This window comes from Arcicella aurantiaca, assembly GCF_003148625.1.
Taxonomy (GTDB): Bacteria; Bacteroidota; Bacteroidia; order Cytophagales; family Spirosomataceae; genus Arcicella; species Arcicella aurantiaca.
Genome location: NZ_QGGO01000018.1, coordinates 57,672 through 104,746 on the forward strand (window position 1 = coordinate 57,672; position 47,075 = coordinate 104,746).

General features: G+C 36.1%; 45 protein-coding genes and 1 tRNA gene (1 of these 46 only partly in view). 18 read left to right on the plus strand and 28 right to left on the minus strand.

All coding sequences use genetic code 11. The features are described from left to right. Window positions 1-1,875 carry the end of an AAA domain-containing protein gene (locus tag LV89_RS16200; RefSeq protein WP_109743962.1) on the plus strand. 2,175 nt of this gene lie to the left of the window's left edge, so the window shows 1,875 of its 4,050 coding nt (coding positions 2,176-4,050); the start codon falls outside the window, past its left edge; its stop codon occupies window positions 1,873-1,875. Between the two features lie 177 nt (window positions 1,876-2,052). Continuing rightward, a complete protein-coding gene (locus LV89_RS16205) occupies window positions 2,053-2,916 on the plus strand; it encodes a UbiA family prenyltransferase (RefSeq protein ID WP_109743963.1) in 864 nt (287 codons plus the stop codon). Between the two features lie 28 nt (window positions 2,917-2,944). Here LV89_RS16205 and LV89_RS16210 read toward each other — a convergent pair whose 3' ends face one another. The 3 genes from LV89_RS16210 to LV89_RS16220 all read right to left on the minus strand — a co-directional run bounded on the left by LV89_RS16210 (window position 2,945) and on the right by LV89_RS16220 (window position 4,871). After that, window positions 2,945-3,529, minus strand: coding sequence for a methyltransferase domain-containing protein (locus LV89_RS16210; RefSeq protein WP_109743964.1), 585 nt, complete (start codon window positions 3,527-3,529; stop codon window positions 2,945-2,947). A gap of 112 nt (window positions 3,530-3,641) precedes the next feature. After that, complete coding sequence (locus tag LV89_RS16215; protein ID WP_109743965.1) at window positions 3,642-3,950, minus strand: ArsR/SmtB family transcription factor; 309 nt, start codon at window positions 3,948-3,950, stop codon at window positions 3,642-3,644. 57 nt (window positions 3,951-4,007) lie between these two features. After that, window positions 4,008-4,871 (minus strand): hydroxymethylglutaryl-CoA lyase, encoded by an 864-nt coding sequence (locus tag LV89_RS16220; RefSeq protein WP_229201537.1) that lies wholly within the window; start codon window positions 4,869-4,871, stop codon window positions 4,008-4,010. 415 nt (window positions 4,872-5,286) lie between these two features. Here LV89_RS16220 and LV89_RS16225 point away from each other — a divergent pair, with 415 nt between their 5' ends. Continuing rightward, a complete protein-coding gene (locus LV89_RS16225; RefSeq protein ID WP_109743966.1) occupies window positions 5,287-5,889 on the plus strand; it encodes an RNA polymerase sigma factor in 603 nt (200 codons plus the stop codon). Next, entirely contained in the window at window positions 5,864-6,109 is a 246-nt protein-coding gene (locus LV89_RS16230; protein WP_109743967.1) for a hypothetical protein, read from the plus strand. Before LV89_RS16225 ends, LV89_RS16230 begins: the two co-directional genes overlap by 26 nt. Window positions 6,110-6,202: 93 nt before the next feature. On the opposite strand, the gene fcl is transcribed toward LV89_RS16230, so the two are convergent. Further along, window positions 6,203-7,144: a GDP-L-fucose synthase gene (gene fcl / locus LV89_RS16235; RefSeq protein ID WP_109743968.1), complete on the minus strand. Its 942-nt coding sequence runs from the start codon at window positions 7,142-7,144 to the stop codon at window positions 6,203-6,205. A 14-nt stretch (window positions 7,145-7,158) separates the two neighbouring features. Between fcl and LV89_RS16240 the strand changes: the two genes are divergently transcribed. After that, complete coding sequence (locus tag LV89_RS16240) at window positions 7,159-8,274, plus strand: toxin-antitoxin system YwqK family antitoxin (RefSeq protein WP_109743969.1); 1,116 nt, start codon at window positions 7,159-7,161, stop codon at window positions 8,272-8,274. A 227-nt stretch (window positions 8,275-8,501) separates the two neighbouring features. Here the strand turns inward: LV89_RS16240 and LV89_RS16245 are convergent, their stop codons facing one another. The 3 genes from LV89_RS16245 to LV89_RS16255 all read right to left on the minus strand — a co-directional run bounded on the left by LV89_RS16245 (window position 8,502) and on the right by LV89_RS16255 (window position 11,254). After that, entirely contained in the window at window positions 8,502-9,842 is a 1,341-nt protein-coding gene (locus tag LV89_RS16245) for a hypothetical protein (RefSeq protein ID WP_109743970.1), read from the minus strand. A 98-nt stretch (window positions 9,843-9,940) separates the two neighbouring features. Continuing rightward, window positions 9,941-10,546, minus strand: a complete 606-nt coding sequence (locus LV89_RS16250) for a hypothetical protein (protein ID WP_109743971.1) — start codon at window positions 10,544-10,546, stop codon at window positions 9,941-9,943. Between the two features lie 156 nt (window positions 10,547-10,702). After that, entirely contained in the window at window positions 10,703-11,254 is a 552-nt protein-coding gene (locus LV89_RS16255; protein WP_109743972.1) for an RNA polymerase sigma factor, read from the minus strand. A gap of 238 nt (window positions 11,255-11,492) precedes the next feature. Between LV89_RS16255 and LV89_RS16260 the strand changes: the two genes are divergently transcribed. From LV89_RS16260 to LV89_RS16270, 3 genes are read left to right on the plus strand one after another with little or no spacing between them, the layout of a single operon-like run. Next, the gene (locus tag LV89_RS16260; RefSeq protein WP_109743973.1) at window positions 11,493-11,915 is read left to right on the plus strand and encodes an Xre family toxin-antitoxin system antitoxin; all 423 of its coding nucleotides are present in this window, start codon (window positions 11,493-11,495) and stop codon (window positions 11,913-11,915) included. A 21-nt stretch (window positions 11,916-11,936) separates the two neighbouring features. Further along, window positions 11,937-12,392 carry an RES family NAD+ phosphorylase gene (locus tag LV89_RS16265; protein WP_109743974.1) on the plus strand — a complete coding sequence of 152 codons (456 nt, stop codon included), beginning with the start codon at window positions 11,937-11,939 and terminating at the stop codon, window positions 12,390-12,392. After that, entirely contained in the window at window positions 12,389-12,892 is a 504-nt protein-coding gene (locus LV89_RS16270; protein ID WP_109743975.1) for a cupin domain-containing protein, read from the plus strand. Before LV89_RS16265 ends, LV89_RS16270 begins: the two co-directional genes overlap by 4 nt. A gap of 221 nt (window positions 12,893-13,113) precedes the next feature. Here the strand turns inward: LV89_RS16270 and LV89_RS16275 are convergent, their stop codons facing one another. Beyond that, window positions 13,114-13,704 carry a DUF4136 domain-containing protein gene (locus LV89_RS16275; RefSeq protein WP_109743976.1) on the minus strand — a complete coding sequence of 197 codons (591 nt, stop codon included), beginning with the start codon at window positions 13,702-13,704 and terminating at the stop codon, window positions 13,114-13,116. Between the two features lie 207 nt (window positions 13,705-13,911). Here LV89_RS16275 and LV89_RS16280 point away from each other — a divergent pair, with 207 nt between their 5' ends. Then, window positions 13,912-14,652 carry a DsbA family oxidoreductase gene (locus LV89_RS16280; protein WP_109743977.1) on the plus strand — a complete coding sequence of 247 codons (741 nt, stop codon included), beginning with the start codon at window positions 13,912-13,914 and terminating at the stop codon, window positions 14,650-14,652. Between the two features lie 100 nt (window positions 14,653-14,752). On the opposite strand, the gene LV89_RS16285 is transcribed toward LV89_RS16280, so the two are convergent. The 6 genes from LV89_RS16285 to LV89_RS16310 all read right to left on the minus strand — a co-directional run bounded on the left by LV89_RS16285 (window position 14,753) and on the right by LV89_RS16310 (window position 26,508). Next, window positions 14,753-15,457, minus strand: coding sequence for a 2-phosphosulfolactate phosphatase (locus LV89_RS16285; protein WP_109743978.1), 705 nt, complete (start codon window positions 15,455-15,457; stop codon window positions 14,753-14,755). A gap of 62 nt (window positions 15,458-15,519) precedes the next feature. Further along, entirely contained in the window at window positions 15,520-16,620 is a 1,101-nt protein-coding gene (gene gcvT, locus LV89_RS16290) for a glycine cleavage system aminomethyltransferase GcvT (protein ID WP_109743979.1), read from the minus strand. 103 nt (window positions 16,621-16,723) lie between these two features. Continuing rightward, complete coding sequence (locus LV89_RS16295) at window positions 16,724-17,740, minus strand: M28 family peptidase (protein ID WP_109743980.1); 1,017 nt, start codon at window positions 17,738-17,740, stop codon at window positions 16,724-16,726. Between the two features lie 118 nt (window positions 17,741-17,858). Beyond that, on the minus strand, window positions 17,859-20,882 hold the full coding sequence (locus tag LV89_RS16300) for a serine hydrolase domain-containing protein (RefSeq protein WP_109743981.1): 3,024 nt from the start codon (window positions 20,880-20,882) through the stop codon (window positions 17,859-17,861). Between the two features lie 165 nt (window positions 20,883-21,047). Continuing rightward, a protein-coding gene (gene prfB, locus LV89_RS16305) for a peptide chain release factor 2 (protein ID WP_109743982.1) occupies window positions 21,048-22,122 on the minus strand; the annotation gives its coding sequence in 2 pieces (ribosomal slippage) (window positions 21,048-22,061 and window positions 22,063-22,122; 1,074 coding nt in all). 261 nt (window positions 22,123-22,383) lie between these two features. Continuing rightward, window positions 22,384-26,508, minus strand: coding sequence for a LamG domain-containing protein (locus LV89_RS16310; RefSeq protein ID WP_109743983.1), 4,125 nt, complete (start codon window positions 26,506-26,508; stop codon window positions 22,384-22,386). Window positions 26,509-26,834: 326 nt separating this feature from the next. Here LV89_RS16310 and lpdA point away from each other — a divergent pair, with 326 nt between their 5' ends. Then, window positions 26,835-28,229, plus strand: coding sequence for a dihydrolipoyl dehydrogenase (gene lpdA / locus LV89_RS16315; protein ID WP_109743984.1), 1,395 nt, complete (start codon window positions 26,835-26,837; stop codon window positions 28,227-28,229). 106 nt (window positions 28,230-28,335) lie between these two features. Here the strand turns inward: lpdA and LV89_RS16320 are convergent, their stop codons facing one another. Continuing rightward, complete coding sequence (locus LV89_RS16320) at window positions 28,336-28,968, minus strand: septal ring lytic transglycosylase RlpA family protein (RefSeq protein ID WP_109743985.1); 633 nt, start codon at window positions 28,966-28,968, stop codon at window positions 28,336-28,338. A 168-nt stretch (window positions 28,969-29,136) separates the two neighbouring features. Beyond that, window positions 29,137-29,601, minus strand: a complete 465-nt coding sequence (locus LV89_RS16325) for a septal ring lytic transglycosylase RlpA family protein (RefSeq protein WP_109743986.1) — start codon at window positions 29,599-29,601, stop codon at window positions 29,137-29,139. A gap of 447 nt (window positions 29,602-30,048) precedes the next feature. Here LV89_RS16325 and lipB point away from each other — a divergent pair, with 447 nt between their 5' ends. The 3 genes from lipB to LV89_RS16340 all read left to right on the plus strand — a co-directional run bounded on the left by lipB (window position 30,049) and on the right by LV89_RS16340 (window position 32,082). Next, window positions 30,049-30,750: a lipoyl(octanoyl) transferase LipB gene (lipB, locus tag LV89_RS16330; RefSeq protein WP_229201538.1), complete on the plus strand. Its 702-nt coding sequence runs from the start codon at window positions 30,049-30,051 to the stop codon at window positions 30,748-30,750. Window positions 30,751-30,857: 107 nt separating this feature from the next. Next, window positions 30,858-31,265 (plus strand): hypothetical protein, encoded by a 408-nt coding sequence (locus LV89_RS16335; RefSeq protein WP_109743988.1) that lies wholly within the window; start codon window positions 30,858-30,860, stop codon window positions 31,263-31,265. Window positions 31,266-31,356: 91 nt separating this feature from the next. Continuing rightward, window positions 31,357-32,082, plus strand: a complete 726-nt coding sequence (locus LV89_RS16340) for a 3'-5' exonuclease (RefSeq protein WP_109743989.1) — start codon at window positions 31,357-31,359, stop codon at window positions 32,080-32,082. 85 nt (window positions 32,083-32,167) lie between these two features. Here the strand turns inward: LV89_RS16340 and LV89_RS16345 are convergent, their stop codons facing one another. Further along, complete coding sequence (locus LV89_RS16345; RefSeq protein ID WP_109743990.1) at window positions 32,168-32,605, minus strand: sterol desaturase family protein; 438 nt, start codon at window positions 32,603-32,605, stop codon at window positions 32,168-32,170. 210 nt (window positions 32,606-32,815) lie between these two features. Between LV89_RS16345 and LV89_RS16350 the strand changes: the two genes are divergently transcribed. Both LV89_RS16350 and LV89_RS16355 read left to right on the plus strand, forming a co-directional pair. After that, on the plus strand, window positions 32,816-34,093 hold the full coding sequence (locus LV89_RS16350; RefSeq protein ID WP_109743991.1) for a M14 family zinc carboxypeptidase: 1,278 nt from the start codon (window positions 32,816-32,818) through the stop codon (window positions 34,091-34,093). Window positions 34,094-34,214: 121 nt separating this feature from the next. After that, window positions 34,215-34,847, plus strand: a complete 633-nt coding sequence (locus LV89_RS16355) for an acetyltransferase (protein WP_109743992.1) — start codon at window positions 34,215-34,217, stop codon at window positions 34,845-34,847. 227 nt (window positions 34,848-35,074) lie between these two features. Here LV89_RS16355 and recF read toward each other — a convergent pair whose 3' ends face one another. Continuing rightward, complete coding sequence (gene recF / locus LV89_RS16360; protein ID WP_109743993.1) at window positions 35,075-36,190, minus strand: DNA replication/repair protein RecF; 1,116 nt, start codon at window positions 36,188-36,190, stop codon at window positions 35,075-35,077. A gap of 247 nt (window positions 36,191-36,437) precedes the next feature. On the opposite strand from recF, the gene LV89_RS16365 reads away from it, so the two are divergent. Then, window positions 36,438-36,671, plus strand: coding sequence for a GlsB/YeaQ/YmgE family stress response membrane protein (locus tag LV89_RS16365; RefSeq protein WP_211321220.1), 234 nt, complete (start codon window positions 36,438-36,440; stop codon window positions 36,669-36,671). A 345-nt stretch (window positions 36,672-37,016) separates the two neighbouring features. After that, on the plus strand, window positions 37,017-38,024 hold the full coding sequence (pdhA, locus tag LV89_RS16370) for a pyruvate dehydrogenase (acetyl-transferring) E1 component subunit alpha (protein ID WP_109743995.1): 1,008 nt from the start codon (window positions 37,017-37,019) through the stop codon (window positions 38,022-38,024). A 151-nt stretch (window positions 38,025-38,175) separates the two neighbouring features. Here pdhA and rplL read toward each other — a convergent pair whose 3' ends face one another. The 4 genes from rplL to rplK form a co-directional block, all read right to left on the minus strand. Beyond that, on the minus strand, window positions 38,176-38,562 hold the full coding sequence (rplL, locus tag LV89_RS16375) for a 50S ribosomal protein L7/L12 (protein WP_109743996.1): 387 nt from the start codon (window positions 38,560-38,562) through the stop codon (window positions 38,176-38,178). 101 nt (window positions 38,563-38,663) lie between these two features. Beyond that, complete coding sequence (gene rplJ, locus LV89_RS16380; RefSeq protein ID WP_109743997.1) at window positions 38,664-39,197, minus strand: 50S ribosomal protein L10; 534 nt, start codon at window positions 39,195-39,197, stop codon at window positions 38,664-38,666. A gap of 2 nt (window positions 39,198-39,199) precedes the next feature. Further along, a complete protein-coding gene (rplA, locus tag LV89_RS16385) occupies window positions 39,200-39,898 on the minus strand; it encodes a 50S ribosomal protein L1 (protein ID WP_109743998.1) in 699 nt (232 codons plus the stop codon). 117 nt (window positions 39,899-40,015) lie between these two features. Further along, complete coding sequence (rplK, locus tag LV89_RS16390; protein WP_109743999.1) at window positions 40,016-40,453, minus strand: 50S ribosomal protein L11; 438 nt, start codon at window positions 40,451-40,453, stop codon at window positions 40,016-40,018. A 577-nt stretch (window positions 40,454-41,030) separates the two neighbouring features. Here rplK and LV89_RS16395 point away from each other — a divergent pair. Further along, on the plus strand, window positions 41,031-42,938 hold the full coding sequence (locus LV89_RS16395; RefSeq protein ID WP_109744000.1) for an SPFH domain-containing protein: 1,908 nt from the start codon (window positions 41,031-41,033) through the stop codon (window positions 42,936-42,938). A 316-nt stretch (window positions 42,939-43,254) separates the two neighbouring features. On the opposite strand, the gene hemB is transcribed toward LV89_RS16395, so the two are convergent. The 6 genes from hemB to LV89_RS25255 all read right to left on the minus strand — a co-directional run. Continuing rightward, window positions 43,255-44,223 carry a porphobilinogen synthase gene (hemB, locus tag LV89_RS16405; protein WP_109744002.1) on the minus strand — a complete coding sequence of 323 codons (969 nt, stop codon included), beginning with the start codon at window positions 44,221-44,223 and terminating at the stop codon, window positions 43,255-43,257. A gap of 113 nt (window positions 44,224-44,336) precedes the next feature. Beyond that, a complete protein-coding gene (gene nusG / locus LV89_RS16410; RefSeq protein ID WP_109744003.1) occupies window positions 44,337-44,888 on the minus strand; it encodes a transcription termination/antitermination protein NusG in 552 nt (183 codons plus the stop codon). A gap of 84 nt (window positions 44,889-44,972) precedes the next feature. Then, window positions 44,973-45,164, minus strand: coding sequence for a preprotein translocase subunit SecE (gene secE, locus LV89_RS16415; protein WP_109744004.1), 192 nt, complete (start codon window positions 45,162-45,164; stop codon window positions 44,973-44,975). A 163-nt stretch (window positions 45,165-45,327) separates the two neighbouring features. After that, window positions 45,328-45,401: transfer RNA gene (locus LV89_RS16420), tRNA-Trp, on the minus strand. Window positions 45,402-45,427: 26 nt separating this feature from the next. Then, complete coding sequence (locus tag LV89_RS25250) at window positions 45,428-46,510, minus strand: hypothetical protein (RefSeq protein ID WP_158279610.1); 1,083 nt, start codon at window positions 46,508-46,510, stop codon at window positions 45,428-45,430. 12 nt (window positions 46,511-46,522) lie between these two features. After that, the coding region (locus LV89_RS25255; RefSeq protein ID WP_158279611.1) for a hypothetical protein at window positions 46,523-47,075 on the minus strand (553 nt) is incomplete at its 5' end.

The window sequence follows — 47,075 nt, forward strand, 5'->3', positions numbered from 1 at the left end:
TGGTTTGAGCGTAATTTTCAGCAATTATATCAAGTTGTTGATGCAATTAAGCATTGGAAATCAGCAATAAAAAAGGTGAAAAACAACCATGAATTATCGGTTCAAGTTCTGACAAATTCTCTTGATTTATCATTTTCTGATTTTCAAAAACGGCTTAATTGTTTTATTCAAAAATCGAATCAATTGTCTGAAAATCAGATTGTTTGGAAGCAAAACTTATCGTCAAAACAAATAGATTTATTGGCAAATTCTACCAATATAGAGCGTATTAAAACGTACCTGAAAGAGAATTTTGAATTACTCCAAGAATCCGATGAATTGAAAGCGTCGTTTAGTCGTAGCGAATGGAAAATTGTGGAGAAATTTTTACCAGAAAACGAGCCTGTTGATACATTTTTGAACAGTTTAAAATTAGCTTGGATTGAACACATTGAAGGAAAATATCCAATTCTTCGGAGTGTCAGTTCTTTGAAAATCAGTCAATTGGAAAGTGATTTGCAAACATCTGTTCAGAAAAAACAAGCTTTTAGTCAAGAGATTTTATTGTTGAAATTACGGGAAGAAACATACCGAAATTTAGAAAAAAATCGACTTCAAAATGTGGTAACTTACCGAGATTTAAAGCACCAAGTTTCTAAAAAACGCAAACTTTGGTCGGTCAGAAAATTGATTTCTGAATATTCCGAAGAAGTTTTTAAACTTGTTCCGTGTTGGTTGGCTTCTCCCGAAACTGTCTCCGCAATTTTTCCTTTGCAGACGAACGACAATCAACCTTTTTTTGATTTAATAATCTTCGATGAAGCCTCACAATGCTTTGCCGAACAAGGTATTCCTGCTTTGTTTAGAGGAAAGCAAATTGTCATTGCGGGCGACTCTAAACAATTGCAACCGAATGATTTATACCGAGTTCGCTTTGAAAATGAAACCGACGATTTACCCGAATTAGAAATTGATTCGCTCTTGGATTTGGCTTGCCAATACCTTCCACAAACGCAATTGAAAGGGCATTATCGTAGTCGTTCTTTAGATTTAATTGATTTTTCTAACCGATATTTTTACAAAAATACTTTGTCGCTATTGCCTGATTTTGAGGATATTAATCTTCAAAAGCCTGCAATTCAGTATCTTAAAGTTGATGGCGTTTGGGAAAATAATACAAACCCAATAGAGGCAGAATCCGTGATTAGTTTAGTTGAAAAATTGTCTAAAGAATCACCCGAAAAGTCAATTGGAATTGTTACCTTCAATGCCAAGCAACAAAGTTTGATTCAAGATTTAATAGAAGCAAAAACTCGAATTTTCAAGCATCCGCTTTTTATCAAAAATATTGAAAATGTACAGGGCGATGAGCGAGATTTCATTATTTTTTCGGTAGGTTACGCACCCGATTCGAAGGGAAAAATGAGTATGCAATTTGGCTCTTTAAACGCACAAGGAGGCGAAAATCGGCTAAATGTTGCCGTAACCAGAGCCAAAGAAAAAGTATTTGTGGTGAGTAGTATTTTGCCAAATCAATTACGAGTTGAAGATGCACAAAATGAAGGTCCGAAACTGTTGAAAAGCTATTTAGAATATGCACTTATGGTTTCGGAAGGAAAGTATGAATCCAAACCTTTTCGTTCTGAAAAATATCAGACAAATTGGTTGTTGAAAGAGCAATTATTATGTACAAATGATTTATATTTCAAAGAATTGCCATTCGCAGATTTAACGGTAAAAAACGCTCAACGATACGAATCTTTAGTGCTTACCGACGATGATTTATATTACGAAAGTCTATCGCCAAAAGAAACTTTTGCGTACATTCCTGCGGGTTTAAGAGCCAAAGGTTGGGCTTTTGAAAGGATTTTTAGCCGACAATTTTGGAAGAAGTAAATTTTTGGCACGCAGATGACACAGATACTACGTAACGCAGATTTTCACAGATTTCAAAAAGAAATGATTGTTTATTGGATATAATTTTAAATGAATATTTTTACAGCAGTTATAAAAATCTGTATAAATCTGCGTTGCGAAGCATCTGCGTTATCTGCGTGCCATACTTACAATAAAATGAAAAACATCGTCCTCCATCTCCGTATTCCATTTTCCTTCTTTTTAATGCCCGTATTTTGGTTTGCGTTGAGCCAAAGTCAACATCCTTCGTGGAGTGTTGCGGTTGGTGTTTTTATCTTGTTGCATTTGTTTATTTATCCCGCTTCAAACGCTTACAATAGTTATTACGACAAAGATGAAGGGGCAATTGGCGGTTTAGAAAATCCCCCACCTGTGAGTCGTGAGTTGTATTATGTGGCTTGGGTTTTAGATATTTTGGCAATAGTGATAGCTTATTTTTTGAGTGGTTGGGTTTTGAGTGTTGCTTTATTTGTGTACAGTAGCATTTCCAAAGCGTATTCAAATGATAAAATTAGGCTTAAAAAATATCCCATTTTAAGCTGGCTGACCGTTGGGGTTTTTCAAGGAGCATTTACCTATTTAACCGTAATTCAAGCGGTTGAAAATATTGATTTGTTGGATTTATGGCAAGAAAAGTACCTTTTTCCTTCGGCGTTGAGTAGCTTAAATCTTTTAGGTTTTTATCCGATGACGCAAATTTATCAGCATGAAGAAGATGCCAAAAGAGGTGATTTGACCATGAGTAGATTATTGGGAATCAAGGGAACATTTCTTTTTACGGCGAGTATATTTTTGTTGGTTACAATTGGCTTTTTTATTTATTTCCAAAATGTACAAATCTTCAATATTCAAGCCTTTTTTGTCTATTTAGCAGTAATGTCTCCTGTTTTGATATATTTTAATTTATGGTTTTTGAAGGTGTTAAAAAACGAAAACCAAGCCGATTTTCACCACACAATGCGGTTAAATATGCTTGGTTCTGTTTGTTTAAATCTGTTTTTTATGCTTTTGTTGGTGTAATGTCTGTTCTTTTAAACTAACCCCTATATCACTTCTTCTGAAACTTAAAAAACAACTCATTTCCAGCTCGTTTGCTGATAGAATTATAGCAAGTTTCTAAAATTTTAATATCGAATTTCTCAGAAAATAATCCTTCGTATTCTGTTTTACTTCCTCCAAATGGTGGATTTTCTGGAAATTGCACATTGAAAAGTAATCCTGCCAAAATTCCCGAAGGGTTTAATAATTCATACATTTTTTCAACATATCGTGGTCTTAACGAAGGGGCGATGGCACAAAAAAAGGTTTGTTCCAAAATCAAATCATATTTGCCTTCGTGTTTAAAGAAATCATCACAAACGATTTGAACACTTTGTAAATGTTTCATTTTTTCCTTCATATTTTCCACTACCGAAGGAGCAAAATCCACAACGGTAATATTCGAAAAGCCTTCTTGAGCTAAATATTCCGCTTCGTAACCACTTCCACAACCAGGAATCAAAATGCGGATGTCTTTATTGGTCAGTTGGTCAACGTAGGCTTTTAAAGGCGGAGAAACCATGCGTAAATCCCAGCCTGTTTGCTCTGTTTCGTAGCGGTTGTTCCAATAATCTTTGGTCAAAAAATCACTCATGTTTTTTAATAGACTTTCTGCGAAAGTGTTTTATGGTTGAAAAATGATATATTTTCTCTATTTGTAGCCGAAAAGATGTTGTTTTACGACTTAAAACATTTTCGCAGGAAGTCTAATAATTACAGTCACAATGTTCGATACATTCAATCAATTTAATGACTTCACGTTCTTTCAACGAATAAAACACGTTTAAGCCGTCTTTTTCAGAACGCAAAATTCCCTTCAATTTCATGTTGATTAAATGATGTGAAAGAAGTGATTGCTCACAATTCAAAACCTCACAAATTTCATTGACAGACAGTTTTTCATTTTGCGAAAGTAAATCTACAATCGCCAAACGAGTAGGGTGTGCCACCGTTTTCAAAATGAAAGCTGCTTTTTCGAGTTTATCTTTGTTAATTTGGTAGGCTACCGTTGCCATAGTTCTAAAATTTATTTTCAATACAAAGATAGCGAGAAGGTTTCACGCATCAATTTTTTAAATAAAAACCTCTCGGCTAAATGCTACCGACTGATTAAATGCAGGTTTATCTAATTGTAAATCAATTGGTTCATTTTCAAAGAATTGGATTAAATCCTGTGTGTTGATATTACCAACTAATTCGTCTTCTGCCATCGGACAACCGCCAAAACCGCCAATCGCACCATCAAAACGAGTACAATTTGCTTCAAAAGCGGCTTTAATTTTACTTTTCCAATTATCTGTTCGTGCGTGAAAATGTCCTCCAAATTCAATTGCTGGATAAGCAGGAATCAAATTCTTGAAAAGGGAAGAAATGATTTCGGGTTCAGCTACGCCAACCGTATCAGAAAGAGCAATGATTTTTATGCCCAAATGATTCATTTTCTCTGCCCAATTTGCCACAATTTCTACATTGTAAGGGTCGCCGTAAGGATTCCCAAATCCCATTGAAAAATAGACAGCCAACGTTTTATGATGTTTTAAACAAAGATTTTGGATAGCTTCTACCGTTTTGAAAGCGTCCGCTACTGAACTATTGGTATTTCTTTGTTGAAAAGTCTCTGAAATAGAAAATGGAAATCCTAAATAAGTTATTTTTTCAAAACTCACCGCCGTTTCTGCTCCTCGAAGATTGGCAATAATTGCCAAAAGCTTTGTTGGGGTGTTTTCTAAATCCAGAGCATCATAAACTTGGGCGGTATCTGCCATTTGTGGAATGGCTTTGGGAGAAACAAAACTGCCAAAGTCAAGCGTATCGAATCCGACTTTTAATAATTGATTTAAGTATGAGATTTTTTTATCCGTCGGAATCCAGTTTTCCCAACCCTGCATGGCATCTCGTGGACATTCGACTAATTTTATTTTCGTTTGATGAAGCATAAATAAATGTATTAAGTTTGTTGAGTTGATAATTCGCTCAATTTATTGATTGTCAATAAACTATACAATCAAATCTTGCGTAAATACCATAAATAATCTAAAAAAAACTTACAATCGGCATAATTATTGGTTGTTGATAACCAAATAATATTTTGTGAAATAAGTATTTGCAAATGATAATTCTGAATAGTAGGTAAAAACCCCTATTCTAAGATGCCCAAACGAATAATGTATTGTTAATATTTGTTAATGGTATTATTTTTTTTATCATTTTGTTGGGAAATATTATAACAACCACTATCTTTGAAATAACCTTTCAGAATTACTTCAAAAAAGAACAGGAAAAGTCATTAAAAAAATATAAACAGATACAATTTGAGGAGAAGCTTTACGTTAACTAAATAGATTTATCAGAATGGAAAAAGTCCATGTTAACGACAGTGAACTTGTATCACGTTATATCAAAAATAGTGACGAACACGCATTTGAAACTCTTGTTCGCCGTTACAAATCCAAAGTTTATACCACGATTTATTTGATTGTCAAGGATACTTTCGTAGCCGAAGATTTAATGCAAGATACTTTTATCAAAGCAGTAGATGTTCTTCGGTCTGGCAAGTACAACGATGAAGGTAAATTTTTGCCGTGGGTGCTTAGAATCGCACATAACATGGCAATTGATTATTTTCGTCGTGATAAACGCTATCCAAATGTTGTATTTGAGGATGGAAGTAGTGTATTCAACACATTAGATTTTGCAGAAGACTCGTATGAGGATATTCAAATTCGTGAAGAATCACACGCCCATCTAAGAAGCCTGATTAAAATGCTTCCCGACACGCAGAGAGAGGTTTTAGTGATGCGTCATTACGAAGACATGAGTTTTCAGGAAATTGCTGATGCTACTGGAGTTAGCATCAACACAGCACTTGGTAGAATGCGTTATGCGTTGATAAATCTACGCAAAATGATGAGCAAACATTCTCCAAGCTATGATACAAACCTTTACGCAGCATGACGTTATCCGTTACGTCTATCAAGAAACAACGGAAGAAGAAAACCTTTTGATTCAGGACGGATTAGTCCATGATGCCGAAATGTTAGAATTTTATTTAGATATGCTTGATGTACAAGCAGGTCTGGATAGAAGTTATCGCCAACCTTCCGAAAGAAGCATAGACAAAGTGCTTGCGTATTCGAGAAATTCACAAAAAAGCCATCAACCTATTGCTGTTTAGCATAGGTTGATGGCTTTTTTAATGATGAGTTATAAATTATGAATTTGTCAACTCAAGAATTTCAATTTATAACTCATCATTTATAATTTGTCATTACAATCTTAGTGTATCGTGATGCTCCAAGAAATCTTGGTAAGCTAATGCTATGCCTTGTTCTAAGTCAATTGTGTGTTTCCAACCTTGTGCATGGAGACGTGATACATCCATGAGTTTACGTGGCGTTCCGTCTGGCTTAGTGGTATCCCAAATCAAATCTCCTTCAAAGCCTACCGTTTTCTTAACAGTTTCCGCCAATTCTTTAATGGTAACGTCAGTTCCTGTTCCGATATTGATAAAATCAGCTTCGCTATAATTATCCATCAAATACACACAAGCTTCCGCAAGGTCGTCGGCGTGTAAAAACTCACGCATGGGCGAGCCAGTTCCCCAAAGTGTTACAGCTTTGCTTCCCGAAACTTTTGCTTCATGGAATTTACGAATCATAGCAGGCAAAACGTGTGATTTCTGGAGGTCATAATTATCATTTGGTCCATACAAGTTGGTTGGCATTACCGAAATGAAATCACATCCGTATTGGCTTCTGTACGCCTCGCACATTTTTATCCCTGCAATTTTAGCAATGGCATAAGGTTCGTTGGTTTCTTCTAAAAAACCACTTAGTAAATAATCTTCTTTGAGAGGTTGAGGTGCTAATTTTGGATAAATGCAAGACGAACCCAAAAACATTAACTTCTTCACACCATTTTCATAAGAGCTATGAATAATGTTGTTTTGAATGGCTAAATTTTCGTAAAGAAAGTCCGCACGATAAGTATTATTGGCAATAATTCCTCCCACTTTGGCGGCTGCCAAGAAAACATAGTCTGGTTTTTCAGTTTTGAAAAAATCAGAAACCGCTTGTTGATTTCGTAAATCGAGTTCTTTTGAGGTTTTTAGAACAAAATTGGTAAATCCTTTTTCTTGTAGTTTTCTATGAATTGCCGAGCCAACCATACCTCTATGACCTGCAATGTATATTTTTGAATCTTTTTCCACGGATAATTGAAAATTTGGACGATTTAGCGAAATGGAATGAATATTGTTATCTTTACCATAAGAATAAAAATAGTAATATTTCGTTTTACAAAGGTAATACTTTCGCTTTAATCATTCCTGTAATGAAAACTTTTTCGCTTTTATTTTCCATATTTCTACTTTCTTTGACACTGACTTCGTTGGCTCAGTCTGATGAGTTTAAAACCACTGCTAAACCGCAAACGGATACTTCTGCCAAGAAAAAAGCAGGACTTTTAGGCGGTTTGATTCAAACAGATATTTTGGATAATATCAAGAATGCCAAAAAGACAATAAAAGACGTAAAAGAAGATATTAAGAATAATAAAGACGAGTTTAAAAGACTGAAAGGAGAAGCTGGCGACCTTTCTGCTGATTTGGGCTTGAAAATTGGGAAGTCGAAAAAAAAGACAAAAATCAAGAAAAAACCAAAAGACGAATATGAAGATATTAAGTTTGAGCTTCGCATCGGTGAGTATGGCTCAGGAACAAGATTGACCGTTGAAGAAATTAATGTTTTGCGTAATCCAGATGAAGCTGAACCAAGTATTTATGCCAAAGAAATTTGGTGGTATGACCCCAAATTAAGACGTGTAACCAATGTTCCGAGAAAAGATAAAGATTACGGAGAAGTTTGTCATGGCCCGTACAAGAAATATGTAAATGATGAATTGGTTGAAGAAGGGTACTTTTATGTAGGCGTGAAAGATGGACGTTGGGAGACATATTCACAAGATTATATTTTGCTAACAAAAGAAAAATATAAAGATGGCTTTTTAGCAGATTCAAAATTCTCTTATTTTGATAAAGAACAGACTAAAATTAAGGAAGTTATTCCTGTGAAATTCAATAAAGTAACAGGGGAATATCGTTCTTTTTATGATGGTGGACAGCTAAAAGAAGAAGGGAAATTTGATGATAGTGTAAAAGTGGGACGTTGGAGAGAATATCATCAATTTGGCTCGCAGGGACGTTTGAAGAAAGAAACGATGTTTGCCAAAGATAAATTTGATAAGTCTGAACCAGAGATTTTAGTGGAAAGAGATAACAAAGGAAAAATCATCTACGAAGCTCCGAAAAAAGTGAAGAAGAAAGATGATGAGGAAAATTGATGCAGTTATCAGTGAACAGTTATCAGTAAACAGTAATCAGTTAATCTGTGGGTGAAAATTAAAGTAATATATTGGAACTTTAATTTCAATGTTGCACTGTTTTAACTGATAACTGATAACTGATAACTGATAACTGATAACTGATAACTGATAACTGATAACTGATAACTGATAACTGATAACTGATAACTGATAACTGATAACTGATAACTGATAACTGATAACTGCTATTTTTCCATAAACTTCACGCCTGCATAATTAGTTTTAATCGTGATTTTAGTGGTTGAGCCTTTGCCAATTTTACCTTTATAAGTTTTGGTTGGTTGCATTCCCATTTTGCGGTCGTCATCATTATTTTCATCTGGATTAACAGTAAAACTTACTTTTCTTGACGGATAACGGAAATTGGCATAAGTCGTAGTTACTTCAAAATCTGCGTTACAATCTCCTGTTACGGGTAATTTCACAGCGGTATAATTTGAGCGAATATCCAACGTTTTTAGCGTTTTAGATAATTCCGAAAGCTGTACTCCATCTGAATAACTAATCGCTAATTTTCCTGTCTCATTAATTTTACCAATTTTCCCGCTTGAATATTGAAAAGTACCGTCAAGATTATTAATATTATCTAAGGTAACAGAGCCGTAATTATTTCTAAGAAACAAATTGTCAGCCTTGTCAACATTCAGTTTAGAATAAGAAATTTGAAGGTTTCCATCGTCCATTTGCTTAATATCTCCCGAACCGTATTGAACAAAAATATCTTTGTCTGTTCCTTTTAGGCGGTCGCAAGAAAAACTACCGTAATTAGATGATACCCTTAGTGGAGCATCAAATTGAGGAATAATGGTTTTCCCGTATTTATTTGACACCGTAAGAGCATTGGTACGAGGCATGTAAATCATATAGTTTATTTCGACTCCTTTTTTGCCATTCGGACAATTACAATCTTCCGTTTTTTTCTTACTTCCCATCCAATTCCAAGCATTTCCCCAATTACCGTTATCGTCAGAACTTATATTGGTTTGAAAAGAAATATTTTCCCCATTGCCTTTGTTTACGCTCGCTGAATAAATAGACACATTGTCAATCAATGCTTGGGCTTTCTCTTCTGACGTTCCGTAGCCGATAATCGTAATATCAACTTTAATTTCGTTTTTATTCCAAAGTTCAACTTTTACATCGCCGTGTTGATTGCTGATGGTCAGGCGGTCTTTGGCATCAACTGTAAAGGATTTTGAAATTACTTTTTTCTTCTCAATGGGATTATCTTGTGCATTTTCCTGTGTCTCGTCAAGGCTAAAAGAAAAGTTTGTTGGAGGTGTTGGTGGTATCGGTGGCGTTGGGATTTCAACCGTCCAATTTTCTTTATTGCGAGATGTTTTATTTCTAAAAGTAATTACACGAGTTTCAACTTGTTTTAATTCCTGAGTTAACTTTTCTAATTCGTGCTTTCCATTGATGATAATTATATCTTCTTCGGAGATTCTGTTTTTCAAACTGTCTTGTCCGAATGTATGGAACAAGATTAAGCCGTTGAAAATTATGATGCTATATATCGTTTTCATGATTTTGCTTTGTTATACCCAACCCTAATTAAGTGGTTATTGGTAACGGGTCGATTAGTCAAGTGTTTATGTTACCTTACAATCTTCCTGAGTGACTTTTAAATACTTTTCATTGGGTTTTGTTTGTACTCTTTTACTTTCTCAATAATGGTTAATTGGCGGTTTAAAATATCCACTTGAACTTGTAAATTTTGAATCATAGCTTTTACTAAGTCTTCCTGATTGGGCGTTGCAGAAAGTTCTGTTTGAAGGTTGTGATAATCTTTATTTAACTTTTCAATTTCCGTTTCAAACTCATTATACAAAACTGGGTCGTGTTCTTCAATCTGTTTTATTTCTTCTCTTTTCGACTCAATTAAACTGGCATATTGCACCATCTGATTGCCGTATTGTGGAGCAATATTAGCGACAATTTGCTCGGTAGAGTTCGTTTTTGATTGAAATAAAAACACGGCAAAACAGCCAATTAGTAAAATTAAGCTGGCAGCCATTGCCCAAAACTTCATTTTAGAAATAGACGATTTCTTGAATTTGATAATAATTTCGTCAGATTCTTCACTTGGGGCAATTGTTTTTTTGTCGTTTTCACTGAGGGATTTATCAAGTTTATCCCAAAGTCCAGCAGGAACTTCGTGCATATCAAACTCTGCACGATTTTCTCGGATGAATTGTTCTAATCCTTGTTTATTTTCTTGATTTTTCATTTTATATATGATAATTAGCACGCAGATGCCTACTTAGGCAACGCAGATTTTCACAGATTTTTAATCTTATCTAAGCTTTATTAATGCTTTCTATGATAAAATTTATGATTATTGTGTAAAATCTTCGTAAATCAGCGTTACGCAGTATCTGCGTCATCAGCGTGCCATCGTACCTAATATTTCTAATAATCGTTTTTTCGCACGAATGTATTGCGTGCGAGATGTTGATTCGGCAATACCCAAAACCTCAGCGATTTCTTCATGGTCATAACCTTCCAATAAATACAAACAAATAACCGTTCTGAAACCATCGGGGAGTTGCTGAATGGCGTGTTGTACTCGTTGAATGTCATAATTGAGACTTTCTTCGTCGTAAGATTCTTCATCACAAATATCAATACTTTCATCAATATCAACCAATTGTACTTTTCGGTTTCGTAACTGATTCAAGGCTCGATTAATCACAATTTGTTTTAACCACGCTCCAAAGGTACTTGTTTGTCTAAAATCATGAATTTTCTGAAAAGCGTCTAAAAAAGCGTCCTGCAAAACGTCTTCTGCTTCTCCGTTATGATTCACAATTCTGACCGCAACGTTATACATAGACTTTGCATAAAGCCGATAAATCTCATACTGAGCCTTGCGTTCGCCCCGACGGCAAGCCTCTACGAGTGGGAGATGTTTGTCTATGTAAAGCGTTTGTTCCAGAGGTAATTAATTGTGATTTGTGAATGATTGTTTGAACTTGGATTTTTAAGATTGGAGGATTTCAAGATAAATTACGTACATCATTTTAGTAAAATCCTAAAATTTTTAAATCCTAAAAATCCAAGTTCAAACAAATGACACAGAATGTTTTTAGAATGTTGCAAATGTGGAAGAAAACTTGAGATAATTTTGAAGATGCGACATTTGTCGTTATATTTATGACATAAATACAAGAAAAATGATAAAGGCAAATACTAAACAAGAAGATATTTTTTTAATGCTTGGTCAAGGGCATGATTGGCAAGTGATTCAATTATCTCGTGAAGGAATTTCTAAAAGTATTTTATTTCAATTGGCAAGCCGTATCAACTTTACAGAAAAGGAGTTAGCCAATGTTTTAGACCTTTCAGAGAGAACACTTCAGCGTTATTCTGATGAAACAAAGTTAAGTAAAGTTGCTTCTGAAAAAACGATAGAATTGGCAGGGCTTTATCAATACGGAGAGGAAGTTTTTGGAACGATTGATAGATTTAACGGCTGGATGAAGTCTCCTCATGCTTTATTCCAAAAACAACGTCCAATTGATATTTTGGATACTCATCGAGGATTTCAGATGGTACATGATGAACTTGGTAGAATTGAACATGGCGTTTATATTTAGCATGAAACTTAAATTTATTCAATGAAAATACACAGAATTACGCCTCAAAAATATGCCTTAGATTTATCAGGAACTGGAGCAAAATTATACGGTGGACGTTGGAATAGAGTGGGAGTACCGTTACTATATACCAGTGAAAATCTGTCCCTTGTGGTTTTAGAAAATATAGTTCACATTCAGAATCCTGCATTTTTACCAATCTATCAAGCTATAACGATACAAATACCAGATTCTATCCAAGAATATTTTATCGACGATTTTCCCGCAAATTGGCTTACACAAGATGGATTTGAAGGATTAAGAAAAATAACTGACGACTTTGTTAAAACACAAGATTTTTTGGCGATGAAAGTTCCGTCTGCCATTATTCAAGATGAACATAATGTTTTAATCAATCCCTTGCATCCATTATTTAAGGAGATTGAAATTGTTAAAAAGCAAAATTTTTCCTTTGACCAAAGATTATTTACCCGATGACTAAACCCGCTCAATTTTACATCAACGCCTATAATATGCAAGCTCATCCAGAAGGTGGATATTTTGCAGAAACCTATCGTTCGACGGAAAATATTCCTCAAAATGCCCTTCCAAGCCGTTTTAAAGGCGACCGTAGTTTTTCTACGGGAATTTATTTCTTGTTGGAAAGTCACCATATTTCAGCCCTTCATCGGATAGAATCAGACGAAATGTGGCATTTTTATGCAGGTTGTCCGTTGAATGTTTATGTAATTGATAATCAGGGAGAGTTGACAATTATTCGCTTAGGTAATAATCCTGAGAATGGCGAAGTTTTTCAAGCGGTCGTTCCCGCAGGATGTTGGTTTGGCTCAAAACCTGCTGAATCTGATAGTTATTCTTTAGTGGGTTGTACCGTTGCCCCAGGCTTTGATTTTGAAGATTTTGAAATGAAAAACAGAACTGAGTTATTAACAATGTTTCCACAACATAAAGAAGTTGTGGATATGCTTACTTATTAATTGGTTATTGGTTATTGGTAGATTGGTTACTGGTAGATTGGTTACTGGTAGATTGGTTACTGGTTGATTGGTTATTGGTTGATTGGTTATTGGTTGATTGGTTATTGGTTGATTGGTTATTGGTTGATTGGTTATTGGTTGATTGGTTATAAGAATGCCACATCTGTCGATAACTAATTGACCAATAACCAGTAACCAATAACCAATCCCCAATAACAACTCTACTTGCTCGCTAAAACTTGCGATGTTACTATTGTTTTACCAGCAATATAGTCCTTTGCGAATATTTTATAATTATCAAAAATCTGTCTTGTAGCTACTCTAAGGGCTTTTGCATCAATTTTACTTGTTTCTGGTTGAGCAATTCCTGCTGCATATCCCATCCAAATTGGTCTATTTGAATCATTTTCTACAAATTGAAGTAAAAGTGTTCCTTTTCTAAGTCTAATTCTACGAAGTTCTTCATTCATATTTTCCTTTCCCAAACCTCTAAACGAACGTTGAAGAACCGATAAATTAACATCATTTGGAAAAAGTGCATAAAAAACAATCAGATTTGGACGTTCTCGTGAGTCCTGATAACCCCGAAGTTTCATCTGGTTGCCAATTTCATCAATAACGGCTTGAAATTGATAAGTTGTATCAATAACATTAAACTGTTTTTCAACGGTTGTAAATGACTGATAATTAGGTTTAAAAACTTCATCTTCAATTTCTCTATGACAAGCAGTGCCTATCTGGAAACCATTTCTATTGCAAGATGTTATTAAAGCAATGGATGCTACAAAAAATAATAAATAGATTTTTTTCATAATAGAGCTGATTTTAATGAACGAATGATTTAATCATCTGATTTTTACATTATCCTGATAAATGATGGAATTTAAGTAGCTTGTTGTTTGTATTCGTAAAATAGTAGTTCGCTTTGGTGAACTATGTTGATAAATTTAAACTATTAAATTGTGGCTTGTCCGTTAAAGATTTTCAGAATTGCCTTCAGCTTATGAAATGACTAAATAATGGATAAATTAGAATTAATGAATTTTAAGATGAACAAAAAAATAAAAATTCGTGTAGATGTGGTTTCGGACATTGTTTGTCCTTGGTGTTATATTGGTAAGCGTAGGTTAGAAAATGCTATTAAATATACACAAACTTCTGATAATGTGCAAGTTGAAGACATAGAAATTGTCTATCATCCTTTTCAACTTGACCCTTCTGTCCCAATTGAAGGAACAGATTTTCAGCTTTATATGGAAAACCGTTTTGGAGGAAATATTCTTGATAAATTTCATCAAGTAGAACAAGCTGCCGAAACAGAAGGCTTGTCGTTTGATTTTGCTAATTTACCCAAAGCTATCAATACTTTTACACTTCACAGAATACTTACGTTGGCAGAACAAGAAGGGATTCAGGCAGATGTTAAAGAGGCTTTTATGAAAGCGTATTTTGTGGATAAAATTGATTTGACAGTAGATGAAAATCTCGTGTCAATCATGGCAAATTATGGTTGGGACGGAGCAAAAACCAAAGGAATTATTTATTCAGATATTGCTTCTGACGAAGTAAAAGAAGAAATGAATTATTATCGTCAATTAGGAATTTCTGGCGTTCCTTTCTTTATTTTTAATCAGAAATATGCCGTTTCTGGAGCTCAACCGTCAGATGTATTTACGGAAGTTATCGAGAAAGTTGCTCAAGAATTGGAAATAGCCAATGTGGAGGGTGAAGTCTGTGATATTGACGGCGAAAATTGTTGAAATTAATAGCCCACAGATAATACGGATGATACAGATTTTCACAGATTTTTTATTTATCATGTGAAAATCGGTTAAATCCGTATCATCTGTGGGCTAAAATTCACATATTTACCAACGAATTACCTCTTAAAACGGGTAAAACATCGTATAAATCATGCTGTAAACAATACGCTATATCTTTTTGAATTCCAAGACGTTGTAATCTTTTCACGTGTGAAGATGAAGCTACGCAAGCCAACAAATCGTCTTTGCCTAAATTATAAAGACGTTGAGCCATCAATGCAGCGTCTTCTTCAATCATAAATTCGTCTTGTAAACGCTCTACCAAAGCACCTGCAAAAAGCGTATCCTCTAAATTGGGTTTGCCTTTCCAACCTGCACAAAGTACCAAAACATCATATTGTTGGTCTTTTAAGTAAGTGGTTAAAGCTCCTAAATTCAAGAAAGAACCCACCATTACTTTTACCGCATTTTTCGATTTTGTAATTGCCAAAGTACCGTTGGTTGTGGTTACACAAATAGTTGAACCTTGTACTTTTTCAGCCATGTAGCTAAATGGCGAATTGTCAAAATCAAAACCGTCTGGTGTTTTTCCATCACGTTCAGCGGCAGCTAAATATCCTTTTTGCTGATAAGCTACGCATTCATCAACGGTGGCAACGGGAATAATGGCTTCTACGCCATTGGCAAAAGCCGTTGTCATACAAGAAGTAGCTCTAAAAATATCAACTACAACAACAATTGAATTTTCAATATCGTGAAGATGTAATAATTCTGGGGTTAAGCAAACGTCAATTTTTTTCATTTTGTAATCCGATGCCTCTGCATCGGGGGATAATTGTTCTTATCCGATGCGGAAGCATCGAGTTACACTTTCAAAAACGGCATTTTAGTTACAACTGCCTTTAAATATTTATTACGGATATTGATATAGATTTCAGAGCCATTTTTGCTGAATTCTGTGGCAACATATCCCATTCCGATTCCTTTACTCATTGATGGCGACTGCGTTCCAGAAGTAACTTCACCGATGATATTTCCTGCGGCATCCATGATTTCGTAATGTTGTCTTGGAATACCTCTGTCAATCATTTCAAAGCCTACCAATTTCTTAGTTACGCCATTTTCTTTGATTTTTTTATGGAAATCAGCATTAATAAATTCTTTGTTGAATTTGGTAATCCAACCTAAACCTGCTTCAATTGGAGACGTTGTATCATCAATATCATGTCCGTATAAACAATAACCCATTTCGGTACGCAAAGTGTCTCTTGCTCCTAAACCAACAGGGACGATATTGAATTCTGCACCTGCTTCAAAAATAGCTTTCCACATTGCTTCAGCGTGTTCGTTTGGTACATAAACTTCCATTCCTCCTGCACCTGTATAACCAGTTGTTGCAATTAATACATCACTAATTCCTGCTACTGTTCCTTCTTTGAAAGTATAATATTCCATCGAGCCTAAATCTAAATCAGTAAGTTTTTGCATCGTTGCTACGCCTTTTGGACCTTGAACTGCAAAAAGACTCATGCCTTCGCTAATGTCCTGCATTTCTACACCAAATGAATTATGCGATTGCATCCAAGCCCAATCTTTCTCAATATTTGAGGCATTTACGACCAAAAAGTATTCATTGTCGTTACGTTTATAAACCAAAAGGTCATCAACGATACCACCTTTATCATTTGGCAAACATGAATATTGAACTTTGCCCTCTACCAAAGCAGAAACATCATTGGAAGTAACATACTGTAAAAACTCAGTTGCACGCTCGCCTTTTACCACGAACTCGCCCATGTGTGAGACATCAAAAACGCCCACTGAATTACGTACTGCTAAATGCTCTTGAATCAGATTTGTATATAAAACAGGCATTGAATAGCCTGCAAAAGGTACCATTTTCGCTCCGAGAGAAACGTGAAGGTCGTTGAGGTGTACAAATTTTAGTTGTTCAGTTTGTTCCATTGAATGATTTGTTCGGTTTTAATGCTACAAAAATACAATAAAAAAACCTGATAGTCAGCAGAAAATGGCTATCAGGTTTTCTTCTAAGAAGTTATATTCAAATTTATTCTTGATAAAGTGTACTCAGAACCGTTTGTCCAACCGCTTTGAGCGTGTTTTTATCAATATTACTCAAATTATCTCCGTGTGTGTGGTGGTATTTCCAGAAGGTTTCTGGAGAATTTGGATGAAGCTCAACAATATCAATCATTTGGATTTTTCCAACGTCATTTACTGCTGTATGGTCGTCGGTTAATCCTCCACCATCAGCATCAATAAAAGTTGTTGAATACCCCAAGCGACTGGCAATATCCCAAATATTTCTAACAATCATTGGAGCGTATTGCATAGAAGTGCCTTCATGCGGGAAAACTGCCCCTTTTCCGCCTACCATATCCAATAAAATTCCGTAGTAAGCCGTATAATTTTCTTTGTGTTTATGTGCTGCCCAATATTGCGAACCTAATCCCCAAGACTCAGGTTTGTGTTCGCCTTTGTAATCTTCTGGTTCTCCGTGGTCTTCTACGTCAAAGAAAATAATATCAACGCCAACGTTTGGTTTTTGTGTTGCTTGTTGAATAGTACGAGCCAATTCTAACAAAACACCAACGCCACTACCACCGTCGTTTGCTCCGTCGATTGGAGAGTTTTTGTCTTTGGTATCTTTATCGGCCACCGAACGAGAATCCCAGTGAGCCGTTAATAAAATGCGTTTTGGAGCAGATGGATTGATACTTCCAATGATATTTCGAGCATTCATTTTTGTGCCATCGTATTTTGTGGCTACAAAGTCTTGTGAAATTACTTCACAACCAAATTGCTTCAATTTTGCCACTAAGTAATCGCCACAAGCTTTATGTGCTTTTGTATTGGGAACTCTTGGACCAAAATCCACTTGTGCTTTTACGTAAGCGAAAGCAGAATCAGCCTTAAAATCTGGAGCAGGATTTAGCGTAATGGCAACGTCTTCAACGGGAGCAGATTCTGTCGAAGCAGGTTTTTGACAAGATTTAAAATAAACCGCCACACCCGAAAATACGAAAATGGCTAAGAAAATAAGAGAAATGCGTTGTGTTTTCATTTTGTTTAGTAGGACAGGTTCCTAAGCTGTCGGTCGTCTTTATGTTTTAGACAGGTTGGAAACCTGTGTTACTTGTCAGTTGTCTTTATTTTTTGACAGGTTGGAAACCTGTGTTACATTATTCCATCGACTTATAAACGATGTCCATTACTTTTCGTCTAATTTTCAGCGTGTTAATTTTATTGTTGCCTGCCGATGGATTTACTCGGTTTGACAAAAATACGAAAACTAATTCTTTTTCGGGGTCAATCCATACGAGTGTGCCTGTATAACCTGAGTGTCCGTAAGAACTTGATGAAACTTTGGCGGATACAAAGTTGCTGTCGCCGTCGGATGGAAGTTTATCCCAACCCAAAACTCGGTAACTTCTGGTTGCTTTGCTATTGGTAAAAAGATTGATTGTTTGCTCACTGATGAATTGTTTATTACCAAATGAGCCTTTGTTGAGATTCATTTGTAGTAATTTTGCCAAGTCGGAAGCATTGCTGAATAATCCTGCATGACCCGAAACTCCGCCTAACATCGCTGCGGTTTGGTCTTGAACTGTTCCTTGTAAAAGCCTTCCTCTAAACAAATTGTCGTTTTCAGTCGGAGCAATTTGCTTTTTACTAATTTTTTTCAAAGGATTGAATCCCGTTGTATTCATTGATAAAGGCTCGTAAAAGTTTTTTGAAGTAAAAACGTCCAAAGATTGATTGGTCAGTTTTTCTACGAGATGATGCAAAATGATTAATCCCAAATCGCTATAAACGAAAGGATACGAACCGTCTTTTTCCCTTTTGTTAATAAGTGGAGATTTGATAACCCATTTCCAGACCGAATCACGAATGGAAGCCTTCGCAAACATTCCTTCGGCAACTTCTAATGGATATTCAGCAGACTGTTTTGTGTTGTAATATTCGGTTTTCCAACCCAGTGGAATACGTGTTTTTTCCCAAAAAGGAATATAAGCCACCAAGCCCGCTTGATGCCAAAGAATGTCTTTGATGGTGAGATTTTCTTTATTTGTTCCTTTCAATTCTGGAAGATAATGAGAGGCTTTTTCGTCTAAACTAAATTTCTTTTGGTCGTAAAGAAGCATCAATGATTGAAGCGTTGCAGAAACCTTTGTAACAGATGCTAAATCGTAAACCGTATTTGATGTAACAGGTTCGCTATTAGCTTCATAACTCATTTTCCCGTAATTTTTTTCGTAAATAATTTTACCCTTACGAGCCACTAAAACTTGACAACCTGGGAAAACTCTTTGTGCAATGGAAGACTGAACAATTGGGTCAATATCGGCTAATTCAACGCTTTTCATGCCTACACTTTCGGGAGATGCTTTGCCGAATTGTCCGACACCAGAAATATTAATTCCATCGCCCGCTTTGAAAAGGTTTTCTACTGAAACAGGTAATTTTCCAGTGGCAGGAATTTCTCCCAAAATGACTCTTGCCATTGCCGAATAAGCCGTTACATCGTCTTCATAACCACAAATAAGGGACGATGATTCTGGAAAATATTTCAAACTATAAGGACTTCCAAAAACACAAACGACTACTTTTTGTGCTTTTTGTTCGAGACGTTTGATAAAACCTTGAACGTTGTAATTAATCTCAAATTTATTGGCAGTCTTTTTATTGATGTTATGAACACTCAAAACAACCGTTGAAGTTGAGTCAATATTTTGAAGAACATTATTGAAAAATCCTTCGTCCGTTTTGGAAGCACTGGCAAAATGTTGGAAAGAAGTAATACGGCTCAACTCTTGTTGAAAACGATTCCCAAGCGAAACATCTAAACCAATAGAGATAAATTTACCTTCGGTTGGATTAATCGGCAGAACATTCTTGGCATCTTTCACAACCGTAATCGCATTATCAAAAAGCTCTTGTTTGATTTTGTTAGCTTCGTTTGTGTTAAGGTCTTGGTATAAATTATTGCTGTCGATATACTTAAATTGATTTAGCCCGACCCAGTATTTTGCGTGTAGAATTTTTCTAACCCGATTGTCAATATCATTTTGCTGAATAAGTCCTGCGGTAATCGCTTCTTTGATTTTACGGATACCTTCTGGGATATTTTCAGAGTAAAGTAAAATGTCATTTCCTGCGATAAATGCCTGTAAGTCAACTTCTCCAGACGTAATTCCTTGTCCATGACGCACGCCTTTCATATTCAAAGCGTCAGTAATGACCAAGCCTTTAAAACCCATTTCGGTTTTCAATAAATTTGTAATGATACTTTGAGAAAGCGTAGCAGGTCGCCAATCGTAAAAAGGAACTTGCAAATGCCCAACGATAACGCTTTTGATAGAATCGTTAATTAATTGCTGAAAAGGGTATAATTCAACACTTTTTAAACGTTCAGCATTGAATGATAATTGAGGTAATGTAAAATGTGAATCTCCTTGTGTATCGCCATGCCCTGGAAAGTGTTTTGCACAGGCTAAAAGCTGATTATTTTGCATTCCTTTCATGTAGGCACTGCTTTTGAGAGCCACATTTTCACGTAATTCTCCGAAGGAACGATAACCAATAACAGGATTGTTTGGATTAGAATTTATGTCAACAACAGGAGCAAAATTTAGGTGAATTCCTAAGCGTTTGCATTGGCGGGCAATTTCACCACCCATCTTATAAATCAATGAGTTATCTTGAATTGCACCCAAAGTAATCTGTTTTGGAAATGCCATTGTTGAATTGACACGCATTGCCAAACCCCATTCGCCATCAATACCAATCAACAAAGGAATTCTTGTCCCCGACTGAAAACGATTATTAAGACTGGCATAAGAAAATGGGTCGCCTTGAAAAAAGATAAGTCCACCGATATAATTTGTTTGAATTAACGTTTCGATACGTTTGAAATGAGCTTCGCCATGAGTGGGGTTGATGGCAACCATGAAAAATTGACCAATTTTTTGGTCTTCATCCATTGACGTAAAAACACTATCAACCCATTGGTCTTCTGCCAATAAACTATTAGTCGTAAATACGGGAGGAGGCATTAAGACCAGATGATTTGTCTTTTTTGTATCAGAAACAGAAGGCTTAAACCAATGTAAAAGCGTATTGTTAAACTCACCTATTACAGGCGTTCGGAACGCTACCCAAAGGAGAATAAGTGTTAGAAAAAACAATGAAAAACGCTTGACCATTTAATAAATTTTGGATTAGTATGCTAACGAAAAAGGTTACAAATTTAGTACAAAAGCCTTGCCAATGAAAGAATTTTAAAATAGATGTTTACTCTCTATATTTAAAATACAAAAGCTGTAAAGAACAATCTTTACAGCTTTTGTATTTTAACATCCCTGTATTATCTACGCCTCCATCAAATAAGCCTTGATAAACTCATTAATGTCGCCATTGAGAACGGCATCAGTATTGGAGGTTTGGTAATTAGTTCGGTGGTCTTTTACTCGTCTGTCATCCAATACATAACTTCTGATTTGTGAACCCCACTCAATTTTCTTTTTACCTGCTTCAACCTCTGCTCTTGCGGCATTACGCTTGTCAATTTCTATTTGATAAAGTTTTGACTTTAAGAGTCTTATCGCAACTTCTTTGTTCATTAATTGCGAACGTTCTTGTTGGCAAGCAATGATAATTCCAGAAGGTTTATGGTGTAAACGAACAGCCGTTTCTACTTTGTTTACATTTTGCCCTCCTGCACCGCCTGAGCGGAAAGTATCCCATTCTATGTCGGCTGGGTTTACATCGATTTCGATAGTGTCATCAACCAAAGGAGATACAAACACTGATGCAAAAGAAGTATGACGACGAGCGTTTGAGTCAAAAGGAGAAATTCTTACTAAACGGTGAACGCCGTTTTCAGACTTTAAATTACCGTAAGCATATTCACCTTCAACTTCCATCGTAACAGACTTAATACCTGCTACATCACCGTCATTGTGGTCTGCCTCTTTAATTTTGAACCCATTTTTTTCAGCCCACATAATGTACATACGCATGAGCATACTTGCCCAGTCTTGCGACTCTGTACCACCCGCACCTGCATTGATTTCGATTACTGCCGACATATTATCACCTTCCTCAGACATCATTTTTCTGAATTCTAATTCGGCTAATTTGTCTTCCAATTTCGCTCCCTCTGCATCTACTTCCTCTTCTGTTGCTTCGCTCATTTCATAAAACTCCCAAATCGTCTCAAGGTCGCCCATGAGTTGATTTAATTGGTCGAAGCCAACCGTCCAGAACTTTAATTCACGGATTTGTCGCATTGTTGACTCTGCCTTTTTTGAGTTTCCCCAAAACTCAGGGTCAAGCGTTACAACTTCTAATTCTTCAATTTGAAATTTCTTGTTATCGTAGTCAAAGATACCTCCTCAAAGCCTCTACTTTGGCTTTCAGGTCATTGAACCTGTCTTTTGTCATGCGTGAAAATTAGTCGAGAGCCGTAAGTTATAAAGTCGTAAATATATTTAAGTTATGTTCACTTACGACTTGTGACCTTATAAATACGACTTTTGGAGTGCAAAGATAAGTATAAAAACAAAGCCCTCCGAATGTTTAATTTCAGAGGACTTTGCTAATCTATTGGAAGAATTACGATTTAAAATACAATCTTAAATCAAGTCAATCGTAAATAATCTTTGAATATAATTTTGCTAACACCTAAAAACTAAATGCTAACCACTAATTAAATGACAATTTCGCTGTTGAATTAGAGAATGAAATTTGTCCGTTATTTAGTAGCTTTTTAGCTTTAGCATTATTAGCAGAAACCGTGACGTTATGTCCTGCTTTGATTAAAACTTTATCTGTTACATCAGGAATTCTTCCACAAGACCACGTTGTAGGGCTATTCCAATCTCCTGAATTAATAGAATAAATCATTCCTGTACATGGAGCAGAGCATTCACCTTGTTCTTCATTGTAGAGCAAGAACACTTCTTCATCGGTTAAAGCACCATTATAAATTTTAACGTCGTCTATTTTACCTTTAAATGGTTGAATTCCTTTATAACGAGCTCCAATAGCACCTAATATAGGACTGCTATAATAAACAGGTGTGGCAGAATTACTTGCAATTAGCTGTCCATTAAGGTACATTTTTCTACTTGTAGTTGTTCTTGCCACTGTAAAATGTACCCAAGTGTTTGCGGCAACTAAAGAATATGAGAACATTGGTGGTAAAACAGCTACTGTATAGCCTGTATAAGAACCATAATTCCAAGCAGGACCAGTGGTGTAGTTGTTGTAAAATAGCATAATAAATTGGTCTCCACCGTCATTTCCAATAGATAATATCGTTCTAATGTCATTAAAAGCAGGTAATTCACTGGCATTTACCCATGCACTATAAGTATATTCACTTGGGGCTAAATTAGCACCTGGAATAGAAATATAGTTGCTTATGCCGTCAAAACTATAAGCACGATTAGGGTTTCCGAAGCGGTCTGTTGTTAACGTTGCTCCATTAACAGTACCATGATTTGTACCCTTTGAATCTTGAGCATTGCCATTAAATGGATAACAAGCTAATAGTTGGGGGAGTGTGCTAATTGAAACAACAGCACTGCCCGAAGTTGTACCAACGCCACAAGTATTTCTAACTGATGTGATTGTGTATGTTGTTTGTGTTGTGGGTGATACGCTAACAGTTATTGGAGATGTTGAAGCTGTTACGTCAGTTGATGTTCCTGACAAACGATATGTCCATGGGCTTGCTCCTGTAAAATTAATTGTTAATGTTGCGGAGCTACCACTAACAATGGTTGTTGTTCCAGAAATATTAGCAGTTACGGCAGGATTAATCGTGATGGATAAGGTGTTAACACTAATTACTTGACCTTCATAAGTAACTCTAATTTTATAATTACCAGCAGTTATATTAGCAGGAATTGAACACGTGATAGAGTTTGTTGTTCCTGAACCAATTTGAACAGGACTGGTAAAACTTCCCGATGAATTTGATAATTCTACTACTAAAGGAGTACTTACACTTGCCGTGATGTTGTTCGTAATCACATTTACGTTTACGCTTCCATTTGGACAAGATGTTGTATTTGATAAACTCGTAAGTGCAATTAGTCCACCCGTTTCAACAGTTGGGCATTGTTGCTCTGCCAAATAAATCCCTTGAACTTGAGTATCATTTAATGCTCCATTATAAATTTTAACGTCGTCTATTTTACCTTTAAATGGTTGAATTCCTTTATAACGAGCTCCGATAGCTCCTAATGGAGGTGTGCTATAATAAACTGGTGTTGCTGTATTACTTGCTACTAACTGTCCATTAATGTACATTTTTCTATTAGTTGTCGTTCTAACTACGGCAAAATGTATCCAACTATTGGCAACTACTGATGTGTATGAAAACATTGGAGGTAAAACAGCCGTTGCATAACTTGTATAAGAACCATAATTCCAAGCGGGTCCTATTGTAGAAGAGTTGTTAAATAACATAATAAACTGGTCTCCACCATCATTCCCAACTGATAATATTGTTCTAATTTCATCAAAAGCAGGTAATTCGCTTGCATTTACCCATGCAGAGTATGTAAATTGACTTGGTGCAAGAGATGCTCCGGGAATAGATATGTAGTTACTTATTCCATCAAAATTATAAGCACTATTAGCATTACCAAAACGGTCGGTTGTTAAGGTTGCTCCATTAACAGTACCATGATTTACACCTTTTGAATCTTGAGCATTTCCATTAAATGGGTAACAAGCTAATAACTGTAATCCTGAATTTACTGTAATAATTGCACTTCCATTGGTTGTTCCTGTTCCGCAGACATTGTCTTTCACACTTGCAAGTGTATATGTCGTTGTTACAAGAGGTGAAACCGTTTGTGAGACAGATGCAGTTGTGGAGCTAAACGTTGTTGTGTTTGTTCCATCTGAAATACTATAAATCCAAGGGGAAGAACCTGTTAGATTAACTGATAAATTTGCTGTTTGTCCCTGTGTAATAGTGGTTGTTCCACTAATCGTTCCCGTTGCAGTGGGAAGAATAGTAATTGGTAAAGTATTAAAACTGATGGTAGAGCCATTAACAATCCGAACCCGATAACCTGTTCCTGAAGTCGTTACTGTTGTTGGAATTGAAATCTGAATAGGGGCAAGTGTTCCTGTTCCAATAATAGTTGGGTTGCTAAATCCTCCATTACCATCAGATAATTGAACAGTATAAGTTGACCCCGCTGTTACGCTACTTTGTTGAAATGAGATTTCTTCTAATTGATTTCTACAAAGCGAACTATTTGTCAAGCTTGTTAAGGAAATAAGTGGGGCATCAACAATGGTTGGGCAATTTAATGTAGCGTTATATAAAGACGAAATCTCCAAACCATTTAAGCCTCCTTTGAATAAACGCACATCATCTATTTTGCCGTTAAAGAAATTTACTAATCCCGAACTTTGAGACCCAAGTCGCCCAACAGATGGCGAAGCATACGTCGAGCTAAGCCCCGAGGCAGAAGAACTTTGGACTAAAACACCATTAATATACATTTGGAGAGCATTGGCTGTTCTAACAATGGCTACATGATACCATTGCCCGACCGAAATTGTTCCTGCATATTTCACGTCAACATTGCCAATGGTAGTTGATGACCGAAAAACCCATCTCAATATACCATTATCGTTTTCAATGTAGAGTTCTTGTGATAAACCGATACCCCCAATGGATAAAATATACTGATAATTTCCCGAAGTTGGCAAACTTGAAGGCGAAACCCAAAGAGAATGGGTAAAGTTATTATTCAATAAATTTGTTGTCGGAAATTCTACATACGCTCCATTACTTATCGATAATGCCGACGACGAAGTTCCATTTCTGTTAGAAACATACGATGAACTTCCTCCATTATTAAAAACAGAACCGCTATTACTTCCAATTTGGTCGCTTGAGTTGCCATCAAGCGGGAAACACGTAATAAGTCCTGCTGTTCTTGAAACCGAAACAGTCGCACTGCCACTCGCAGTTCCTGCACCACAACCATTACTTACAGACGTAACAGTATAAGTTGTTGAGCTTAGTGGAGATACAGAAAGAGTAAGAGGATTGGTACTCGTTGTTCCTGTTTGTCCATTAGAAAGGGTATAATTATAAGGAGCCGCACCAGTAAAATTGAGTGTGATATTCGCTGAATCTCCTTGATTGATAGTCGAATTTCCACTTATCGCAACAGTTGGTGCTACACAAGTATTGGCATTCAGTTTACAGTATGAAACAGTTCCGCCCGATGGTTGAGGAATAGATATATCTGTTGAGGCATTCGAAAAATTGGTAACTAAAAGTACATATTTTTGACCAGCTATCGCATTACTTATATTTAAACTGGCAGTACTGCTTGCTGAGTAATCGCATGAGACAGGATAGCTACTCGTCGTAGAACATGTATTATTCAAATCTCCGCCAGATATTGGTCCCCAAATAGCAGCATCAATATCTCTGGAATTCGAATTATTGAAACTAAAGAATAAATTTCCTCCTGTTTGAACAGTAATCACAAACCACATCTGATTAGGCGTTGAATACAAGCATCCATAGGTTGTCGTTGACGAACCAATAAAGCAATTATTATTATTGGTTGGAGCCGCATACGTAAAAGAAGATGCACAAGTATAATTTTGAGAATTGCTAAATAAATTACAAGCAATAATATCATTGGCACATCCCGATATTGTGTTGGTAATAAATGGATTTACAGGACGTTTTGTCTGAGCGTTTGTAAAGAAAATTGAAAAACAAGATAAAAAGAACGAAAGAGTGATTACTCTTTGTTTCCAAGAGGAAAAATGTAGCATAATCAAGTGAATTATGTAGGAGTGAATGAAAAAATATCCCAAAAATAAGCCACGAACTTAGGGTAGTATCCGTCGGTGTATTTACGTATGTGCTTAATTTTCACAAAGATATTGAATTTTAATAGCTTACTATTGAGGTTTGCCAAATTTATAATTGATATGATAAAAATATCAGTTAATAATTCTGATATTAGTCAGAAACAATACTTAAAAGCCGTAATATTTCCCCCTTCTCAAAAATATCTCTTCCTTAATCTCTATTCTCTAACCTGTCTAATTACTATCTTTGTAAAAAAATTGTATTTATTCCCTTAAAATAAAACTAAATGGCACAAGTTTATGATTTAATCGTGATTGGCTCAGGTCCTGGTGGATATGTGGCGGCAATCCGTGCTTCACAATTGGGGTTGAAATGTGCGGTCGTAGAGCGTGAATCGCTGGGTGGTATTTGCCTTAACTGGGGCTGTATTCCTACAAAAGCATTGTTGAAATCTGCTCAGGTTTTTGAATACATCAAACACGCTGCCGATTATGGAATTACTGTTTCTGAGTCTCATGCTGACTTTGGAGCTGTTATTAAGCGTTCTCGTGGTGTTGCCGATTCTATGTCAAAAGGTGTTCAATTCTTAATGAAAAAGAACAAAATTGACGTAATTATGGGTAATGGTAAGGCTTTGAAAAATAAAAAAGTAGAAGTAACTGCTGCCGATGGAAAAGTAACTGTTTATGATGCAAAAAACATCATGATTGCAACAGGTGCAAGAGCAAGAGCTTTACCAAATATTCCGATTGATGGCGTAAAAGTTATTGATTACCGTAAAGCAATGTCTTTAGAAACGCAACCAAAATCAATGGTTGTAATTGGTTCTGGTGCAATTGGTGTTGAATTTGCATACGTATATGCGGCTATGGGAACGAAAGTAACCATCGTTGAATTTATGCCAAATATTGTACCAGTTGAAGATGAAGACGTTTCAAAAGAATTAGCCAAACAATACAAAAAATTAGGTGTTGACGTTCACACAAATTCATCGGTAGAATCTGTTGATACGAAAGGTGAAGGCTGTAAAGTTGCCGTAAAAACTCCAAACGGAAATATTACGATTGATTGCGACATCGTTCTTTCGGCAGCAGGTGTTATTTCAAACCTTGAAAATGTTGGTTTAGAAGATGTTGGTATCATCACTGATAAAGGTAAAATTATCGTTGACAAATGGTATCAGACTAATATTCCTAATTATTTCGCTATCGGTGATGTTACTCCAGGGCCTGCATTGGCTCACGTAGCTTCTGCGGAAGGAATCATTTGTGTTGAGAAAATTGCAGGACATCATGTGGAACCTTTAGACTACTCAAATATCCCAGGTTGTACCTATTGTACGCCAGAAATTGCTTCAGTTGGTTTGACTGAAAAGAAAGCAAAAGAAGCAGGATACGAGATTAAAGTAGGTAAATTCCCATTTGTAGCATCTGGAAAAGCAACTGCTGCAGGAGCGAGAGATGGTTTCGTGAAAGTAATTTTTGATGCTAAATATGGTGAATTCTTAGGAGCTCACATGATTGGCTATAACGTTACTGAAATGATTGCGGAGGTTGTTGTGGCTCGTCGTTTAGAAACAACTGCTCACGAAATCATGACGGCAATTCACCCACACCCAACTATTTCAGAAGCTATCAAAGGAGCAACTGAAGCAGCTTACGGTTGTGCTGTTGATTTGTAAGAAGAAATTCAGAGATAAATAAAAACCCCTTCAAATTCAATTTGAAGGGGTTTTTTATAGGCTGGGAATCTCTGAATCCTAAATCCCAACCACTAAATCCTAAAACCTAATTCATAATAATCTTCTCCTTATAAACAGGTCTTTCTTTTTCTGGAACAATTGGTTTTCCGTTCATTAAAACCTTTTTTGTAGCCGTATCAAACTTCATGGGTTCGTGTTGTGGAAATTCCTTTGGAAACTCATACGTTTTCTTCTTTTCTACTGCTGGCTCTGGATTAGTAAAAACGGGCATTGTTGAATACGACGTTTGGCTACCATAAGTCATATTGTGACTTTTACTTTTAGGTTGTTCTGCCACAGGCATCGGATTAGCGTTTGCATCTGCTTTTTTCATAACAAAAACTTTTACCGTTGCTTTATGTACACCTGTTAAACCCAAGTCGTGAGCTACACTGTGCGTTAATTCAAGAGAAGTGGATTGACTTTTTCCGTTAACTTCTACGACTTCACTACGGTTATTGGCAAGATTGGTAATCTGAATTAACGAACCCGCAGGCAAAAAATCATGAGAACAAGTACGATGACGACTGCTTAAATACTCTCCATTGGTCATTTTTTTACCGTATCTTCCAATTGAATATACACTTGCTTCTTGCGTATATTCCTCTTGTGCTAATACTACATTGGAACTGATAATTGAAAATAAGGCAAGGGCTGTAAATGTTTTTAAAAACTTCATAATATTATGTCTATTTAGTGAATATGCAAGCAATAACCAAAGGTAATATATAACCTATGAAAAAAACTTTATTACAAACGTTCAATGGACTGATTTGGTATATTTTTTTAAGGGTAAATTAATGGTTTTGTTATGCAATTGGTTGTTTGTCAGTTGTTTAGCCGTTTACTAATTCTTCTTTGAATCAGTAGGTTTAACGTAGTCGTACTTTCTAAAATCTAATTTAAAATCTGATTCTCTTTTGGCATTAATAGCAATATTTCCAGCGGTTTTGCCCCAACTAATAACCAAAATTCTAACATCAATAATATCGTGCTTTTTCATTTCTAAAGCATGTCCAACTGCCTCTGTAAATTCAAGTGTTAGTTCTTCGTCAGAAACTTCATTGTCGTTAATAATCACCTGAACTATCTTTTTATTCTTTAGGTTTAAAACCTCTATCAAAGACCCAATCGGGAAATATTCATGCGATGCCGTTAATATCTTGGCATTTAAAATTTCTCCTGAACTTGTGGTATCTCCATAAGCTTCTGTGGGATAAGTGGTTGCTTTACCTTTAAAATCTTGTGCGGAAATTTTAATAACAAATAGTAAATTAGCGATTAAAGTAAGGATTAAACGGTATTTTAACATAATCTAAATAAATTGAGGGAATGTTAATGTAATATAGAGTTTTTGAAATTCAATCTCAAATGGAGGACAGAAGGCGGGAAATTGTAATGTCCAGTTTCTACAAATTTGAAAAAAAATGCTGAAATACGTTAATCAAGCAACAATTTTTGTGCCATGAAAATGAATTTAGGCTTATTTTTTCTGATTTTATCGTTAGACTTCCTGCGAAAGTGTTTTACGACTTAAAACACTTTCGCAGGAAGTCTATTAAAAAAAGCTATTCTGACAAAAGCAGGTTTGCCATCCAAACCGATTTGAATGAGCGAAATGCGGAATTCCTCAAAATACAATCAATCCCCAATCCTTGATAAAGTATCTTTCTCAATGTTATTGAATCTCAAATTAAAGTTTTTTGTTTGTATGTAGGATACCTCCTAATTTTACTTCCAAATGAGCGTATCGAAACACATGAATAAATCAATCATATTTCAAAATTTAGGATTAATTGACTATCAAATAGCATGGGATTATCAAGAAAAACTCCACGCTGAAATCGTAGCCATTAAACTTGAAAATAGAAATTTATCGCCCGAAAATCAGAAAAATACTCCCAATTATCTCCTTTTTTGTGAACATCCCAACGTTTATACATTGGGCAAAAGTGGAAAACCTGACCACCTTTTATTAGATGATGAAGGGTTGGAAAAACACGATGCCAAATATTATAAAATCAATCGTGGAGGAGATATAACTTATCACGGAAAAGGGCAATTGGTCGGCTATCCAATTCTGGATTTAGAAAATTTCTTTACCGATATTCATAAATATATGCGTTTTCTGGAAGAAGCCGTCATCAAAACTTGTGCTGATTTTGGTATTGAAGCAGGTAGAATTCAAGGACTTACAGGCGTTTGGGTGGATTACGTAGAACAGAAAAGTCCCAGAAAAATATGTGCTATGGGCGTAAAAGCCAGTCGCTGGGTAACCATGCACGGTTTTGCCTTGAATGTTAATACCGATTTGAGTTATTTCAAACATATTGTTCCCTGCGGAATAGACGACAAAGCCGTAACTTCAATGGAATTGGAATTAGGGAAAAAACTTGATTTTCAAGAAGTGTCGGATAGAATGTTAAAAAATTTAGAAGATATTTTTGAAATGAAAAGTTAGGTCGTAAGTACAAAGTATAAAGTACGAAGTCGTAAGTATTTTCTTAATACCTTATACTTACGACTTAATACTTTGTACTTAATTCCCAATACTCAACAAAATTAAAAATGAAAAAAGACATAGAATTTCGTCCCGTCGAAGGCGTAAAAATAACCATTGCCAGAAGTTTTAATGAAGTCAATGAACCAGAATGGGACGTTTATTTAATTAATCGTTTGAAAACCCCAATTAATACCGTTTTTATAACCTCTCGTGGTTATGGGATTGATAAAGACGGAAATCAAGTAAAAACATCACAATTGAGGCATTTTCATAAAGATATTGCTGCCGAAGAAATCATTAAAATTGAAATGATTTCGCCAGATGTATTTCATTTGAATAATGAATATTGGGTTAGTTATTTTGTTGATAGTCAGGTATTTGATAAAAAATTTATATTTGTGCCAGAGTCAATCACAGAAGAAAATCTTATTCATATAGAACAACTAAATTTGCAAGGAGTTTTACACGAATAAGATTTAGGTATGAGGTATAAGTTATGAGGTTAAACTTAAATCTTGAATCACAGTTTTACTACCTCATCATTCATAACTTATACCTAAAAACATGGATTTTCAGAAAGTAGCCAAAAATTTATTATTCATTGATATTGAAACGGTATCGGCTGAGCCAGAATTAAATCGCTTATCTGACCGAATGAAGGCTCTATGGCTTCATAAAGCCAGTTATTTGACTAATCCGAATAATTTGAATGTTGAAGAATTCTATTTTGACCGTTCTGGAATTTATGCGGAATTCGGGAAAATCGTAGCCATTGGCGTAGGTTTTTTTCATTGGAATGATGAACAAGAAATTTGTCTGAAAGTAAAATCTATTAGTAGCGATAACGAAGCCGAGGTTTTAAAAGAATTTAAAGCCCTTATCGAAAAGAAATATAAACCAACTGCTCTTGCCTTGTGTGCCCACAACGGCAAAGAGTTTGACTATCCGTATCTCTGCCGAAGAATGCTCGTAAACGGCATTGAAATTCCCAAAGCATTACAAATTTCTGGACGAAAACCTTGGGAAATTCCGCATTATGATACTTTAGATATGTGGAAGTTTGGGGATAAAAAACACTATACTTCTTTAGAGTTATTAGCTGCCATTTTCAATATTTCAAGCAGTAAAACCGAACTCAGTGGCGACCAAGTGAATCATGCTTATCACATTGAGAATGATTTACCTAAAATTGCTCGTTATTGTCGGGAAGATATTATCGTTTTAGCTCAATTATTCTTGAAATACCACAATATGGAAACCGTGAAAGATGATAATGTGGAGAGGATTTAACGGTTTTATTCGTCCATCTAACGCAGACAGGGTTCAAACCCTGTCTGCGTTGAAATTGTAGATAATTCTGTTTCTTAATCAAATATTACTCATATTTCTTCGGAGCGTACAAAAAACCAAAAGCCTCAGCACCTTCACGAGTGTGCACTTTATGATGAACATAATGAGCCTTCATAATGCGTTTCATGTACGGATGTTTGGCAATAAATTTTATCTTAATTCTGCGGTGAACAATTACATCGTGGAAGATAAAATAGAAAATTCCGTAGCATAATACACCCAAACCTACCCAAAATAAAAACCACAAAGAAGGAATATAAGTCCCCAAAGCAAAAGTAGAGATAGAAACCAACGCAAAAACTACGGCAAAAAGGTCATTTTTCTCCAAAGGCTCGTTATGATGCACATGATGCGAGCGATGCCAACGCCACATAAAACCGTGCATGATGTATTTATGCGTAAACCATGCAACTCCTTCCATCAATAAAAACGTACCAACAACTAATAAGAATTTCAAAAGCATGACTGAATATGTTAGATTATGTTTGTCAAAATGTCAACTGTTTACCCTTTTAACCAAACGAATTTAGTTTTGTTTGAGAATCGTTAAGCAAAAATAGGTATTTGCGTACCTTTGTGCCATTAATAGACAATTGCCAACTAAAAACTCAAATTTACGTTATAAATGTAAATACTCATTGGGTAAATTTAGAGATTAATAAATTGGCAGAATATGAAAAAAATCATTTTAATACTGTTTTTAATAATGGATTTACCTTCACGAACTTATACCCAAAATCTCGGACATAAACTTCACGATGCTCACCCCAATTTTATCGAAAAAACCATTATGAAACGTCGTTTTGGCTATAAAATTTTAGTAGATAAAATCGACTCATTGAAGCAAAATAAGTTGTTTGAAGTATCTGTTGCCACAAAATCTACCGAAGGACGAGATATTTATTTGATAAAATGCGGAACAGGAATAACCAAAGTGCTTTTATGGTCGCAAATGCACGGCGACGAAGCAACGGCAACTATGGCAATGGTTGATATTTTTAATTTTTTGGAGAATAAAACCAATAATCCTAAGCAAAAAACGGATGCTGAATTAGAAAATCTCAGAACAGAATTGCTCAAAAAATGCACTTTTTATTTCGTTCCAATGTTAAATCCTGACGGGGCGGAGGCTTGGACACGTTACACGGCTTTAGGAATTGACATGAATCGTGATGCTTTGGCTCTGCAAACACCCGAAGGACGTTTATTAAAGCAGTTGGTATTTGACCTAAAACCAGATTTTGGCTTTAATTTACACGATAAACACCGTAGGTATTCGGTTGGGCATTCTGGAAATTTGGCGACTATGTCGTTTTTAGCAACCGCTTACAACGAAGCCGAAGACATCAATCCAACTCGAAAACGTGCCATTCAAGTAATTGTGGGTATGAATCAGGCGGTACAAGAATTTATTCCGAATTGCGTAGGACGTTGGACTTCAGAATTTGAACCCCGTGCCTTTGGCGATAATATTCAAAAATGGGGAACGACGTTAATTTTGATAGAATCGGGTGGTTACAAAAACGACCCCGAGAAACAATATATTCGTAAACTTAATTTTGTATCGATTTTAACAGGTTTACAATCAATTGCTTCTGAAAATTATAAGAAACAAGACACAAAAGAATACGATAAATTAGCGGTAAATAGCAAAGCAATTTTTGATTTAATAATCAGAAATGCAACCATTAAAAAAGGCGAAACAATCTTCAAAGCTGACTTGGCGATTAACCGAACTGAACGCCCCGTAAAAGGAAAAGACTATTTCACGACAACGTCTGAAATTGAGGAAATTGGCGATATGTCCGTTTTTTTCGGAACTGACGAAATAGATGCCACAGGTTTGGAAGTAGTTTCAGAAAAAGAAATTGGTTTAGATTCAAAAGCCGATTTTCAATTAGTAAAAGATGGGAAGGTCGTTTATAGTGTTAAAAATGGCGTAATTCAATAGATAGAACACGGATTTAACGGATTAGACACGGATATATTTCTTAAAAACTAATCTGTGTCTAATTCGTTAAATCCGTGTTCTATTTTTAATAGTAGAAATAACTAAATCACTCAATGCAAATATGCAAAATCCAGTAATTATTTTTGGTGCAAATGGCTTGGGAGCTGTTGCTCTTGATATTTTTAAAAGAAATAACGTAGTTGTTTACGCTTTTTTAGACGATAATAAAGAACTGCACAATACCGAAATCGATGATATTGCGATTTTGGGAAGCACCGACGACGAAGGTTTTACCAAGTTAATCGGGAAAAAATGCGATGCTTTTGTGGCAATTGATGAGCCAAAAGTGCGTAAAAGTATCGTTGAAATGATTAATGAAGTACGTAAAGTTCAAGTGGTAAATGCTGTTCATGACCAAGCAACTATTGCTTCAACAGCCGAAATTGGACACGGAAATTTAATTGCAGCAGGAGCAATCGTAAACGCCAGAGCAAAAGTTGGCAATCATAATATTTTACACAGTAAAGTTTTGGTAGATTACGATGCAGAAATTGGCGATTACGTACAAATTGGAGCAGGAAGTACCATTGGAGCAGGTGTGTCAATTGAAGACAACGTTTTTATCGGAACAGGCGTAACCATTGTCGGTGGAATAAAAATTGGTAAAGGAGCAAGAATTGGAGCAGGTTCAGTAGTTATTGAAGCCGTAAAAGCAAGAGAAACGGTATTCGGAAATCCTGCTAAGAAGGTGTAACGTATCACAGGAATTCTTTCTGTGATAAAGCGTTTGTTATAAGATAAATAGACCACAGATAGCACAGATTTAACAGATTAACACTGATAAAATCAAGAAAATAATCTGTGTAAATCAGTAGAATCTGTTAAATCTGTGGTCTTAAACTGGTTCAAGCGTCCTCGCTTGAGCCTTTACTTTTTAATCTCAAAATACCCAAACTGGTTCAAGCGTCCTCGCTTGAACCTTTATTTCACAATCTCAAAATACTTCACCTCAACGCCAAGATTATCAAGCAGTTGGCGTGTCCGTTCGGGGCGAGCGTCCGTAATAAAAACCTGAGAAAATGTTCCATCGACCATCATCGTAATGAGTTGTTGAATTCGACGGTCGTCTAATTTATCAAAAATGTCATCCAACAAAAGAATAGGAGGGAAGCCTTTTTGCTGAGAAAGCATTTCAAATTGAGCTAATTTCAACGCAATCACAAATGATTTTTGCTGACCTTGTGAGCCAAATTTACGGAGCGTAAAACCATTAATCTCAAAGGCAAAATCATCTTTATGAATACCCATTGTGGTACGTTGAGCAGCTAAATCTCGTGGACGATTCTTCCTAAAAATTTGCGTAAAATTCTCCGCTCCCACTTCCGACTCATAAATCATTTCCACTTCTTCTCGTGCATCCGAAAGCGTAGCGTAATGCTTTTTGAAAAGAGGCAAGAACTGCGTCACAAACTGTTCACGAGCTTGATGTATTTTTACAGCTACTTCTACCAAAGGGTCAGAATAAATATCAAGCAAGAGGTCGTCCACATAATTTCTTTCTGAAAACTGCTTTAAAAGCGAATTTCGTTGTAGTAGAAGTCGGTTGTATTGAAGGAGATTTTCTAAGTATTCCGAGTCTAACTGAGCCATTACACCATCAAAAAATTTCCGTCTTTCTTCGCTCCCGTCTCGAATCACATCCGTGTCATTTGGTGACAACATTACTACGGGAAACTTCCCAATATGTTCAGAAATACGCTCATAAGCTTTTTTGTCACGTAAAACAGCCTTCTTTTGCCCACGCTGTATTGATATGGTGATTAGTGATTGGTTATTAGTAATTGGTGTTATATTCTCTCCTGATTCCCCAATCTCAAAACTTCCTTCAATCATCATATACTCAGCTTCATGATTTATAGACAAAGCATCTTGATTCGAGATAGAACTTTTTGTCAATGCCAAAAAATAAATAGCATCTAATAAATTAGTTTTACCAATCCCATTTTCGCCCACTACACAATTTACCCTTTCCGAAAACACATAAGATTCGTATTCATAACTTTTAAAATTGGCTAAGCTTATTTTTTGTAAATACATTAACTCGGATTTGATTATTTTCTGAACAAATACAAAGTTCTTAATTCTTGAAGGTTCAAACACATTTTAGTAGCAAAATTTGTATATTATTTTCTATCTAATTCAATGAAACGTTACACAACGTCGCAGTTTATGCTTTATCATTTGTGAATAAAAAATAAAATTTCTGTAAAAAGTTATATGATTTATAGGAAAAGAAATATGAATTTATACATTTGTTTATTATTTAACCCAAAATTGTTTTACTATGATAATGAGCTTAATTATTGGAGGTATAGCTGGCTGGTTAGCTGGACTAATCATGAAAGGTGATGGTTACGGAATCATCATTGATATTATCTTGGGAATTGTAGGAGGTTGGTTAGGAGGCTGGCTCTTTGGTATTCTTAACTTACATTTTGGAGGAACGTTTGGTGCATTATTCACATCCGTGGTTGGTGCAACAATCTTAATTGCAATAATACGAGCCATCAAGAAATAGAGATTTTAGATTAAATTATTGTTTGGGTTAAAGAGAATTTGTCTAAATTCCTTTAGCCCATTTTTTTTATAAATGAATTTATGAGGAGAAATGGGAATGAATTATACTTTTAATGCTAAAGTCTCTGATAATTATCAGGAAGAATAATTAGTATTTCTCATAATCAATACTTAATCGCTCAAAACGTTTTGTCCATTCTTGGTTTTGTCGTAATTTCGTACTGCAAATTGACGATAAATAATTAAGAATTTAAAAACGTAAGTTTGTATTCAGTAGATAAGTAAGAATGATGAGTTCTCATAGTATTCACTCATTCACTCATTCACTCACTCACAACTGTAAAAAATGGCAAAGAAAGCTGAAAACAAAGTAAAATACTCGAAAGAAACCTATATGTACTGGTACGAGTCAATGGCTCTTCAACGTAAGTTTGAGGAACGTGCTGGTCAATTGTACGGACAACAAAAGATTAAAGGCTTTTGCCACTTGTATATCGGGCAGGAAGCTTGTTCATCTGGAGCAAAATCTGCTTTAAAAGACGGTGATAAATACATTACTGCTTACCGTGACCACGGTATTCCATTAGCTTTAGGTTCAGACCCTAATACTATTATGGCTGAATTGTATGGAAAAGCAACTGGTATCTCAAAAGGAAAAGGTGGTTCAATGCACATTTTTGATAAATCAGTTGGGTTTGTGGGTGGACATGGTATCGTTGGAGCTCAAATTCCATTAGGTGCTGGTTTAGCGTTTGCTGAAAAATATAACAAAACAGGTAATTTAGCTATTTGTTATTTCGGAGATGGTGCAGTTCGTCAGGGTGCTTTACACGAAGCTTTTAACATGGCTATGACGTGGAAATTACCAGCAATTTTCGTAGTAGAAAACAACGGTTACGCAATGGGTACATCAGTAGCTCGTACTTCAAACGTAACAGATTTATATACTATCGGTGAGGCTTATGATATGCCATCAGAATCAGTTGATGCAATGTCAGTTGAAGCTGTTCACGAAGCTGTTTCTCGTGCGGCTGACCGTGCAAGAGCAGGAGAAGGCCCAACTTTCTTAGAATTCAAAACGTATCGTTATAGAGGTCACTCAATGTCTGACCCTCAGAAATACCGTACCAAAGAAGAAGTTGAAGCTTACAAAATGCGTGACCCAATTGAGCAAGTTAAGAAAGCTATTTTGGATAATGGAATGGCAACAGAAGAAGATTTAGCAGCAATTGATGCACAAATTAAAGTAACAGTTGAAGCGTCAGTTAAATTTGCAGAAGAATCTCCTTGGCCAGACCCAGCAGAAATCTATACAGATGTTTATGTAGATGAATATACATTCCCTGTGGAATAATCATAGATAGATAAATTGATGAAAAAGCCTTCTTAAACGAATTTAAGAAGGCTTTTTTGTGAATAACACTATGCAGAATTTTGCAATCATCATCAAAACAAAAGAGCCACAACTTTCGTCGTGGCTCTTTTTTATGAAGAGAATTCGTTAATTACTTAACTTCAACTACTGCACCAGCTTCTTCTAAAGATTTTTTCAATCCTTCAGCTTCGTCTTTAGATACACCTTCTTTAACAGCTTTAGGAGCTCCGTCAACTAAATCTTTAGCTTCTTTCAAGCCAAGACCAGTTAAGTCTTTCACCAATTTAACTACTGCTAATTTAGAAGCACCAGCTTCTTTCAAGATTACATCGAATGAAGTTTGTTCTGCAGGAGCTTCAGCAGCATCACCAGCACCAGCACCACCACCAGCTACCATTACAGCAGCAGCAGCAGCAGGCTCAATACCATACTCATCTTTCAAAATTGCTGCTAACTCATTTACTTCTTTAACTGTTAAATTTACTAATTGTTCAGCGAATGCTTTTAAATCTGCCATTGTATTAAGATTTTATTGTTTTACGATTTTGATTAATTAATTTTAATTTTAAACAATTTAAAGTAAACGATTAAATTATTCACTATCAATTGTTAATTGTATTATCCTTCTCTCTCTGAAAGAGTTTTCAAGATACCTGACAATTTCTGTCCACTGCTTTGAAGAGCAGAAACAACGTTTTTCGCAGGTGATTGTAATAATCCAATGATTTCTCCAATCATTTCTTGTTTCGACTTAACGTTTTCAAGAGCTGCTAATTGGTCTTCACCGATGAATAAACCTCCTTCGATAGAAGCACCTTTGAATGTAATTTTAGTTTTTCCAGCTTCTTTCTTGAAATCTTTGATAAGTTTCGCAGGAGTTTTAGGGTTTTCTGGTGAGAAAATAATCCCTGATAATCCTTTGAATACTGTATCGTTGAAAGAAGAGTAATCAACTCCTGTAGTTTCCAATGCTTTTGCAATAAGCGTGTTTTTAACAACACGGTATTCAAAACCTCTTTGGAAGCACATTCTTCTGAATGCGTTAACTTCTGCAACTGTTAATCCTCCTGTATCAGTGATGTAGAAGTATGGAGTAGCAGCGAACTTTTCGCTCAACTCTTGGATGATAGCACCTTTTTCTTCTCTTGTCATGATTACAATCCTTTAACTGTTGCTTGGTCAATTTTAACACCTGGAGACATTGTAGAAGACAAGTTTACTGACTTCACATAAGTTCCTTTGGCTGATGATGGCTTCAATTTCAACAATGTGTTGATTAATTCCTGTGCATTTTCAGCGATTTTCTCAGGAGTAAATGAAACCTTACCGATTGAAGTGTGGATAATACCAGTTTTGTCAACTTTGAAGTCGATTTTACCAGCTTTCACTTCAGTAACAGCTTGTCCAACGTTCAATGTTACCGTTCCCGATTTAGGGTTTGGCATCAATCCACGTGGTCCTAAAACACGACCTAAACGGCCAAGTTTCGCCATTACAGTTGGCATTGTGATAATTACGTCAATATCCGTCCAACCTTTTTCGATTTGTTGGATATAGTCGTCCAAACCAACGTGGTCTGCACCTGCCGCTTTTGCTTCCTCAACTTTATCAGGAGTACAAAGTACAAGAACTCGTACATCTTTTCCTGTTCCATGAGGCAAAGCAACTACGCCACGAACCATTTGGTCGGCTTTACGAGGGTCAACCCCCAAACGAACGTCGATATCTACTGAAGAATCGAATTTCGTATATGAAATCTCTTTCAAAATCTCAGCAGCTTGCGTAAGTGAATACGCTTGCGTAGCATCATATTTTGATTGAGCTTCTTTTTGCTTTTTTGTTAACTTAGCCATTTTTTTAATTTCGTTATTGGTTATTAGTAATTCGTTAATTAGTTACTTGTAAAAATTTAGAAGATAAACTACATTTTCAAACTTTTAACTCATAACTTTTAACTCATAACTCATAACTCAAAAAGGTTTTTCTCCTGTTACGTTCAAGCCCATTGAGCGAGCTGTTCCTGCTACCATGCTCATTGCTGATTCGATAGTAAAGCAGTTTAAATCAGGCATTTTAGTTTCTGCAATTGTACGAACTTGATCCCAAGTTACAGAACCAACTTTTTTCAAGTTTGGTTGAGCAGAACCTAATTTAACTTTCGCTGCTTCCAATAATAAGATTGGTGCAGGAGGAGTTTTTACTACGAAATCAAAAGATTTGTCTTTGTAGTAAGTAATCAAAACTGGAAGGATAACACCAGGTTTATCTTGAGTTCTTGCATTGAATTGCTTACAGAACTCCATGATATTCAAACCTTTTGAACCTAACGCCGGACCAATTGGAGGCGAAGGGTTAGCGGCACCACCTTTGCATTGCAACTTAACGTAGCCTGCTATTTCTTTTGCCATTACGGTAAATGTTTAAAATCTTGAATTATTTTGAAATTTCTCTGCCAATAAGGGTGGAAGCTTCCTTATCTGAGATTTTTCGGTAGTAACATGGTGTGATTGTTCTGTAACGAAACAATCTGATTCACAGGCTTTTGATAGTTTTAACACTTATTCCAAGAACCTGCTCCACGAAACGGACTGCAAAATTACGGCTTTGTTCTTAATTTACAAAGAGTTACAGTAGTTTTTTTAGAAAAAGAGAAAAGAATACAAAATAATTGCTCATCTATTTCTCCTGAAAAATTAATATATACCCAATCAATTAAGGTTTGCGAAAGAGAAGTGATGTAAGTTCTCCTTTTAAATTAATTTAATCGTTCGCTTTTTTGTAAATCGTTTTTCGCACAGTATTTCAATCTTTCATTTGTTTTGCTAACTTTTTCTCTTTGTTAATAATATTGATAAGTGTTCTTCAAAATGGAATACAAGGCGAAAAATCCATTTAAGCCAAACTAAAACCATTCTTCACATTTTGGAATAAGTTTGTCCAAATCCCTCAATCTTTATCGCATTAATCAACCAAAACAATAAAACAATGACACTTTCTATTACCACCATCATCAGTATTGCAGTTCCTATTCTATGTTTGATTTTCTACAAGTTTTTATTCCGACTGTTGGGTATCATTATTGTTCCCGAAGACAGAATCGGATTGGTTACGAAAAAGTTTGTTCTCTTTGGAGATAAAAAGTCGCTTCCCGAAGGACGAATCATTGCTACTGAGGGAGAAGCAGGTTTTCAAGCTAAACCTTTAGCTCCCGGTATTTATTTCTGGTATTGGATTTGGCAGTATGACATTACGTTGCAACCACTCACAATTATTCCAACAGGTAAAATTGGTTTAGTGCTTGCCAAAGACGGTCAAGAATTGCAGACGGGTTACATTTTAGGTCGTAAAGTTGAGTGCGATGGTTTTCAAGATACCGAAGCCTTTTTGAAAAATGGCGGACGTAAAGGGCGACAATCGGCAGTTATTACAGCGGGCTCGTATCGTATTAACACCTTTTTATTTGAAGTTGAGATTACCGATATGGTTGAAATTCATGAGAACATGGTCGGAATCATTACTACGATGGACGGAGCTTCGATTGATGTGGGGCAAATTGCAGGTAAGACAGTTGAAGGGCATAATAATTTCCAAGATGCCGACGCTTTTTTGAGCAAAGGTGGCTACAAAGGTCTTCAACAACAAGTAATCTTGGCAGGTTCGTATAACTTGAATCCTTGGTTTGTGAAAATCGAAGAAATTCACATGACTGAAATTCCGATTGGTAACGTTGGCGTGGTGATTTCGTATGTAGGCGAAGAAGGCGTGGACGTAAGCGGAACGGAATTTAAGCACGGTAATATTTTCACGAAAGGCTTTAAAGGTGTTTGGGCTGAACCACTTGGACCGGGTAAATATCCAATTAATACCTATATTCAACGTATTGAGGTTGTTCCAACGACAAATTTGGTTTTAAACTGGGCGAGTGCGAGGTCTGAATCTCACCAATTAGATAAAAATCTTTCGACGATTACGGTGCGTTCAAAAGACGGTTTCCCTTTCAATTTAGACGTTTCTCAAATTATTCACATTCCTAATTACGAAGCCCCAAAAGTTATCGCTCGATTCGGAAATATGCACAATTTGGTTAGCCAAGTGCTTGAACCAACTATTGGCAACTATTTTAGAAACTCGGCTCAAGATTCTGATGTGATTTCGTTCTTGGGTTCTCGTAAAGAAAGACAAGAAACGGCTCGTAGATATATTTCAGAGGTACTTTCTCAATATAACGTAAATGCGGTTGATACTTTAATCGGTGATATTGTTCCGCCAGAATCTTTGATGAAAACCTTGACCGACCGTAAGCTTGCCGAAGAACAAAAGGTGACTTATGAAACGCAGAAAATGGCTCAAGAAACTCGTCAGGCTTTGGAAAAAGAAACTGCCATTGCAGAAATTCAGAAAGACATCGTAAAAGCAGACCAAGGGGTTGTTATTGCCGAACGTGTGGCAGATGCATCCGTGAAAAAAGCACAAGGGGAGGCACAAAGTTTGAAATTACAGGCAGGAGCAGAGGCAGAAAGAGTGAAGTTGCAAGCGAGTGCAGAATCGGAAAGAATTAAATTAATTGCTAATGCTGAAGCTGAAAAAATCAGTAAAACGGGTGCTGCCGAGGCTGAAAAGATTTTGGCAATTGGTAAAGCTGATGCCGAAGCGTATCAATTGGCTGTTTCGGCAATGGGAGAGGGCAACTTTACTCAATTGAAGATTACTGAAAATATTGGTAAAGAAAAAATCAAAATTATGCCTGACATTTTAATTACAGGTGGGAATAACGACCAAAACGGAGCTTTGAGTGGACTTTTAGGAATGAAATTGATGGATGAAATGGGTAGAAAATCTGAAAAACCTCAGAATCCAAGCCAACCTAAAATTCAGAAGAAAGAAGATAAATAGTTATTGGAAATTGGTTACTGGTTATTAGAGAATTGGAAATTGGTTACTGGTTATTAGAGAATTGGAAATTGGTTACTGGTTATTAGAGAATTGGAAATTGGTTACTGGTTATTAGAGAATTGGTTATTGGTTACTGGTTATTGGTTACTGGTTATTAGAGAATTGGTTATTGGTTACTGGTTATTGGTTACTGGTTATTGGTTACTGGTTATTAGAGAATTGGTTATTGGTTACTGGTTACTGGTTATTGGTTATTGGTGTTTTCTACCAATAACCAATAACCAATAACCAATAACCAATTTCCAATAACTAATAACTATTTCAAACTCGCATATTCTTTTGCGAAATATGTCAAAATTACTTTTGCACCTGCTCTTTTAATAGAAGTCAAGCTTTCTACCATTGTTCTTGTACCGTCTAACCAACCGTTTTGTGCGGCAGCTTTTACCATGGCATACTCTCCCGAAACATTGTATGCCGCAATCGGAATATTAAAATTATCATTCAAAGATTTTATAATATCCAAATACGCCAACGCAGGTTTTACCATTAAAAAATCCGCACCTTCGGCATAATCTAATTCAGCTTCAATTAATGCCTCACGGCTATTGGCAGGATTCATTTGGTAAGTTTTTTTATCGCCAAATTTCGGAGCAGAATCCAACGCATCACGGAAAGGCCCATAAAAAGCCGAAGCATATTTTGCCGAATATGCCATGATACTCACATTTGTATAGCCTTCATCGTCTAAAGTTTCACGTAAATAACCGATACGTCCGTCCATCATGTCTGACGGTCCAATAATATCCGCTCCTGCACGTGCTTGGGCAAGTGCCATATTGCCTAAAATCTGAAGTGTTTCATCGTTCAAAATATTTCCATTTTCATCTACATAGCCGTCGTGTCCGTCTGACGAATATGGGTCCATTGCCACATCACTCATGATGGCTATTTCTGGAAATTTATTTTTAATCTGATTGATTGCTTCCAAATACAAACTTCCCTGACGGTGACTTTCAGAGGCAAATTTGTCTTTTTTATCTTCTGAAAGTTGTGGAAAAAGGGCAATTGAGCGAATTCCCAAATCTTGAACAACTGAAAGCTCTTCTAATAATTTATCTAAAGTATATCTAAAAACATCAGGCATGGATTTTACCTCTGTGGTGAGGTTTTTCCCTTCCATGACAAACATTGGATAAATAAAATCATTTACCGAAAGGGTAGTTTCTTCTACCATAGCACGTATTGCGGCTGACTGGCGATTTCTACGAGGTCTTCTTAACATATTCTTGTGTTTTATTACGCTACAAATGTACGAAAAAATGAAGGTCAGGGATAAAAAAAGGAGTACACTCTCTTGAATGTACTCCTTTTTTATTTGTGTCTTTCGATAAATATTTATTTCTCAACTTGAGAATAACTCAACTCCATTGGCGTATCTCTACCAAAGATTTTCACAACCACATTAAGTTTCTTTTTATCGTCAAAAATTTCAGAAACAGTTGCATCAAATCCAGAGAATGCACCATCAATAACTTTAACAGTTTCTCCTTTTGAAAAAGATAGACTTGATGATTCTTCAATTACTGCAACCTCATCAATTTTACCTAAAATACGTTTGATTTCTCCTGCACGTAAAGGAATTGGCGTTTTAGATGTTTTACCATCATTCCAACTCAAAAAGCCAATTACACCTGGCATAGACGTAATTAAGTGGGCAACCTCACCATACTTAATATCTGCTTCCACAAAAATATATCCTGCAAAAAGAGTTTTTTCACGCACGACTTTTTTACCGTTACGCATTTCAAAAATCTTTTCAGTAGGAATAATAATTTGAGGAATATAATCTTCAAGACCTTGTCTGGTAATTTCATTTTCCAGATACGTCCGTATTTTCTTTTCTTGTCCCGAAACTGCTCTCAGAACATACCAATTAGTCTCTGCCATAATACTCTTATAATTTCAGATTGTCAATTTTGGAATTTGAATTTATTTGATTTCATTCCGAAATCATAATTTCAAATTCCCCAATTAGAATGATTGATAGAATAACTCTAAGCCTGATTTGAATAAGAAGTCAATCAAACCAACCACTAAAGCAAATATCAACGATGCTACCAATACAAGCGTTGACGAAGCTTGTAATTCTGAAAATTTAGGCCATGTTACGTTTTCTGTAACTTCAGTCCAAGAATCACCGAAAAGGTTTTTAATTTTATTCATGGTTATGTTTTATAAGTATTTTGTCTGTTTAAGTTGCAATAGCATTTTTCATGCTTGCTATAAACTTTTAAGTTCCAGAATTTTAGAGTTCAAATTTTAAGCCAATTTACATTTTTTTGTAAAAATCTTAAAATCAGAATTCCAAAACTTGGAACTTAATTAATGGCACGGGCACTAAGACTCGAACTCAGACTGAAGGTGTTGGAGACCTTTGTACTACCATTATACTATGCCCGTATTGAATGGACTGCAAAGATAGAGGTTTATATTGATATTTTCAAAATAGTTTTTGAAAAAAAATAGTTTGAATCAGATTTATCAACATTTAGGCTTACGTCAAAACGTAAATCGTTGATATCGTAAACGGTGGCGGCTATCTCACCGATTACATTTTTACCTGTTTCTACTACTCCCGTAACAGGGTCTATTTTTACTAATACATTAGTTGGAAATTGTAAACTGCCCGATACTTTCAATTCTCTAAAACCGTTACAATCAATAGAGACGTAGGTAAAATCGGCAAAAGCTCCTGTGGATTTGTTCAATCCCCCACGCATGATAAAATCGTATTTGCCAAACGGAATTTTATAATCTCCCAAAAGTACTAAGCGGGTATCTCCAATAAAACCGCCATCCTGACTTAACTTGATGTTGTCTGAACCAAAGAAAATTACTTTTTTAGCTCGTTCAATAGAGTTTGGGGTTTCTATTTCAATCTTCACATACATTTTCAAGACCGTGTATTCGGGTTTGAAAATAGCACTTGCAATCCCCACGGTGATGGAGTTACCCCCTTTTGAATTACCTGCTTCGTCCACATCACCCCAACGGATGCCTTGGGGAAGTGCCAAGACTGCTCCTTTGTTGATGGCTTTAATGTAGCGGTTGCCCTTGGCTATTTCATCAAAAAGGGCTTGGGCTTCGGCTCTGTCAGCATTGGTACTGGCATCTACGAATACCTCGGCACGCTCGGCTGGCATATCCGAATAGTCCATCAATGCCATCACATCGCCCATTTGGGCTACGGCTTTGTCTAAGGCGTTTGACAGTTGGGCGTTCTGTAATTTCTTGACGGAACTTGCCGCCACGTTTACCACGCCTACGGCTGGGTTTACGCCCGACACGCCCACTACGGTTTGAGCAATGGGGTGAGATGCAGGTTTAGCCACGCCAGTAGCGTGGTTTGCCCCACCCAAAGGCGGAACATCCACATTGTATGCGTGGTTATTGAATGCTTTGGGAGTTGTTTTGGGTTTGTCGTCTCTGCCGACGTACAGTCCCGCAAAAGCTCCATTTGCACCCAACCAACAAGCCAATAGTAGTAGATGGCGTAGTAATTGTTTCATGGGTTATTTTTTTTATGCGTTTTCTTCTAAATCTATTATCGTTAAATATTCTTCTTTACTGATGACAAAGTATTGATGATGAAACGTTGTGCCATCAAATCTACCAGTGTCATATACTCTCTCATGGTAAGAGGGGTCTGTGTTGATTTCGCTGTCTATATTTTTTCCTACTTTGGCGGTAATAAACAACTTGCCCTCGGCTACAAACCAGTGATGGAAGGTTGTGAAAAATTGTTCGGATACTTCTATAATACGCTTTTGCACGGTATCAAAAGCCATAATTTGTGCCAATGGACCTATCCCTGAGATGGGTACCAAAAAATAAATTACCTCTCCCCATTGAAGGGCTGAGTGAAACTTTGGATAACCATAAAATAAATTAGCTCTCAAACCCTCAACAGCTTGATGATTGGGATGCTTGAAAATATCATCATCGTAGCGTATCTGTCCTGTTTGACTGTCTATCTCTAAAAGGTTGAGATTGACTTGTTCAATGGTTTCGTCTTCATCTGCCCAACCGTAAAACAAATAAATACCTTGGCTTGGGGCATTCAGAATACCATTG

Bases quoted from the DNA above. Each gene is read 5' to 3' on its own strand.
- LV89_RS16205 (WP_109743963.1), top strand. From the start codon at position 2,053: ATGAAAAACATCGTCCTCCATCTCCGTATTCCATTTTCCTTCTTTTTA.
- LV89_RS16210 (WP_109743964.1), bottom strand. From the start codon at position 3,529: ATGAGTGATTTTTTGACCAAAGATTATTGGAACAACCGCTACGAAACA.
- LV89_RS16215 (WP_109743965.1), bottom strand. From the start codon at position 3,950: ATGGCAACGGTAGCCTACCAAATTAACAAAGATAAACTCGAAAAAGCA.
- LV89_RS16220 (WP_229201537.1), bottom strand. From the start codon at position 4,871: ATGCTTCATCAAACGAAAATAAAATTAGTCGAATGTCCACGAGATGCC.
- LV89_RS16225 (WP_109743966.1), top strand. From the start codon at position 5,287: ATGGAAAAAGTCCATGTTAACGACAGTGAACTTGTATCACGTTATATC.
- LV89_RS16230 (WP_109743967.1), top strand. From the start codon at position 5,864: ATGATACAAACCTTTACGCAGCATGACGTTATCCGTTACGTCTATCAA.
- LV89_RS16245 (WP_109743970.1), bottom strand. From the start codon at position 9,842: ATGAAAACGATATATAGCATCATAATTTTCAACGGCTTAATCTTGTTC.
- LV89_RS16250 (WP_109743971.1), bottom strand. From the start codon at position 10,546: ATGAAAAATCAAGAAAATAAACAAGGATTAGAACAATTCATCCGAGAA.
- LV89_RS16260 (WP_109743973.1), top strand. From the start codon at position 11,493: ATGATAAAGGCAAATACTAAACAAGAAGATATTTTTTTAATGCTTGGT.
- LV89_RS16265 (WP_109743974.1), top strand. From the start codon at position 11,937: ATGAAAATACACAGAATTACGCCTCAAAAATATGCCTTAGATTTATCA.
- LV89_RS16270 (WP_109743975.1), top strand. From the start codon at position 12,389: ATGACTAAACCCGCTCAATTTTACATCAACGCCTATAATATGCAAGCT.
- LV89_RS16275 (WP_109743976.1), bottom strand. From the start codon at position 13,704: ATGAAAAAAATCTATTTATTATTTTTTGTAGCATCCATTGCTTTAATA.
- LV89_RS16280 (WP_109743977.1), top strand. From the start codon at position 13,912: ATGGATAAATTAGAATTAATGAATTTTAAGATGAACAAAAAAATAAAA.
- LV89_RS16285 (WP_109743978.1), bottom strand. From the start codon at position 15,457: ATGAAAAAAATTGACGTTTGCTTAACCCCAGAATTATTACATCTTCAC.
- gcvT (WP_109743979.1), bottom strand. From the start codon at position 16,620: ATGGAACAAACTGAACAACTAAAATTTGTACACCTCAACGACCTTCAC.
- LV89_RS16295 (WP_109743980.1), bottom strand. From the start codon at position 17,740: ATGAAAACACAACGCATTTCTCTTATTTTCTTAGCCATTTTCGTATTT.
- LV89_RS16300 (WP_109743981.1), bottom strand. From the start codon at position 20,882: ATGGTCAAGCGTTTTTCATTGTTTTTTCTAACACTTATTCTCCTTTGG.
- LV89_RS16310 (WP_109743983.1), bottom strand. From the start codon at position 26,508: ATGCTACATTTTTCCTCTTGGAAACAAAGAGTAATCACTCTTTCGTTC.
- lpdA (WP_109743984.1), top strand. From the start codon at position 26,835: ATGGCACAAGTTTATGATTTAATCGTGATTGGCTCAGGTCCTGGTGGA.
- LV89_RS16320 (WP_109743985.1), bottom strand. From the start codon at position 28,968: ATGAAGTTTTTAAAAACATTTACAGCCCTTGCCTTATTTTCAATTATC.
- LV89_RS16325 (WP_109743986.1), bottom strand. From the start codon at position 29,601: ATGTTAAAATACCGTTTAATCCTTACTTTAATCGCTAATTTACTATTT.
- lipB (WP_229201538.1), top strand. From the start codon at position 30,049: ATGAATAAATCAATCATATTTCAAAATTTAGGATTAATTGACTATCAA.
- LV89_RS16335 (WP_109743988.1), top strand. From the start codon at position 30,858: ATGAAAAAAGACATAGAATTTCGTCCCGTCGAAGGCGTAAAAATAACC.
- LV89_RS16340 (WP_109743989.1), top strand. From the start codon at position 31,357: ATGGATTTTCAGAAAGTAGCCAAAAATTTATTATTCATTGATATTGAA.
- LV89_RS16345 (WP_109743990.1), bottom strand. From the start codon at position 32,605: ATGCTTTTGAAATTCTTATTAGTTGTTGGTACGTTTTTATTGATGGAA.
- LV89_RS16350 (WP_109743991.1), top strand. From the start codon at position 32,816: ATGAAAAAAATCATTTTAATACTGTTTTTAATAATGGATTTACCTTCA.
- LV89_RS16355 (WP_109743992.1), top strand. From the start codon at position 34,215: ATGCAAAATCCAGTAATTATTTTTGGTGCAAATGGCTTGGGAGCTGTT.
- recF (WP_109743993.1), bottom strand. From the start codon at position 36,190: ATGTATTTACAAAAAATAAGCTTAGCCAATTTTAAAAGTTATGAATAC.
- LV89_RS16365 (WP_211321220.1), top strand. From the start codon at position 36,438: ATGATAATGAGCTTAATTATTGGAGGTATAGCTGGCTGGTTAGCTGGA.
- pdhA (WP_109743995.1), top strand. From the start codon at position 37,017: ATGGCAAAGAAAGCTGAAAACAAAGTAAAATACTCGAAAGAAACCTAT.
- rplL (WP_109743996.1), bottom strand. From the start codon at position 38,562: ATGGCAGATTTAAAAGCATTCGCTGAACAATTAGTAAATTTAACAGTT.
- rplJ (WP_109743997.1), bottom strand. From the start codon at position 39,197: ATGACAAGAGAAGAAAAAGGTGCTATCATCCAAGAGTTGAGCGAAAAG.
- rplA (WP_109743998.1), bottom strand. From the start codon at position 39,898: ATGGCTAAGTTAACAAAAAAGCAAAAAGAAGCTCAATCAAAATATGAT.
- rplK (WP_109743999.1), bottom strand. From the start codon at position 40,453: ATGGCAAAAGAAATAGCAGGCTACGTTAAGTTGCAATGCAAAGGTGGT.
- LV89_RS16395 (WP_109744000.1), top strand. From the start codon at position 41,031: ATGACACTTTCTATTACCACCATCATCAGTATTGCAGTTCCTATTCTA.
- hemB (WP_109744002.1), bottom strand. From the start codon at position 44,223: ATGTTAAGAAGACCTCGTAGAAATCGCCAGTCAGCCGCAATACGTGCT.
- nusG (WP_109744003.1), bottom strand. From the start codon at position 44,888: ATGGCAGAGACTAATTGGTATGTTCTGAGAGCAGTTTCGGGACAAGAA.
- secE (WP_109744004.1), bottom strand. From the start codon at position 45,164: ATGAATAAAATTAAAAACCTTTTCGGTGATTCTTGGACTGAAGTTACA.
- LV89_RS25250 (WP_158279610.1), bottom strand. From the start codon at position 46,510: ATGAAACAATTACTACGCCATCTACTACTATTGGCTTGTTGGTTGGGT.